General features: G+C 62.3%; 60 protein-coding genes. 24 read left to right on the top strand and 36 right to left on the bottom strand.

Annotated elements, in window-relative coordinates:
• On the top strand, positions 1–615 hold a 615-nt coding region (locus MFF30_RS10490), incomplete at its 5' end, for a PilZ domain-containing protein (protein WP_238279302.1).
• A 12-nt stretch (positions 616–627) separates the two neighbouring features.
• Here MFF30_RS10490 and MFF30_RS10495 read toward each other — a convergent pair.
• From MFF30_RS10495 to MFF30_RS10525, 7 genes are all read right to left on the bottom strand, one after another.
• The gene (locus MFF30_RS10495) at positions 628–1,038 is read right to left on the bottom strand and encodes a DUF1236 domain-containing protein (RefSeq protein WP_238279303.1); all 411 of its coding nucleotides are present in this window, start codon (positions 1,036–1,038) and stop codon (positions 628–630) included.
• Between the two features lie 211 nt (positions 1,039–1,249).
• On the bottom strand, positions 1,250–1,906 hold the full coding sequence (locus MFF30_RS10500; RefSeq protein ID WP_238279306.1) for an SOS response-associated peptidase: 657 nt from the start codon (positions 1,904–1,906) through the stop codon (positions 1,250–1,252).
• A gap of 3 nt (positions 1,907–1,909) precedes the next feature.
• Entirely contained in the window at positions 1,910–2,059 is a 150-nt protein-coding gene (locus MFF30_RS10505; protein WP_238279307.1) for a hypothetical protein, read from the bottom strand.
• 118 nt (positions 2,060–2,177) lie between these two features.
• Complete coding sequence (locus MFF30_RS10510) at positions 2,178–2,387, bottom strand: hypothetical protein (protein ID WP_238279309.1); 210 nt, start codon at positions 2,385–2,387, stop codon at positions 2,178–2,180.
• Between the two features lie 332 nt (positions 2,388–2,719).
• A complete protein-coding gene (locus tag MFF30_RS10515; protein WP_238279311.1) occupies positions 2,720–2,980 on the bottom strand; it encodes a hypothetical protein in 261 nt (86 codons plus the stop codon).
• Between the two features lie 405 nt (positions 2,981–3,385).
• Entirely contained in the window at positions 3,386–5,653 is a 2,268-nt protein-coding gene (locus MFF30_RS10520; protein ID WP_238279313.1) for a Hint domain-containing protein, read from the bottom strand.
• Positions 5,654–6,107: 454 nt separating this feature from the next.
• Complete coding sequence (locus tag MFF30_RS10525) at positions 6,108–7,532, bottom strand: alginate O-acetyltransferase AlgX-related protein (RefSeq protein ID WP_238279314.1); 1,425 nt, start codon at positions 7,530–7,532, stop codon at positions 6,108–6,110.
• 354 nt (positions 7,533–7,886) lie between these two features.
• Here MFF30_RS10525 and MFF30_RS10530 point away from each other — a divergent pair, with 354 nt between their 5' ends.
• The 5 genes from MFF30_RS10530 to MFF30_RS10550 all read left to right on the top strand — a co-directional run bounded on the left by MFF30_RS10530 (position 7,887) and on the right by MFF30_RS10550 (position 10,431).
• The gene (locus MFF30_RS10530; protein ID WP_238279315.1) at positions 7,887–8,162 is read left to right on the top strand and encodes a hypothetical protein; all 276 of its coding nucleotides are present in this window, start codon (positions 7,887–7,889) and stop codon (positions 8,160–8,162) included.
• A gap of 36 nt (positions 8,163–8,198) precedes the next feature.
• Entirely contained in the window at positions 8,199–8,405 is a 207-nt protein-coding gene (locus MFF30_RS10535) for a hypothetical protein (RefSeq protein ID WP_238279316.1), read from the top strand.
• Between the two features lie 185 nt (positions 8,406–8,590).
• Positions 8,591–9,082 (top strand): Ros/MucR family transcriptional regulator, encoded by a 492-nt coding sequence (locus tag MFF30_RS10540; protein ID WP_238279376.1) that lies wholly within the window; start codon positions 8,591–8,593, stop codon positions 9,080–9,082.
• Between the two features lie 402 nt (positions 9,083–9,484).
• Positions 9,485–10,111 (top strand): nucleotide-binding protein, encoded by a 627-nt coding sequence (locus MFF30_RS10545; RefSeq protein WP_238279317.1) that lies wholly within the window; start codon positions 9,485–9,487, stop codon positions 10,109–10,111.
• A complete protein-coding gene (locus MFF30_RS10550; RefSeq protein ID WP_238279318.1) occupies positions 10,108–10,431 on the top strand; it encodes a hypothetical protein in 324 nt (107 codons plus the stop codon). The genes MFF30_RS10545 and MFF30_RS10550 overlap by 4 nt, the downstream gene beginning before the upstream one ends.
• Before the next feature lie 124 nt (positions 10,432–10,555).
• On the opposite strand, the gene MFF30_RS10555 is transcribed toward MFF30_RS10550, so the two are convergent.
• From MFF30_RS10555 to MFF30_RS10605, 11 genes are all read right to left on the bottom strand, one after another.
• Positions 10,556–10,831, bottom strand: a complete 276-nt coding sequence (locus tag MFF30_RS10555) for a helix-turn-helix transcriptional regulator (protein WP_238279319.1) — start codon at positions 10,829–10,831, stop codon at positions 10,556–10,558.
• Between the two features lie 12 nt (positions 10,832–10,843).
• The gene (locus MFF30_RS10560) at positions 10,844–10,999 is read right to left on the bottom strand and encodes a hypothetical protein (protein ID WP_238279320.1); all 156 of its coding nucleotides are present in this window, start codon (positions 10,997–10,999) and stop codon (positions 10,844–10,846) included.
• A 92-nt stretch (positions 11,000–11,091) separates the two neighbouring features.
• On the bottom strand, positions 11,092–11,271 hold the full coding sequence (locus tag MFF30_RS10565; protein WP_238279321.1) for a hypothetical protein: 180 nt from the start codon (positions 11,269–11,271) through the stop codon (positions 11,092–11,094).
• A complete protein-coding gene (locus tag MFF30_RS10570) occupies positions 11,268–11,534 on the bottom strand; it encodes a helix-turn-helix domain-containing protein (protein ID WP_238279322.1) in 267 nt (88 codons plus the stop codon). Before MFF30_RS10570 ends, MFF30_RS10565 begins: the two co-directional genes overlap by 4 nt.
• A 39-nt stretch (positions 11,535–11,573) precedes the next feature.
• Positions 11,574–11,858 (bottom strand): hypothetical protein, encoded by a 285-nt coding sequence (locus MFF30_RS10575; protein WP_238279323.1) that lies wholly within the window; start codon positions 11,856–11,858, stop codon positions 11,574–11,576.
• Positions 11,859–11,862: 4 nt separating this feature from the next.
• Positions 11,863–12,957, bottom strand: coding sequence for a hypothetical protein (locus tag MFF30_RS10580; protein ID WP_238279324.1), 1,095 nt, complete (start codon positions 12,955–12,957; stop codon positions 11,863–11,865).
• A gap of 77 nt (positions 12,958–13,034) precedes the next feature.
• A complete protein-coding gene (locus MFF30_RS10585) occupies positions 13,035–14,102 on the bottom strand; it encodes a hypothetical protein (protein ID WP_238279325.1) in 1,068 nt (355 codons plus the stop codon).
• 57 nt (positions 14,103–14,159) lie between these two features.
• Positions 14,160–14,759, bottom strand: coding sequence for a hypothetical protein (locus MFF30_RS10590; protein WP_238279326.1), 600 nt, complete (start codon positions 14,757–14,759; stop codon positions 14,160–14,162).
• Positions 14,760–14,825: 66 nt separating this feature from the next.
• Positions 14,826–15,449: a hypothetical protein gene (locus MFF30_RS10595; protein WP_238279327.1), complete on the bottom strand. Its 624-nt coding sequence runs from the start codon at positions 15,447–15,449 to the stop codon at positions 14,826–14,828.
• Between the two features lie 128 nt (positions 15,450–15,577).
• Positions 15,578–15,940 (bottom strand): hypothetical protein, encoded by a 363-nt coding sequence (locus MFF30_RS10600; protein WP_238279328.1) that lies wholly within the window; start codon positions 15,938–15,940, stop codon positions 15,578–15,580.
• 11 nt (positions 15,941–15,951) lie between these two features.
• Complete coding sequence (locus MFF30_RS10605; protein WP_238279330.1) at positions 15,952–16,248, bottom strand: hypothetical protein; 297 nt, start codon at positions 16,246–16,248, stop codon at positions 15,952–15,954.
• A gap of 88 nt (positions 16,249–16,336) precedes the next feature.
• On the opposite strand from MFF30_RS10605, the gene MFF30_RS10610 reads away from it, so the two are divergent.
• The 3 genes from MFF30_RS10610 to MFF30_RS10620 are packed head-to-tail and all read left to right on the top strand — an operon-like array spanning position 16,337 to position 17,340.
• Positions 16,337–16,606: a helix-turn-helix transcriptional regulator gene (locus MFF30_RS10610; RefSeq protein WP_238279332.1), complete on the top strand. Its 270-nt coding sequence runs from the start codon at positions 16,337–16,339 to the stop codon at positions 16,604–16,606.
• Positions 16,607–16,610: 4 nt separating this feature from the next.
• Positions 16,611–17,144 carry a hypothetical protein gene (locus tag MFF30_RS10615; protein WP_238279333.1) on the top strand — a complete coding sequence of 178 codons (534 nt, stop codon included), beginning with the start codon at positions 16,611–16,613 and terminating at the stop codon, positions 17,142–17,144.
• A 4-nt stretch (positions 17,145–17,148) separates the two neighbouring features.
• On the top strand, positions 17,149–17,340 hold the full coding sequence (locus MFF30_RS10620) for a hypothetical protein (RefSeq protein WP_238279334.1): 192 nt from the start codon (positions 17,149–17,151) through the stop codon (positions 17,338–17,340).
• Between the two features lie 37 nt (positions 17,341–17,377).
• Here the strand turns inward: MFF30_RS10620 and MFF30_RS10625 are convergent, their stop codons facing one another.
• Positions 17,378–17,890, bottom strand: a complete 513-nt coding sequence (locus MFF30_RS10625) for a hypothetical protein (RefSeq protein ID WP_238279336.1) — start codon at positions 17,888–17,890, stop codon at positions 17,378–17,380.
• A gap of 130 nt (positions 17,891–18,020) precedes the next feature.
• On the bottom strand, positions 18,021–18,902 hold the full coding sequence (locus tag MFF30_RS10630) for a DUF4238 domain-containing protein (RefSeq protein ID WP_238279337.1): 882 nt from the start codon (positions 18,900–18,902) through the stop codon (positions 18,021–18,023).
• Between MFF30_RS10630 and MFF30_RS10635 the strand changes: the two genes are divergently transcribed.
• Positions 18,901–19,413 carry a hypothetical protein gene (locus tag MFF30_RS10635; protein ID WP_238279338.1) on the top strand — a complete coding sequence of 171 codons (513 nt, stop codon included), beginning with the start codon at positions 18,901–18,903 and terminating at the stop codon, positions 19,411–19,413. The genes MFF30_RS10630 and MFF30_RS10635 overlap by 2 nt on opposite strands.
• An 8-nt stretch (positions 19,414–19,421) precedes the next feature.
• On the opposite strand, the gene ihfB is transcribed toward MFF30_RS10635, so the two are convergent.
• Complete coding sequence (gene ihfB, locus MFF30_RS10640; protein ID WP_238279339.1) at positions 19,422–19,760, bottom strand: integration host factor subunit beta; 339 nt, start codon at positions 19,758–19,760, stop codon at positions 19,422–19,424.
• Positions 19,761–20,138: 378 nt separating this feature from the next.
• Between ihfB and MFF30_RS10645 the strand changes: the two genes are divergently transcribed.
• The 7 genes from MFF30_RS10645 (at position 20,139) to MFF30_RS10675 (ending at position 24,988) form a co-directional block, all read left to right on the top strand.
• Positions 20,139–20,390 (top strand): hypothetical protein, encoded by a 252-nt coding sequence (locus tag MFF30_RS10645; RefSeq protein WP_238279340.1) that lies wholly within the window; start codon positions 20,139–20,141, stop codon positions 20,388–20,390.
• 35 nt (positions 20,391–20,425) lie between these two features.
• Complete coding sequence (locus MFF30_RS10650; protein ID WP_238279341.1) at positions 20,426–20,680, top strand: hypothetical protein; 255 nt, start codon at positions 20,426–20,428, stop codon at positions 20,678–20,680.
• 36 nt (positions 20,681–20,716) lie between these two features.
• Positions 20,717–23,299, top strand: coding sequence for a CheR family methyltransferase (locus MFF30_RS10655; RefSeq protein WP_238279342.1), 2,583 nt, complete (start codon positions 20,717–20,719; stop codon positions 23,297–23,299).
• A gap of 480 nt (positions 23,300–23,779) precedes the next feature.
• Complete coding sequence (locus tag MFF30_RS10660; protein WP_238279343.1) at positions 23,780–24,043, top strand: hypothetical protein; 264 nt, start codon at positions 23,780–23,782, stop codon at positions 24,041–24,043.
• Positions 24,040–24,264: a hypothetical protein gene (locus MFF30_RS10665; RefSeq protein ID WP_238279344.1), complete on the top strand. Its 225-nt coding sequence runs from the start codon at positions 24,040–24,042 to the stop codon at positions 24,262–24,264. The genes MFF30_RS10660 and MFF30_RS10665 overlap by 4 nt, the downstream gene beginning before the upstream one ends.
• Entirely contained in the window at positions 24,261–24,470 is a 210-nt protein-coding gene (locus MFF30_RS10670; protein ID WP_238279346.1) for a hypothetical protein, read from the top strand. Before MFF30_RS10665 ends, MFF30_RS10670 begins: the two co-directional genes overlap by 4 nt.
• 122 nt (positions 24,471–24,592) lie before the next feature.
• On the top strand, positions 24,593–24,988 hold the full coding sequence (locus MFF30_RS10675) for a helix-turn-helix domain-containing protein (RefSeq protein WP_238279348.1): 396 nt from the start codon (positions 24,593–24,595) through the stop codon (positions 24,986–24,988).
• Between the two features lie 862 nt (positions 24,989–25,850).
• Here MFF30_RS10675 and MFF30_RS10680 read toward each other — a convergent pair.
• On the bottom strand, positions 25,851–26,036 hold the full coding sequence (locus MFF30_RS10680) for a hypothetical protein (RefSeq protein WP_238279350.1): 186 nt from the start codon (positions 26,034–26,036) through the stop codon (positions 25,851–25,853).
• A gap of 330 nt (positions 26,037–26,366) precedes the next feature.
• On the opposite strand from MFF30_RS10680, the gene MFF30_RS10685 reads away from it, so the two are divergent.
• The 3 genes from MFF30_RS10685 to MFF30_RS10695 all read left to right on the top strand — a co-directional run bounded on the left by MFF30_RS10685 (position 26,367) and on the right by MFF30_RS10695 (position 28,816).
• On the top strand, positions 26,367–27,134 hold the full coding sequence (locus MFF30_RS10685; RefSeq protein ID WP_238279352.1) for a hypothetical protein: 768 nt from the start codon (positions 26,367–26,369) through the stop codon (positions 27,132–27,134).
• Between the two features lie 660 nt (positions 27,135–27,794).
• Entirely contained in the window at positions 27,795–28,097 is a 303-nt protein-coding gene (locus MFF30_RS10690) for a hypothetical protein (protein WP_238279353.1), read from the top strand.
• On the top strand, positions 28,094–28,816 hold the full coding sequence (locus MFF30_RS10695) for a thermonuclease family protein (protein ID WP_373320880.1): 723 nt from the start codon (positions 28,094–28,096) through the stop codon (positions 28,814–28,816). Before MFF30_RS10690 ends, MFF30_RS10695 begins: the two co-directional genes overlap by 4 nt.
• A 6-nt stretch (positions 28,817–28,822) precedes the next feature.
• Here MFF30_RS10695 and MFF30_RS10700 read toward each other — a convergent pair whose 3' ends face one another.
• The 4 genes from MFF30_RS10700 to MFF30_RS10715 form a co-directional block, all read right to left on the bottom strand.
• Positions 28,823–30,601 carry a phage tail tape measure protein gene (locus MFF30_RS10700; protein WP_238279355.1) on the bottom strand — a complete coding sequence of 593 codons (1,779 nt, stop codon included), beginning with the start codon at positions 30,599–30,601 and terminating at the stop codon, positions 28,823–28,825.
• The gene (locus MFF30_RS10705; protein WP_238279356.1) at positions 30,601–30,849 is read right to left on the bottom strand and encodes a hypothetical protein; all 249 of its coding nucleotides are present in this window, start codon (positions 30,847–30,849) and stop codon (positions 30,601–30,603) included. Before MFF30_RS10705 ends, MFF30_RS10700 begins: the two co-directional genes overlap by 1 nt.
• Positions 30,850–30,872: 23 nt before the next feature.
• On the bottom strand, positions 30,873–31,253 hold the full coding sequence (locus MFF30_RS10710; RefSeq protein WP_238279357.1) for a hypothetical protein: 381 nt from the start codon (positions 31,251–31,253) through the stop codon (positions 30,873–30,875).
• Positions 31,254–31,739: 486 nt separating this feature from the next.
• Positions 31,740–31,958: a hypothetical protein gene (locus tag MFF30_RS10715; protein ID WP_238279358.1), complete on the bottom strand. Its 219-nt coding sequence runs from the start codon at positions 31,956–31,958 to the stop codon at positions 31,740–31,742.
• Positions 31,959–32,101: 143 nt separating this feature from the next.
• On the opposite strand from MFF30_RS10715, the gene MFF30_RS10720 reads away from it, so the two are divergent.
• Positions 32,102–32,431 carry a GCG_CRPN prefix-to-repeats domain-containing protein gene (locus tag MFF30_RS10720; RefSeq protein ID WP_238279359.1) on the top strand — a complete coding sequence of 110 codons (330 nt, stop codon included), beginning with the start codon at positions 32,102–32,104 and terminating at the stop codon, positions 32,429–32,431.
• A 5-nt stretch (positions 32,432–32,436) separates the two neighbouring features.
• On the opposite strand, the gene MFF30_RS10725 is transcribed toward MFF30_RS10720, so the two are convergent.
• Complete coding sequence (locus MFF30_RS10725) at positions 32,437–32,784, bottom strand: hypothetical protein (protein WP_238279360.1); 348 nt, start codon at positions 32,782–32,784, stop codon at positions 32,437–32,439.
• Between the two features lie 153 nt (positions 32,785–32,937).
• Here MFF30_RS10725 and MFF30_RS10730 point away from each other — a divergent pair, with 153 nt between their 5' ends.
• Positions 32,938–33,207 carry a hypothetical protein gene (locus tag MFF30_RS10730; protein WP_238279361.1) on the top strand — a complete coding sequence of 90 codons (270 nt, stop codon included), beginning with the start codon at positions 32,938–32,940 and terminating at the stop codon, positions 33,205–33,207.
• 62 nt (positions 33,208–33,269) lie between these two features.
• On the opposite strand, the gene MFF30_RS10735 is transcribed toward MFF30_RS10730, so the two are convergent.
• The 7 genes from MFF30_RS10735 to MFF30_RS10765 all read right to left on the bottom strand — a co-directional run bounded on the left by MFF30_RS10735 (position 33,270) and on the right by MFF30_RS10765 (position 39,007).
• The gene (locus MFF30_RS10735) at positions 33,270–33,491 is read right to left on the bottom strand and encodes a hypothetical protein (RefSeq protein WP_238279362.1); all 222 of its coding nucleotides are present in this window, start codon (positions 33,489–33,491) and stop codon (positions 33,270–33,272) included.
• A gap of 275 nt (positions 33,492–33,766) precedes the next feature.
• Positions 33,767–34,132, bottom strand: coding sequence for a hypothetical protein (locus tag MFF30_RS10740; protein WP_238279364.1), 366 nt, complete (start codon positions 34,130–34,132; stop codon positions 33,767–33,769).
• A gap of 154 nt (positions 34,133–34,286) precedes the next feature.
• Positions 34,287–37,511: a DNA-primase RepB domain-containing protein gene (locus MFF30_RS10745; RefSeq protein WP_238279365.1), complete on the bottom strand. Its 3,225-nt coding sequence runs from the start codon at positions 37,509–37,511 to the stop codon at positions 34,287–34,289.
• Positions 37,512–37,693: 182 nt separating this feature from the next.
• On the bottom strand, positions 37,694–37,942 hold the full coding sequence (locus MFF30_RS10750) for a hypothetical protein (RefSeq protein WP_238279366.1): 249 nt from the start codon (positions 37,940–37,942) through the stop codon (positions 37,694–37,696).
• A gap of 2 nt (positions 37,943–37,944) precedes the next feature.
• Positions 37,945–38,229, bottom strand: coding sequence for a hypothetical protein (locus MFF30_RS10755; RefSeq protein ID WP_238279368.1), 285 nt, complete (start codon positions 38,227–38,229; stop codon positions 37,945–37,947).
• Positions 38,230–38,485: 256 nt separating this feature from the next.
• Positions 38,486–38,683, bottom strand: coding sequence for a hypothetical protein (locus tag MFF30_RS10760; protein WP_238279369.1), 198 nt, complete (start codon positions 38,681–38,683; stop codon positions 38,486–38,488).
• Positions 38,684–38,788: 105 nt separating this feature from the next.
• Positions 38,789–39,007, bottom strand: a complete 219-nt coding sequence (locus MFF30_RS10765; RefSeq protein ID WP_238279370.1) for a helix-turn-helix domain-containing protein — start codon at positions 39,005–39,007, stop codon at positions 38,789–38,791.
• 115 nt (positions 39,008–39,122) lie between these two features.
• On the opposite strand from MFF30_RS10765, the gene MFF30_RS10770 reads away from it, so the two are divergent.
• Positions 39,123–39,578, top strand: a complete 456-nt coding sequence (locus MFF30_RS10770) for a hypothetical protein (protein ID WP_238279372.1) — start codon at positions 39,123–39,125, stop codon at positions 39,576–39,578.
• 73 nt (positions 39,579–39,651) lie between these two features.
• Here MFF30_RS10770 and MFF30_RS25960 read toward each other — a convergent pair whose 3' ends face one another.
• On the bottom strand, positions 39,652–39,828 hold the full coding sequence (locus tag MFF30_RS25960; RefSeq protein WP_283205885.1) for a hypothetical protein: 177 nt from the start codon (positions 39,826–39,828) through the stop codon (positions 39,652–39,654).
• A complete protein-coding gene (locus tag MFF30_RS10775) occupies positions 39,764–40,585 on the bottom strand; it encodes a hypothetical protein (protein WP_238279373.1) in 822 nt (273 codons plus the stop codon). The genes MFF30_RS25960 and MFF30_RS10775 overlap by 65 nt, the downstream gene beginning before the upstream one ends.
• A 405-nt stretch (positions 40,586–40,990) precedes the next feature.
• On the opposite strand from MFF30_RS10775, the gene MFF30_RS10780 reads away from it, so the two are divergent.
• The coding region (locus MFF30_RS10780) for a methyl-accepting chemotaxis protein (protein ID WP_238279374.1) at positions 40,991–42,375 on the top strand (1,385 nt) is incomplete at its 3' end.

Here is a 42,375-nt window from a genome sequence, read left to right on the forward strand (position 1 = left end):
AACGCCACCATCGAGGCCGCCCGGGCAGGGGAAGCTGGCCGCGGCTTCGCGGTCGTGGCGACTGAGGTAAAAAACCTGGCTGGTCAGGCTGCCGCCGCAACGAACCGGATCAGCAGCGAGATCGCCGGCATGCAGGCTGTCTCCACCGAAGTCGCCACCACCCTGGCGACGATCACGGCAGCGATCGGTACAATCAGCCAGCACGTCGACGGCGTCACCGCCTCGATGGACGAGCAGGCCCAGGCTACGGGTGCGATCCTGACCAGCATGCAGCAGGCCGCTGAGGGCGTGTCGAGCATCAGCACTGGGTTGGACAACTGGACGATTGGGATGGAGGAGCGTCGCACCAAACGACGGGCACGTATCCTTCTGCCGGCCTGGATCCGCTTGCCCGGCGGCGGCCGCATTGCCTGCTCCATCCGCGACATATCGGAGGGCGGCGCCCGGTTACATCTCCCCCAACCTACTAGGGTGCCCGATCGGTTCGAAGTCGTCGTCGAAGCAGACGGCCGCCAATTCGACTGCGTCGTGCGGCATCGTTCCGACACCGGCCTGAACGTGCAGTTCCTGTCGGCGATCGACACAGGTCTGCGAGTTCGAGCGTTAGGCAATTGACGTTGCGGGCAGTCAGTCAATCACCTCAACGACGCGGCGTGTCCCTGGTTCGACCAAGACTGGGTGATCATTGACGATGGTGTAATTCAACCCCTTGAGTGCAAATTCTGGGGGTACGTCGTAGTAGACGACGCCATCTTCCGGTAGGATCACGCCGACCTGCACTTTGCCTTCATATGCAAACGATGGACGGCGTTCGCCCCGCGTGTAGATTCGAAAGCGCTCTCTGCGATCAATTCCGAGGATTTCGTTGGCTGTTCCTACGGCTCCTCCGATCGCGCTTCCCACGGCGGCACCCAAAGGTCCTGCGATATTGCCTCCACGCTCCGCCCCGTCTTGTGCGCCACGGGTGAGCCCCTGCGCATAAGCGCCCGTGGCGACGCCCATAGCCATCAGCACACCTACTGCTGCTCTCAGATGCATCGGTTGCTGCTCCCGGTTCGCTAATAAGGCCAAGCGGTCCGTGAGGTACGGTCCCAGAAGCAATCCATTGGGCTCTATCGTTAATAAATTTCGTCCTCTACCGGTCCTGAGGTCAGGTTTAGCGCTTGGCCTCGCCGGGCTTGCCTCCCAACGCGCCGAACGTGGCATCATGGAACGCCCGAGCCCGTTGGGTCTCTCTGACACCGGCGCCTTACTCCGCCGGATCCCTACGAGAACCCGTAGCCACGATTCGCACCATCGCATCCGGTAGCGGCCGCTGAAGCTCCAGGGCGATCTCCGTGGGCGCCGCGAGCCAAGTGCTCCACTCCTCCGGAGTCGTCAGCAGCACCGGCATCGCCTTCGGGTGGATCGGCCCGACTACGCCGTTGGCCTCGCAGGTCAGGAACGAGAACAGGCGGTGCTCCTCCCCGACGCGGTCGGGGTTCTCGGCCTTCGTGCCGCGCACCCCCGTCCAGGGCCGCCAGATGCCGGCGAACGCGAACAGGGGGCGATCCTCATCGAGGGCGAACCAGGTTGGCGTCTTCTTCGGCTTGGTGTCAGCGTACTCGCTGAAGGACGAGACCGGCACGAGGCAGCGGTATTCCGGCTTGAGCCAGGGCCGCCAGTGCGGGCTCTTCACGTTCCGGACGTTGGTGACGGGGTGCTCGCCGAACTGCTTCGGGCCGGGGATACCCCAGCGGAACATTTCCATGACGCGCTCGCCGTCCTCGGCCACCCGCACGATAGGCGCGCGCTGGTCGGGAAAGATGCCCGGCAGGGGTGGCAGGTTACCGGTGCGATCGACCGGCACGCCGAAGGAGGCGCGGATCTCGGCCTGGGGCGTGACGAGGCTGTAGAGGTTGCACATGGCTCAGGTCCTCGACGGCAGGCCCGCCACCGTTGGTCCGCCCGTTGTGTCGAGCTTGGCCCGGCATGTCATACCGTAGACGTTGGGTGTCCGGCTGCCGACCTCGCGCTGGAAGCGACAGGATTGCGTGAGGGCGAGGTAGACGTCCAGCACCGAGGCGTGAGGTCCGAAGCGCTGGCGAAGCCGATCGATCCGATAGGACCCACGCCGCTTGCAAGGGCTACACAGGATCACGAGGCGTTCGGCGCGGACATCGCATAGGCGCTCCACGTCATGCGGCCCTGGAGGGCAAGCCCCCTCGGACGAAGCCGTGCGAGACCATTCGCTCGGTGGCCGCGAGTTTCCTTTCGAGAGCCATGACGTCCTCGATGGCCTGCCGAAGGGCGCGGCGCGTGTCACCGCCGGCCGCCTCCTCGTAGGCAAGGGCGATCATCTCAGCCTCGCTCATGGCCACCAATTCGGCGATCTGCGCAGCGGTCATGGCGTCCTCTCTCGTGAGTACGAAAGCGGAACATCGTTCGCTGTGCTGGGTCAAACGCTTTGTGGATGACCTGTGCAGACCGGGGAAAGGTGACAGAAAGAGCTTGCCGAGGGGAGCGTGACGCTGCCCCGCTGAAACCCGTCAAGCGCAATAGGAAGACCCGCCGCAGCCATGGGCCGGACGGGTCAGCGAGCGTGGTTCAGGTAGCTCTTACAGGCTTAGGAAAGCGTTGGCCGAGCCAGCGACCGTGAAGGCGAGGCCACCGACAAAGGCAGCGGCCATCGCGTAGGAGAAGCCTTTCAGCAGCATCGTGTTGTCCCCTGCCCTACCAATCAGCAGCGGTTTCCGCCAGAGGTCTGGCCGTACTGCTGGGTGGGGAAGCTCGGCTGGTTGGCGTTGCCCTCGGCGGCCGAACTCATCGGGCAGCCGATATAGGCCGGCGGACGGCGCACATCGTTGACCGAGCCTGTGGTCTCGACGTCGTAGGGCGAGAAGGCGGTGTAACGGGAGGGGCTGTCGTAAGCCATCGCGGACGAGATCGGGGCGACGCCAAGGACAAGGGCGGTGGCGAGAGCGGCGATACGGGTCTTCATAAAAGCTTACTAGCTCCTTTACAGTACGAACCGGGTAGTTGGCTCGTTTCTCTCTGTCTGGAACTAAGATGGGGTGCCGGTCTCATTCTTGACGTGCCGCTCAACACACGATGAGCCGGATTAAAGCCAGGGCCTCTGGCGCCCGTCGTTAGAAATGTTGAGAAGCAGTGTGAGATAGACCGCTCAAATCTCTGTTTATTAAGCAGGTATTTTACATACAACGACGAAATTTGGAGCGGTTGCAGCCTGCTGGAAAGCCATTGATTGAGCCTTGCGGTCTCCTACAGGAACCCGCTTCCCGATTGATCTCGAAGGGCATTGGCCCTGCGCACGTAGCCGATGATGGTTCGCGGGGCCAACGCCTTTAAAGATCACTTGAGGAGCGAGTTCTTGTGATGGAGTGCATCAAGCGACTCTCGGAAGCGAAGTGTCCTGAGTAAGATCAACCTCTATGGTGGACGTAGGCGCAAGCCACGCCTTCATCTGACCGTGCTCAGGGGCGGTCTCAATCGAAAGTACAACCTCGCCAGTTGCACCCTCCCAAAGAACCGCGGGAAGTGCCGCATCGCCATCCGTCCAACGCCAAGCTTCCGCCTCGTGCCATTGCACGAACGAGAAGCCGTCTACGAAGAGCGGATGATCAATTGGAAGGACGCGCGTCACACCGCAAGCATCTAGAACGGAAATGCCGCGTACAGGTATACCGAGGCGTCGCCCGTCACCGGCTCCCACCCGCACTCGCTCCGGAACGAAGCTTCGTGAGACAAGACGCACGTCCTTGGCCGTCGCCGGCAGGATGAAGCGAGCAGTGTTGCTCACGCGCTGGGGGTCGAGCCTCACGCCATCGGCGAGCACGTGCAGGTCGTCCTCGCTCGTGAGGCTCCAGCCGAGATGCTCGGCGCGGGCCAGCAGTCGCATGCGCACGGCATCTACGATCGGGCCGTCCTGCACCAGCGGCCGGCAGAAATCGGACAGGGTCAGCGGGTGAAAATCTGGATGTAGGGAGGTGAAACCATCCGCGTTGGCGAAAAAGTGGCGCACACCGGTGTCGAGGAAGCTCTCGACCGGCATCCCCTCAGCCAGGAGGATGTCGTGCGCATCGAGTTCGACATGCCAATAGGTCACCGCCTCGGTCTTCACCCGAGCGACCGTGGCGTCGTTGATGAGGTGCTTGATCGGGATCAGCACCTCATCGAGGACTCTGACGCACACGGCATGATCGGGCGACAGGTATAGATCACATTGCGGTAGGCCGTTTCCAAATGCGTTGGCCAGTACTCGCACCGGCCAGACTGCTTCGGGATTAGGGTGGCGGGCAATGTTTACATGGCGGTGCCCGATCCAGGTAATCGGGCGACGCGTCCCCTCTGCCGTGACGACCACATCTCCCTCGCGCAGATCCTCGACCGCTACTTCGCCATCGCTCATACGAATTCTGGTACCAGTTGCGAAACAAACGACTTGGTCTGCGACAAACACATCGCTTACGCCGTTCGTGTCCCCCGTCGTCAAGTTCGTACTAAAACTTTGAAAAGCAATTTTTGATCCATCAGCAGATAGACTTGGATTGATACCACTTTCTCCTGTTGAGCCATCAACAGATCGAGACACAAATGTTGTCTCACCGGTGCTCAGATTTTTTGTCACAACTCCACCTCCCGGGGCAGAGTTATTTGGAAGGACATTGCTTGCAATTGTTTCAAAGGCTAAATACTTGCCATCCGCAGAAAATACCGGATTTGTGCTGGTATTGTTTAACTGAGATCCATCGGAATTCGTCGAAATCCGTGTGACTACCCCCGAGCTCAATTCTTTTAGGAAGACATCTCCCCTGCCATTCGTATCATTTGGCACCAAGTTGGTAGCGCCGCTTGTAAACGCAACTTTGGATCCATCTGGTGATATTGCGTATTGATTTGTAGCTCCAGCAATTTGAGATCCATCGGAAGCGGTTGATACTCGAGTTATATTATTAGATTGCAGGTCTTTTATAAACAAATCAATATTATTATTCGTATCGTTTGGAACTAAATTTGATGCATTGCTGAGAAATGCAACCTTGGAGCCGTTTTCTGCAAAAGAAGGACGATAGGTCTGAGTTCCATTATTTGGTACGCCATCAGACGATGACGAAACTAAAGTAGTAGCGTTGGTAGTTAGATTTTTCAAATAAATATCGTTAGCAGTATTATTATCTTGAGGTAAAAATCTCGCATTACTTTGAAAGATAGCCATAGTTCCATCTGGTGACAGCACAGGCGTCCCACTGTCGCCTCCGCTAGATTGCACTCCAGAAGAGCTTAATGAGACGCGGGTGATTGAGCCTGTGGCTATATCCTTTACGAAGCTATCGAATGCACCATTAGTATCGCCTGGAACCAAATTGTTTGCAATGCTTGTGAAGGTTACTTTTGTTCCGTCCGGAGAAAATGAAGCGTTGCTGCTCAATCCATTTGCCTGATCCCCGTTCGCGGAAACAGACAACCTAGATATCTGATTATTTACAAGATCTTTGAGAAATATATCTCTCTGCCCGTTTGTGTCATTAGGCGTTAGATTTGTTGCATCAGACTCAAAAACTACCTTCGTGCCGTCAGGTGAAATAATGGGATTAGAGCTACTGCCATTTGCCTGAGTACCATCAGAACCTACGGATACACGATTAACAGCCATAGCTAAATTGACTCCGTGGGTTGAGGTAAGATGCAGTCATATTGCTCCATCGACTAAAAATTAGTATTTTGACCGCCGATAAACAGCAACTGGCTGTTTAAATTAAAATGAGCGCAGTTGCCGAATTGCAACGATTGATTTGTTTTCAGGGCGTATATCTCGAGATTCATTTATCAAGACGCGGACAGGCATAAAGCCACCTTGAGCGGCCATTAAAAGCCAGCTCCTTCACAAGCATGCTTCGTAGAAGCTTCGCCTGCTCAAATTGCATAGCTCGGCATTGTCGGAGATCCAATCGTTATTCTGACATTAGGCAGGCTTGAGGATGGCTGAGAAACAGACAGCCCGATTTATGTCGGGAAACCCTGACTGGAAATCTAACGTCGAGAAAACAGTATGCTCGGTCTGCCTTACGGACAGGCCCCCATTTGCATGAGTATGCGCATCGGCGCGATCAGGATGCGAGTCTCAAGTCCTGTCCGTCGAGAGCCGCCGCTTTGGCCCGAGCTTCGTCTCGTGCTGTTAACTGGCCGCGCATGTCCCGTACATGGGCCAGGTGACGCCAGAGTTCGGGATGGTCATCAATCTGCGGAACCGTGTTTTCCAATAGGGCCGCTGCGTCATCCCAGCGGCCAAGCCCGATCAGTACGGAGGCCAGCAATTCAGCCCAGGCGCCATTGAATCGGTCTGTTGCAACTGCCCAGGTCGCAAGTGTGACGGCGTCATGGGGCTTGCCAGCATAAACACTCGCATAGGCCGCCATCCAGAGGTTCGAGGGGCTCTGAGGGGCTAGAGACAGTGCCGTCTGGCTCATCGCGACACCATCGTCGTAACGATGAGCCGCGACGTAGGCCTGGGCCGCGACGCGGGCATGATAGGCTCCGAAGCCAACTTCCTGATCAAGACCCGCCGCGGCCTCAACGGCTTCAGCCAGTTTCTGCTGTCGATAAAGCACGAGGATCTTCGCAGCCTTCACGCCTGCCGGAGATTTGCAGTCACTCTCGAAATCATCCTCAAACGTCCAATGATCATGGTCGTTCGGTCTCTGAAATAAGCGATGCTCTGCCATGATCGAGAACACGACGTCAGGCTTGTCTCGATCGATCGCATCGAAATACACGCGGTGCGTTACGCCCGCGAACGAGGTGCGACTAAAACTTCTAGCCCAGAACTTCGCCTGCGCTGTTCCGTAGGAGTCGTGGAAGAAGAACGCAGATGTCTCCGGCGCGGTGTCGGACTCCATCCGGATCAAGCGGTTTCGGACGACGGTGGTGTTCTTTTGCACTGTCCGAGCGTGGTGCCTCCCGCCAACCGTTAGTATCGGGATCAACTCGGGCGCCCCCTCGGGTACACGATGAATTGAGAGGTCTCCAAAGGCGTTCTTTAGCTCGACGGAGAAATCATCCGGAGTGACAAGTCCGATTTTGGTCTCAAGCGCTACGCGCCTGCTCACCGCCTGATAGTTGAGATACGCCCCGTAATCGGTCCAATGCGTGTCGTTCCGACGGTAGGTCCGAAAGGGTGTATCAGCGACGGCGAGATCGGGCAGAGCATCGTGGAGTGTGACGCCCTCGGCACCGTCCATAACAGCGGACAATTGGGGAAAAGGTGCTTTAATCTTTCCGTGAAGATGATCCGGAAGATCATTCCCGCATGCCACGTGAGCGCCCGGAACGATGATGACATGGTAGGGAATACCCCTCTTCTTGAGTTCCCTTCCACGTCGAGCGAAGGTTTGCCTCCACGACTGAATGGCATCCTCCGCGACGCCATTCGTATAGTACGATATTAAATTCGTCGCGCCTTCAGCTCCTGTATAGAATAATTGGCCGTTTTTCCCATCAACCTGAGATCCAAAGTACGGCTTCAAATCAATCATGCTTCACCTTATCAGCTATAATAATAGAATTATGCCTGTTTAAGTTTACATTTGAATTCTAGTAGAATATTATAATAGATTGCAGGCTTTGATTCATAAATACTTGTACGAAAATGCCCAATATGGACCACGCAGTGACAGTTGGTAGATAGACGGGCTAACTCAGCATGCTTCATTTCCTGTGTTGGCAAGAGTGTCGACATCTATTTCGTATGATGGCACTCGATGAAGTTACCGCCAAGGCCCTCAGAATCTTTGAGGGGCGTTTCGAGGGGATCGCCCTGGTTGACATTGCAGAAGCGTAGCCCAAAGGCGGACACACAGATGGCCGACTGTCCTTAGCTGGAGCCCTCGATGAGCCGTCCCCGTAGTGTCGCCCTGCCCTGGTACGCCTCAGAGCACTACGAGGCGCTACGCCAAAGCCTGTCCGATGGTGACAAGTTGCCGATCCAGTACGAGGCGTGGCGGGCCGCCACCGAGCAGGTTGAGCGCGAGGTCCAGCGCAGTGGCGTCGAGGTCGTGCGCGTGCCGATTGAGCCAGGGGCGTTCAGTGCCTGGTGCAAGGCCGCCGGGTTGCCGGCTGACGGCTCAGCACGTGTCCGATACGCTACCGAGGCCCTGGCAAGCTGACGCCGCCAGGGCAGAAGCACACAGCAGGAGGCGCCTATGCGCGAACTCTACGCCAGCTCGAATGGAGATCGCTGGGACCTTTTGATCGATGCCTCGACCGGGCACACCTTCGTGCGGCACACCGCCAACCAGCCCTCAGGCGGCAACGTGGTCGACATGGCGCTCCCGATCTTCCTCAGCCTCGACAGCGGCGGCCCCGAACATCAAGCCCTTTGGGCTTTGATCCGGTCGCTCGTTACATAGAAGTGACGACAAGGCCTCCTCTGTCTGAGATGCCAAATTCGGACCGATTGCCACTACATCATGTCGACAGCATCTTGATTTCTCTGAAGATGACGTGGATGCGTTAGCCTTCACCCAAATCAGAGGAACAAAAAGTGGAAGAGCAAACTGGGCCTGCGACCGAAACCACGAACACCGCCTACATCATGCTGACAGCCGATCTTGTATCGGCCTACGTGTCCAACAACTCCATTCCGACGAGCGAGCTGGGCAACCTGCTGAGCAGCGTGCACGCTGCTATCAGCAGCCTTGCTGCCGATGGATCAACCGGTCCAGAAAAGGACGAAGTTGAAAAGGCAACGCCGGCTCAGATCAAAAAAAGCATCACGCATGAGGCTTTAATCAGCTTCGAGGACGGCAAGCCATACAAGACGCTGCGCCGCCACCTCACGCTTCGTGGGCTCACCCCCGAAGCATACCGGGCCAAGCACGGTCTTTCTGCTGACTACCCAATGACCTCCGCCAGCTACTCGGCGCAGCGCTCCGAACTCGCACGCGCCCTGGGGCTGGGCAACAATCGGAAGGGCCAGACCAAGGCGTCGGCAAAGGTCGCGGATGCGGGGGATGTGATCTCGGAGACCCCGGCCGAGGCGAAGAAGAAGGCTGGACGGCCACGCAAAAATGTCGCTGCCGAGTGAGACTTTGAAGGGGCGGTGGCTTCTATGTCGCCGCCTCTGGTGGCGCAGGCGTGATACCGAGAGAGCAACTTATCCGCCGTCAGCCTGTGCAAGGCGAGCCGCTGGCCAGCTTGAGGGGGAGTCGCGCGCCGAAGGTGCCATCGACCAGTGGCATAGCCAAGGCTTCACTTTATCCGCGCGCATTCAACCCGCTTGCCAGTAACTTTCGAGAATGCGGTTTATCGGAAGTTACGCCAGGGAAGCCGACAACGCAAGCACGCGATAACGCGAGAATGTAGTTATGTGAGTACATAATGATGCGACCGGATGGGGTGTGCTCGCCCGGCCACGGTGACCAACGTGGTGCGAAGCTGCGCAGCTACGTGCTTGCACAGCCGCGCAGTCATGTGACCACATGCCCGCATGAACGTCCTATGCTTCGCCAGTCAGAAGGGCGGCAGCGGCAAGAGCACGCTGGCCGGGTCCCTCGCCGTCGCTGCCCGCCAAGCCAGCGAGCGCGTCGTCGTCGTGGATCTGGACCCGCAAGGGTCTCTCGCCGAGTGGGGCCGCATCCGCGAACCCAAGGACATCGTGTTCCGTGAGGTCGAGCCGTCCGCCCTGCCCCGTTGGCTCGCCGAGACGCGCAAAGTTAAGGCGGTGTCCCTCGTGATCCTCGACACGGCCGGCACGTTCGGCCCCGAGGTCGATACAGCCCTGAAGCAGTCCGACTTCACCCTCGTCCCGGTCAGGCCCTCGGCATTGGACCTTCGGGCGGCTCGGCCAACCGTCGAGCGGCTGAAGTCTCTCAAGCGACCGTTCGGGTTCGTCCTCAACGCTACCAACCCGATCACCCAGGCGCGCACCGCCGATGCCCTCGCTGCCCTCGGGGCCGGCGGTCTCGTTGCGCCACCCGTGGCGGATCGAACTGACTTCCGCGACGCAGCCGCGTCGGGCCTCGGTGTCGTGGAGATCAATCCGACCGGGAAGGCGGCAGCCGAGATCGCCGCGCTCTGGGTCTGGACGAAACAGCAGATGGAAAGCCTCACGTGAGCAAGCCCCCGCGCCGATCCCTCTCCGGAGAAGCAATCTTTGGGAAGCCACATGATCATGTGAACACGCAGTCAGATGAACACGCGGACACGCAACTGCGTGACGATGAGATCCCTGGTGGGAAGGGCGGACGAGCAGGGCGTGGCACCCGCGAGGGCGACGTGCACCGAAGCCTCTACGCGAAGCCCGAGACGTTCGACCTGATCCGCCGGCTCGCGTTCGAGACCAACACCACGGCTCAGGCCCTCTATCGCGAGGGCCTGTTGCTGATGTTGCAGAAGCGCGGCCACGCGCAGGGGAAAAGCTCAGAAGACATATAGCCGCGTGATGACGTAGTTATGTGACTACGTGAATGTGTGCTCGCGCGGTTATGTGGCTGAGACGACGTATCCATGGTGGCGATCGATTTGCGCAATGCGGTTGCGATGCCGGGCCTATAGGGCGTCAGCCTTTCTTGGCCCGAGCGCTCTCACGCTCCTTCGACTTCGCCAGAATGGCAGCCATGATCGGGTCGTCATCGGACCCATAGGCAGGGTCGAGACGGTCCAGAGACTCACTCAGACGGCCGCGATGCCAGAGCCGCTTGCCGCCGAGCACCACTGGTTTTGGGAATGTCCCGTCGTCCACACGGCGGTTGAACGTGTCCACCGACATGCTGACCATGTAGGCGGCGGTGTCGGTGTTGAGCCAGTCCGGAGGATAGAGGCGTTCGCGGCTCATCAAGCCCTCTCGCTACCGGGTGACGGGGCCGTAGGCATCAAGCACGCGCCGGGCTCGATCCCGAGGGGGCCTCTGGCGCTGCGCTTCCTCATGGTCGGCGATCAGGCGATCTAAGATCGGCGCGTTGGCATCCCCATATTTTTCAACGAGGTAGGCGGTGTAGACCATCGCCTCCTCGATCTCGGCTGGGGTGACGGTTGCCCCAGCCCTCGGCGCTCCGTCACCTTTGACACGAGGGCGTGCCGCTCGGATCTTTTGCATCACAACGCCACCACGTAGAGGGCGACGAGCACGGTGGCCGTGACGACGTTGCCGCGTCCGGCCTCGTGCCCCGCCTCCGTCAGGAGATTGCACCGTAGGCGCTTCATGCGGCCAATGTCACGGGCGACGGCAGGCAGGCCGAGCGCCAGGGCGGCGCGCATCGTGAGGCGGGTTTTCATCGGTCGAGGTCCTGCATGCTGGAAAGGGGGCCGACGTCCTCGCCGCCCGAGATGTACGCATCAAGATCGACGGCCCGGATGAATGTGAGGCCGTCGCGCTTCTTGGCCGGGATCTTCCCGGCAGCGATCAGTTCGTAGAGTTTGGTCCGCCCCACTCCGATCGCGTCAGCCGCGTCGTTGATCCGGTAGGCGATCGGCGCCGGCTTCTCGCGGATCAGGGGCCGGCGCTTGCTCTCGGTCGGGAAGGTCGTTGTCTTCGTCATGGAGTCCTCCTGCCGTGGCGGCAGCGGATCAGGCTGCACCTAGCGGGTGACGTCCAGTTCGGTGTCAGAGGAGGAGCCACGCAACCAGACGATCTGCGAGACATGGCCTTCAGGAGCACCGAGGGATGGTTCGGCGTCGCCGCCGTCCTCTTGGTCGGTGTCCCCCTCAATCTTATTGAGGAGCGCGATGAGCCGGTCAGCGATGTCGAGGGCAGATTGCGCTGCTTCCTCGATCTGGCGGCGGACTTCGGCCGGGGAGGGGACTGGTAGGGGCGCAGAGGCAGCAGTCGGCCGGCGAGGCGCAAAGGTGCGAACGTTGCTCATCGGATCAGCCCTCAGCCGCCGGGGTGGCATCGAGGACCGCAGAGGACGCAGCGACCATGTACCGGGTGCGAGCCAAATCGAGCGCTTTGCCCCACCCCTCCAGAGTTACCTGAGCGCCATCCAGAGCGCGGTACATGCCTTCCGGAGTCGCGTCGTTCTTCTGACCGGCGTCGCTGATGAAGGTGACCATCTCGGCTTTCCCCATCCTCAGAAGGCGGTCCATGAGCAGCAGACCCCAGATCTGTTCTTGGATCCTGTTGCCCCATTCCGTAGGCGAGAGGATTGGGTCATCGAACTCGTAGGCGTCGAAAGAGAGGGTTGCCGCGCTTTCCAGAGTGGCCGGCTCATCGCTTTGAGGTATCGAGGCCGGCGCGGTCCTATCCTCCTCGCCGGTCGGCAAGGCGGGGACCAACGCCGACACTTCCCGCAGCACCGCGATGGTAAGCCTGTCCCGGTCGTCCAATTCCACGTCGAAATCCAGGGCTTCGCCTTCGAGGTCAGCCAGAAGCATCCGTGCCTTGGCTGAGAGGTCCCCAAGTGTGAAGGAGGGCTCTACGGTCGCCCGAGCCCAAACCGCATCGGACTTCCCCGCCTCCTCATCAAGGCGGGCGTCATCCCAGATCTCAGCCTTCGAGGTTTCGTTGATCCACTCGACGTGCCCGATGGCCCAATCGCATGCCAGCCCGAGGGAGGTCGGCGCGCTACCTTGGACCGCAGCCGGCGCTGCTTCCTGACCCTTCGCAAGCGCCTCCAAGGTGTCGAGATGCAGAGAAGCCCTGTGTGCCTGCCGGCGAGCGCGGCGCTCATCCTCAGGCACATCATCGGTGATGAAGGCGCACCGCCGGGCGTACTCGGCTTGGGCCAGATCCAGAAGGCGGACGCCCTCTGCGTGGATGACGCCACGGATGTTCATGAAGCTCATCGGCTTGTCGAACGGGTACGGCACGAAGCCATCGGGACACGTCGTGCCCTCAAACGGGTCAGCGGGCTTGCGCCTCATCACCCGCGCCGCCGTGGCCTTCAGGCTTGCGGCACGGTCTTTCAGGGAGGGGCGATCACCGCCCCGGCGGAAGGGATTGGACAGCTTGAGAGAGGGCACGCGCGGCGCTCCTATGGTCGGGCAAGACTGAAGGGGGGGCACGGCAGCGGTCGGCTACCGCAACGAGGGCGGCAGCGTCAGATCAGAACGCTTTGCGCGATCAGGTTCGTAACGGCCTGCTCGTCATCGGAGATCGGCACGCCCTGGCTTTTGAAGAACTCAACAGCGAACCGGGCCAGTTCGCGGCATCCAGCAGCGGTGTGCGGCACCGTCTTGAGGATCGTGCCATCGACGTGAGCCCACATCTCTCCGAGCAGCGCATTCCGGGCCACGAAGCGGGGATCATCATCATCCGCATCAGCGGACGCAGCGAATGCAGCTTCGACCTCACGCAGACGGCGACGGCCCTCCTCGATCATGGGCAGGATCGGATCGGCAACGGGTGTAAGGATGCCGCGTTTGGCATTCAGCAGATCCGCAGCGATGGACCGGGCGAAGTCGGCGATCCCCTCGTAATCCTCCATAGTCAGCATCGCCTTAGCCTTGGCCTTCAGGCCGGCGAGACTTTCGGCGCGTTCCCGCACCAGCACCGACAGAACCGCGCCGCGCTCCTCATCCAGCCCCTGGAAACCGGGCACGTCGAAGGCGTCGCGCGGGTCGTCCTTCAGGAGAGCACGGGTTGCAGCGTCGAGCCGTTGCAGATCCCCGCAGGCCGTCACCAGCACCGCATCCAGCGCGGGCCAGCCATAGGGTACGTCCGGGCGCTTGCCGTTATCCTGAGCCGAGACGGGGTCCAGGTGCTCGCGCTCGGTCAGATCTTCGCGCCAAGCCACCCCCACCATGTCGAGCACGTCAACGGCGCGGGATGCGGCCGATGCCGAGAGCGTGGACCGGCCGGGATAGCGATCCGAATGCGGGAAGTGGAACCGCTCGGCCGCGTTGCACGACAGCACGAACTTGTCCGCGTCAGTGCCCCGGTGCGGGTAAAGCTCCGCACATACGAGGCGACGCTCCATGTGCAGCCACGAGGCGTAGTTCACGAGGGCAATGCGATCGACTGCCGGCGCGGGCGGCGCCTCGGCGGCCTTCAGGCCCCTGTTGATCGCCAGAACGATCTTAGCCCTAGCCTTTGTGGCGTTCAGCCGCTCGCGGAGCGAGGGGCGGGCGGCGTCGCGCTTGGCAATGCGGGCGAATGGGTTGCGCATATCGAGGACTCCACTGTGAGAGGGTCCGCGAGCCGTCCGGCCCGCGAGAAGGGCGGGTCAGGCGAGGGTGGCGAGTGCGATGATGACGGCGCCTGCGCAGATCACCGCCAGGGCAGCGAACGACTCGCCCATGCCGTCGAGGAGGCGCAGGGACCGCGAGTAGGGGGTGTCCGGCCGGATCGGGGCGATGGCCTGCCAAGGCTCGATCGCGCCCGGCTGATCCTCACGGGCGGCGAAGTCGAAGGCCGGACCATCGTAGAGGCGAGCCCGGCGAACGACGCGGGAGGCAGCGTGCCCGATAGGCTGCCATTGGGAGGGGGGCGCCGGGACCGGCGGCGTGCCGAGGAACAGCGTGAGATCCGCAGCGCGGGCCTGCGCCATCTGCCAGTGCTCGCCGTAGCCATCGGCGTTCACGGCTTCCTCCGCCAACCACCAGCGGAGGTGTTGAAGGAGAGCGATGGAGCCGAACCGGGTTGCGCAGGAGGCACCGAGCAGCGCCGTCAGGGCGTCGCAGGTTTCGAGACTGGCGGCTTCGGACGCCTCGCCCTCCGGCGCCACCTGGAACACGCTCCAGGCGTCCTGATGTCGGTCGATGACTGCGAGAATGGGGTCCTTGAGGTTCGGGACGTGATCGAAGGCGTGCGAGGTCATTGCCATAACCGGGGCTCCGGGGCTTGGGGTCGTCAGGGCTGAGGAAGAGGCGGTGCCGAGGGCGCGAGGCGCCTAGCTGTCAGGGCGGGGCAGCGGCGAGACCTGACGCGCAAGGCACAGGAGGCTGTGCGCTCCGACCGAGTAGGGCTCGTTCAACTGTGCGTCGTCGGCGTAGTGGCGGATCAGCGCCAGCAGTCCGGCTTGCGTGGTCGGCCGGGTCTCGCCGAGCGCCTTCATGGCGTCCGAGCTTGCGTCCGACAGCGCGTTGGCACGAGCCATCCGCACGGGGTCGTTCTCATCGAGACCGCGCAGGGAGGCGGTGAACACGCGGTCAGCGGCCTTGGCGGCGGTGATGGCGGCGAACACCGGGTCGGTCGTTTGGGGATTTCCACGGGCGGCCAGAAGCGCAGGAAGCGGTGCGCCGGGCTGGACAGCCCCGGAGCGGGCAAAGACTTCTCGCAGCCGGCGACGGGCTGATCGGGTTGCCCCGGTGCTGTCTGCCCGTTCGGCCCGAGCAGCATAGTAGGCGATGAGGGCGCGAGCTTCGTCCTGGGACGAAGGCGTCAGGGCGTGGAGGTTGGCGCGGGCCACATAGCGGGCGTGGGCCAGCTTCTCGCGGTAGGCGCGCCATTCAGCCGAGAGCTTGCCCGCCACCATGTGCGTGGCCGAGGCGAGCCCGGCGGCTCTGTGTGCCATGTCGGCCGCTTCCGTGATGCGGATTGCAGCCAACAGCGGATCGGACGGTAGCGCGGCGCTTGAACGGAGGAGCGGCCCGATCAGCGCAGCAGCCCCGAACAAGGATCGGCGGGAGAGGATCGAAGCGCTCACTGATCCGACCTCCGCACGGGGCGGGGCTTCCGGGTCGGAAGATCCTGCCGAAGCTCCTGGGCCTCGACAAAGCGCTCCCCCATGCTTTTGCGCGGAGGCATCTTGATCGGCTCGTCAGGGCGGACCGTCAATTCCGGATAGAGGTCGGGACGCTGGCGCTTACGCCACCGATCCATGGCTTCGATGTCAAACATGCCGGTCGTCTCATCGGGCACGGGGAAGCCCCGCGCGTAGAGCTTGGGGCAGCACGTCGCGAACTGCGCTGGCGTCAGGCCCATCCGGCGTGCGGCCTTGTCGGCAGGCACGTAGGCGGGATCAACACGGAAGCGGACCGCAGGAGGGGTGGGGGGCTTGCTCATGTCCCAGATCCTCAGTGCGCGGCCGCGCGCTGGGCGGCCTTGGCGACCTGCCAGGCGGCCTTCAAGCTGACCGACATCGCGGTGGCCCAGGTGGAGCCGGTGCGGTCCTGGTGGAGCTTCGCGGCCGCAGCGGCGTGGGCCATGATCGCGGAGCGATCGAACTTGCCGGCGACAACGAGGGGGCGGCGGGTGCGGACGTAGCACTCGACCATGGCGCGGGCGGACAGGAAGCCGGCGGGGAGCACGTCGCGATCCGCCTTCATGGCGCGGGTGGCAGCGGTCCAGGAGAGTTGGCGGTTACGAGACATTGCTGTATCCTGATTGCAGGGTTATATCTGCATATCAGTCTGCATCGTGTCAACAGCCCTGCAATAAAAATACAGCTTTGGAGCCAGGATGTCGCTTCGGATCACACCTCGCCTTTGCAAGGCCGCCCGGTCGCTTGCAGGTTGGGGTCAAGGGGAGTTGGCTGAGGCTTCCGGCATCTCGAAATCCACCATTGGCGCGTTCGAAGCCAAGGATGAGACGGCGCGTCTAACAACCATGAACAACAAGGCGATGGCCGAGGCGTTCGAGAAGGCCGGGCTGGAGTTCATCCCCGAGAACGGGGGAGGGGCGGGCATCCGGTTCCGAGACCGGAAAGACGGTACTCAGGGCGGGCATTAAGCTGATGGCTTTCGTCTGTACCGTCAGCCAAGGGGCATTCCGCGTCCAGGTCTTTCAAGCCGGGATCGCGGGCGTCGCCATCATCAGCATTGGTCACGATGACGCTGAGCCGCTGAATTACTCGGCGGCTGTTGGGCTGGACGTACTGCCCGGCGGGCTGTCCGAACTCTACTTCCATATTGTCGAAGCGGATGGCGCAACCAACGGAGAGCACATCTATTGGAGCGGCAAGGATACTGGCTTCATCGCTGATCCTCAGGACCGAGAGACAATCCTTGTGAGCATCCTCACCGGTCTCAAGGGGCTTCTCTCGATGATCGGGCCAGAAGAGTTCATCTGGATCACCTACGATGAGCGCGTGCCGAAGAAGGCGCTGCTCAAGTTCCAGGCGATCCGCCAAGCTGTTGAACGCGCTGGATACGCCGTCACGTCATCGCGCGCCTCGGTCGGACGCAAGGCTTGGAAAGCCAAGCGGTTGCCATCGGCCGCAATTGACATCGGCGAGGCTCAAGCCAATCCTATTGATCTGAGGGACTGAGGTTATGACACGCGAAGAACTGGCAGCGCTGGCCGAGACCGCTGAGCAGCGGACCAAGGGCTATCTGCGTGCCGCGCTGGCCGATCCCGCCATCAAGGACGCTGTGCACAGCCGTTACGCGCCTCACGTCCTGGCCGGACCTGCCGTTGCTAACGATCAGCCTCGTGCGCCTTCCAATGGGCGCAAGCGGGCATAACAGAAGCGGCGCCGGCCTCTCCGATGCTTACGACGGCTCATGCCCTCTTGCCGGGGGAACGCTTCTTCGGCCGCTGGACAGGCGTTGCGGCTCGACGTGCCGCGTGAAACTTTCGAAGCGTCTCGTGCGCCTCCTCAAGCCGATCTGTAGCGGACCGCATATCCATCTCGGCCCTTGAGATTTGGAGCCGCTGGTTCACCAACATAGCGGCCGTCATCGCGAGGCTTGCTCGGCGGATCTCAACGAGGGCTCGCTCACGATCCCACGTACCGCTGTCGTAACGGCGGTTCATCTCCTCTTCGGTGAAATCCTCCTCCAATTCGTCGGGGTTCAGGGCAGCCTGGATCTCCTCCGTAGACGGTCCGTACCCAACGGCATCTCGGTGCTCCTGCATGGCACGGAGGCAGGCCACCATCTCCTCGACAAGACGGTAAGGATGCCCGGCCCCACGCGTGATCCGCATCAGGTTGGCAGTGAGGTGCCTAAGGGCTGGCGTCAGATCTTCGAGAGCGCGATGGCGGGCGACCTCGGCCTCGGATTGCTCGCTCACCAGTCGCATAGATCCACCTGCCGAGACGCTGAAGCGAGAGGCTTCGGGGAAGCGTCATGTTATCCGCGTCGCCCGCAGTGTCGAGAAGCTTGCACTCCATTCTCTGCGGGGCCTGCATGGTGCTTACGGGTCATACATTTGCTGCCGCTTCAGGCCCAACCAGAGCGAGGATCACATCGCGGCAGGCAGAGGCGATGACCGTGCTTTGTCGAGCAATCTCGGTGTTGATCAGGTTCACCCCTTCGGCAGAGAGGACGGAAACCTGCTCGTGTCCTGCTGGCCCATAGGAGCAGAGCGCGACATCGGGTGCGATCGGGAACCAGAGTTCGGTATCTGGGTCCCCCAGGTCCTGCCGGTGGTTCGGGGAGAGAAGCCGCGCGAATGGGTTACTGCCCAAGATGAAGGGGCAATCCGAAGCTACGCTCACACCAACTGAAAACCCACGCTGCATCATAACGGAGCCAGAATGTGCCAGCGGATCGGCCGCCGTCCCTGCAATTAGATTTTGCTTGATTCGGGCGGCTAGGCGACCGCTATGCAGGTCAGCTTTTTCCTCGTCTGAGAGTGTCCTTCCTGCTGCCTCCCACGTAGCAACCCCTGCCGCGATCTCGCCATCGACATCCTGACGCTCCACCGACGACTGAACCGTATCGGGTGATCGTCTGAACTGCGCGATGAATAGATCGCACAGCGTGCCGCGCTCAACGTCCGTTAGTTGCGGTAAGATGCCCTGACGCGCGCGGGCGATGATGCGATCGATGATCGGGCATGCCCTTGTCTCGATCGCCGAGAGGCGTGTTTCGGTCGTGGTATCTCGGGTCCCGTCTGGTGCGATCGTCGTGTACAGATGCCACTCTCGGAACAGCCGGGCGATCGGCTTGCGCTGGATGCCGTAAGAAGCCGTTCGCTTATCGAATGACCAGAGATGCAGGTCGGGACCAGCGAACCGCTTTTGGATCATCTCTGGCAGGTAGTGATGCCGCCTCGCTGTGCTGTGACGTGGTGAGGACATGACGCCGGCCGAGTTCCTTAATGAAGTCGCTCACCCCAACATGGTCGGAGCGCTGGAAACTCCAGACGACCTCAGGGCAATCGTTAACGCTATCCTGACACTGGACGCGCTCGCGGGACTTATCCACGCCCATGGCTTAGCGAACCAAGTTCCCGAGATCGCCCGCTACGAACGGGACGATGGCTATCGTGAAGCGCTCGCGTGCATCTCTCACAGCTTCCGCGTGTTGCGCGACACTGCTGCCTCCATGAAGCACGGGAAGCTGAGCGACCCACGGAAGAGGGGATCTGCTCGTCTCATCCGTGCCCCTGCATCTTTGCGAGCGAGGGAGAACGGGCTGGGCCTTTTCCGGGCGGGCGACGAGGTCGGTGGTGAGGTGATCGTGATCGAGTACGATACTGGCCCTGGATACCTGCGCGCTAGCTCGGCCGTCGCTGACACCTATCGGATGCTGCGGCGGATCGTCGAGGGACATGCCCCTCAGACCGACGAGCACGACGATAGGCCATAGCCCCGTAATCACGACCGGCGCAGGAGCCGATGGGCCGTTGCTTCTATCTCGGCCAGTGCGGACGCCTCGGGGGCGTTCAAACGGGCCTGCATCGTCTTCCCCGTCTTGAAGGCCGGCACGAGCTTGTCGCCGACTGGTACTGCCTCCCCGGTCTTAGGGTTCCGGCCGGCGCGAGCGGCACGTGCCTTCACCGTGAACGCGCCGAACCCGCGAAGCTCCACTCGATCGCCGGCCACCAGGGCATCCGAGATCCGGCCCAGAATGGCGTTCATCACCGCCTCTACGTCTCTCTCGTAGAGGTGCGGGTTCTGCGCCGCGATACGCAGGATCAGTTCGGATTTGATCATGGGCCGGGGGTGAACCCGATCCGTGTCGCCGAGGCAAGGGCCGATGAGGGGAGCGGCTGCTTCTGATCAATTTCGACCATAAGGCTTCAGGTCGGATCGTATTCTTGCCTGGGGTTCAAGATCCCAACACAAGTCGATTTGTAGTCTTCGATCGTCCGTTCGTCACTGCCGTGAAATTCGGCCAATTGCCCATAGTGATCAGAAATTATTAGCTCGCAATCTGCTCGCAATCGAAGCGAAACGTGGATAGGATCGGATGTTATCTGATCGGAAGGACTGTCGATGACTGTCAGTTTGGACGCTGCGGACCGGGCTCTCATTGTCGCTCGGGAGTTGCGCGCAGCCGCTGAGGTAACCCGACAGGTTCTTGGCAGATCCATGGACCTCGTCGAGCGATCACGTCGGCAGACTCTCGCTGCTGCTACTCCGGTTGAGATCGAGCCGGCGATCCGCCCCCACGATCCCGGCCCTCCCCAACGGTTGGTTGAAAGCCTCATCGAGGTTTACGAGCTTGCGAAGGAGGATGGCGAGCCCTGCACCCGTGCACTCGTCGGCAACGTGCTCCTCCACGTCGGCCGTCGTGTTGCTGCCGCCGTTAGCCCGCAGGCGCTGAAGGTCGCCATGCACTGACCTCGGTTAAGCTAACGCAAGGCTGGTGGGACATCATGGACGACGGCGAGGCATCGAATCGCACGCACAGGCGATCTCTGGACCTTATCGCAATCGCACTGAACGTGCCGGTCGATAGCTTCTATCAGGCGAAGCAATTCAAGCCTTTGCTCGTTATCGACGTTGATCCCCCCACCGAGGACGTCGAGCAGGCATTGATTGTGATGCGCTTGTTCCTTCGACTCAAAGATCCCGAGGCACGTGCCCGCTGTGTCGGGTTTATCACCCAAGAGTTGACGAACGACGGGTGACCGCGACCTACGATATGAGACCCGACCGCGCTCGCCTTGCGCAACACCGAAGCCTCGAACCTTGGCAACGACAGCATTGTTGAGGCCGGTGCCCAGGAGCATGCGATGACGGCACAGGATCTCTTCCCAATCGTTGGAGTGGGCGCCTCCGCTGGCGGGATCGAAGCCATGGGCGGCTTCTTCCGTGGACTGCCACAGCCCTTTAACGCCGCTGTCGTCGTCGTCACGCACCTGAGCCCTGACCGCGACAGCCTACTGTCCGATGTGCTGAGTCGGCTCACCGCTATGCCGGTGGAGGCTGCTGTCGATGGTCTGAAAGTGCAGATTGGCCGTGTCTACGTCATGCCCCCCGGCATGATGTTTGGCATTAAGGGCGGCCGCTTGACCCTGACGGCCCTCGGAGAGGGCGTCCGAGAAACCAAGCCGATCGATGTTTTTCTCACTGCTCTAGCGCTCGACCGAGGCGAACGCACAGTCGCTGTCATTCTTTCGGGCGGCGACGGCGACGGGACGATCGGCGTCAAGGCAGTCAAAGAGCAGGGTGGTCTCACCCTCGCTCAGGCTCCGGACGAGGATGGACCAGACACTCCTGACATGCCGCTCTCCGCGATCCGCACCGGGTACGTGGACTATGTCGTCCCAGCCGTGGATATGGGAGCGCTGATCGCCGCTCATATCCCCGATGAAGAAATCGTGGCGCTCAGCAAGAGTGACGATCCGAACGGCGTCGCGGTCACCAACGACGTTCTTGAGGAAATCCACGCGATCCTGCGTAGGCAGGTCGGGCACGACTTCTCGGGCTATAAGACCAGTACCTTCAAACGAAGGCTGGCCCGTCGTATCAGGGTCGGGGAGCATACAGGAGCAGACGCTTACCTCGCGCGCTTACGCACGGACGCGGCCGAGGCGGCGGCGCTGTTCCGAGACCTGTTGATCGGCGTCACCAAGTTCTTCCGCGACACTGCCGCCTTCGACGCTCTGGCTGCACGGGTGATCCCCAAATTGTTCGAGGGCCGCTCTCCTGACGACGTTGTGCGAGTGTGGGTGCCTGCCTGCTCAACCGGCGAAGAGGTGTACTCGATCGCCATTCTGCTGCGAGAGTATATGGACCTGCTCGCGACGCCGCAGCGCGTGCAAATCTTTGCCACCGACATCGACGAGCGCTCGCTCGCGGTGGCCCGGATCGGCCGCTATCCCAGGGCCTACCTCGATGCCGTCTCTCCCGAGCGAGTCGCCCGGCATTTCATCGAGCAGGGTGACAGCCTCGTAATCAGCAAGGCGGTGCGTGACCTGTGCACCTTCGCTCCGCACAGCGTCTTACGCGACCCGCCATTCTCGCGCCTCGACCTGATCTCCTGCCGAAACCTGCTGATCTACCTCGACCTCGAAACGCAGGAGCGGATGCTGCCGGTGCTACACTACGCCTTGCGCACCAACGGCTACCTGTTCATCGGGATGGCCGAGAACGTCACGCGCTTCGAGGACTTGTTCGCTACGATCGACAAACGTCACCGCATCTTCCAGGCATCCGATGTAGTATCGACGGTGAGGCTACCGTCGATGGTTGGGAACACCTGGGCCGATCTCGTGCCCAGCGCTCAGATCAGACCCAAGGGTGCGCTGGCGCGGGCCAGCTTGCGTCACGCCGTGGAAGCCGAGGTTCTGGCCGAGTTCGCTCCAGCACACGCGGTTGTGACGCGTACCGGTGAGGCCGTGCACTACTCAGCCCGGATCAACACCGTTCTGGAAGTCGCGCCGGGTCCCCCGACGCACGTGTTAGCCGCGATCGTCGCCAAGGGGCTCCGGCTCGAACTACGCACTGCGCTACGTGAAGCGATCGAAACCGACGCAGTGGTTGTACGCCATGGCCTGGAGATTGGACCACCGGGCGCTACACAGCAGCGTTTATCGCTGACCGTCAGGCCACTGGCGCAGCGGCCGAACGTTGAACCACTGTTCCTTGTCGTGTTCGCCGAAACGGGAATGCGCAACGAGCAACGGGATGCACAAGCGAAGATTGGGCAAGAGGAGGTGGTGCAGCGACTTGAAGATGAGTTGGCAAAAACCCGTGAACGACTTCAAGGGATTGTCGAGGAATACGAAACTTCGTTGGAGGAATTGAAATCGTCGAACGAGGAACTGTACTCAGTCAACGAAGAAATGCAGTCAGCAAACGAAGAACTACAGGCGTCCAAGGAAGAGATGCAGTCAATAAACGAAGAGCTACATACGGTTAATGTCGAGCTTGAGTCGAAGATCGAGGCGTTGGATCGGCTCACGGTCGAGCAGACGCTGCTTTTTGCAAGCACGGGCATTGCCAGTGTGTTCCTCGATGCCGACCTGCGCATTAGTACAATTACTGACGCTGCTGCACAGGTATTCGGAATACAAGCGAGCGACCGTGGAAGGCGGTTGAGCAACTTCGCCGGACCGTTCTCGCTGTCTTGGTTGCCCCAGGATGCTCAGGCGGTCATGACCGAGGGGCGGATGATCACCCGTGATTTTGATGGGACGGACGGTAGCCGCTACCACGTCCGACTTACGCCATCGCAAGTCGATGGCAAAGTGAGTGGTCTCGTTGTCAATTTCGTCCGTACTGCACCTGAAGACGAGAGCTAGCTCTACGCGTCACTTCTCTAGGGTATGCGTGTGCAGCAGGCTGCGCGATTGGGTACCGCCTGTCAGATCTCGCTTTCAGGTGTCGCATTCCCGATTTGATGCCGTGCCACCGTGGAGCGTTTGAGGACCGGCTAACCAGCCTCGGCCATCCTACCGGCGAGCCACTGTTATGCGTACCGGCTCAGCGTGAGATGAACGATCCTACCCCGCCGGTCCCGTGATCAGATCGGGCGGCGGGGGCAGCTTCGTTAAACATTAACCATACGATCCTCATCTGAGGTTATACCGCTCCTGCTGCTATCGCTGGATCGGGTGCGGCCACGATGCCGGGATGGGGTGACGCCGGATGTACGCGCACCTTGTCTCAGTGTCTGTGGCCGTTGCTATGTCTGCCCCAACCTTGCTGAGCGTATGCACCGCGCGATCGTTGTATTTGGGCACCAACCGAACCTTACGCTGTAACAAAGCGTTTGCGTGGTGATGACACAAAATCAAACCACCGACGAACTTCTTCTATATGAAATAGTTTCAAGCCACGAGGTAGATAAAGCCGTCGATGCTTACCTAGGATCGTTGGCGGCTAAACACTTCCATTTTCAAGCCGGATACTGGCTTGATATCCATAAGGCAGTCACCAGTCATCCGTTCGCCAATGCGACGATCTCAGGCGGTGGTGCAAAACCCGCCCGAAAGCGTGGCGTCGTTCGCACCGCCATCCTGCTCGCCTGCCCGGAGAAGGCGTGACGATGACAGACGTAGAGGTGGGCTACCTGCAGGCGCTCTCAGATGTGCACGAGGAGGTTCGACAGATGGTGCAGGACCCGGCTACCTCATCGGAAGGCAAGCTCGAACTCCTCGGCGTTCTGTCGTTCCTTCACGACCGGATCCAATTCAAGGCGCCGGGGGCGCGCAAAGATCACCTCGACCTGGCAAGCCACATGAATGGCCCCAAGGGTGGGGAGTGACCTTCGAGGAGCAGGCCGTCGAACTCCTGAAGTTAGAGGCGTTGGCCAAGCGCTTGGGAATATCGACGACAACGTTCGAGCGGATCCTGATCGACGTAACGGAGGAGGCTCAGAACTCCACCATGCAACGCTCCGCAGCGAAGACCCTGGCCGAGATCAGGCGACGGATCGAGCCGCCAGGAGCGAGAAAGCCCGGCGGCCATTGAGTACGTCGAATTATTGAGAGGGCTCAGCTGTTAAGTTTAAGTAGAAAGCGTCGTGTCGCTGGCGCACACTGATGGTGTCAGGCAATATTGACCACAACCAGAGATTTGGTTCGGGGACAGACATGACACAGAAACTTGCCACAGCAGATGACCACGCTCTCGGCGTACGCATCACAGCTCTGCGCAAAGCGAAGGGACTGTCCCAGACTGAGGTTGGCAAGGCTCTTGGCGTATCATTCCAGCAGGTGCAGAAATACGAGAGGGGAAGGAATCGGATTGGCGCTGGGCGACTTCACGCAATCGCAAATTTCTTCGCGGTGCCAGTATCTTCGCTTTACGGAGACGCAGATGACCCCGCCGGGGAATTGGAAATCTTTGGTTTGATCGCGTTGCCAGGGGCAGCGGATCTGCTTCGAGCTTTCGCGAAGATCGACAATGCCAAGCTACGCCGCAACGTCCTCGCTATAGCCAGTACGGCAGCTCGCATCAGCACAGGACCGGTCGCCGGAAACGGCTGACGATTGAGGTTGAAATGGAAAAACCCGCCGCGGCCGGAGCCGGGCGGGTGAGGGTGTGTCCGCAGATTGCCGGGGCGCTGGCAACTGGCGGCGCCTGCAATCTGGATTTGAAAGCTTGCCTGAGGCTGCATCACGGGCGTGTGAAAAACCCGCCGCGGATTGCTCCGGGCGGGTGAAAAGTACTTCGCGCCGTCGAGCCGAAGCGTTGCCAGCTCTATCAAAACGATTGCGGTGGGCGTCTCACGTTCGCGGGATCAGATGGGCATCCCTTGGATCTTAAACCGGATCATTGTCTCGTTGCGCAAGGCGCATCGATGCAGCCAAGGGTTCGAATGACAGATCCGTATTCTAACCCTCAGGGTCGAAACCCGGTCGCTCTTACCGTCCAGCCTGCCTTGCCAATCGTAGGGCTTTCAGACGCTCAGTCTTCTCGTCCTGCGCCTGGTTGGCATCAGAGAGGTCTGTCCAAGCCATCTGAGCAATGCGCCCCTTCTCAGCCTCCCTTGCCAACTGAACCTCAGTGCGCGGCAAGGCCTGGCTTAATCTGAGATGCACGGCTGTCTTCCTTGAGGGCGAGGAGGCTTAAGGAGCTACCGAGCGTTCTGCCAGATTGCCGTGACAGCCCGAAGAGCGATATCACCAGCAGCCTCCGAGGCTCCCTCAGACCCGAAGGACCGGACTGACTGCTGAACCACCTCCCTTCCCTTCCAGATCGCCCAGTCGAACCGACCGGGCTCCGTTGCGGACGGCGTGATCCGCAGGGAGTGGGGATTGGGGGTGAAGATGATCATCAGGATCATATGGGAACGCGCACAAGCATTTCCCAACGACGTGGCAGCGGCCTTGCCCTCGCGCGATTGAGCTACCCTTTCTTGTCCGCCTTTTCCTTGGCGAGTCGAAGGGCCTTGAGGCGCACCGTTTTGTCCTCGGTCGCCTGCTGGGTTGCATCGTAATCCGCCCGTGCCTCGCCGCCGGCGCGGGCCCTCTCCAGATGCCTGGCTGCCTTCGTTTCGCGGCGGTCCTGCGCACCGCTGTCGTCATCCGTCATGGCGGCCAAGCCTTCCTACTGGTGATGAATCGGGACGGGGCTACCGTTGACTTAACCATGTCCGCCACGCGAGATGGCATGTCTGGCTGCGCTCGCCCTTGGGTGAGTCGTGAGCCGGCGTCAGGAGAGATCGCCGCGAGATAGACCCTGAAACGACTACGGCCCCCCAGTCGCCAAACTGGAGGGCCGCGAAATCGATAGGTCTGTGAGGACCGGTTCCAACTCCTCACAAGCCATACGGCGCCCTCGGGTGTCAAGTGAGAACGCCAATTCTCACGTCGAGAAGTCGTGCCTTGTGCCTGCCTGCGGCCCGAATAGGGACCGGGACCGATGTTTCACGCCGCAATGCAGGCCGTGATCGAGGCTGCGCGTACGTTCGCACAGATGAACGAGGCGGGCCGCCAGCTTTGGCAGGGGCACGCCGCGGGCGCCCTGACCGACGAGGAGGCTCAGGAACTCGCCGAACGGCTCCAGGGGCGCCGTAGCTCGATTAAAGAGGCTATCCGGCCTGTCCTTGGTCCCACGATCCGCAGAAGCATGTTTCCGCCCCGCCGGGTGCCCGTCTCGCCCGATCGCCTTGCCTCGCGTGATCGGCGCCGGCTCCTCTCCTGTTCCGGACCCATGCCGCCGGCCCTTGCCGCCCGCTTCACCGAAGGGCAGCGAGCCGTTCTGCGCATCATCGCCGACGAGGTGGCCGCGAAGAAGGAGTGCATCCTTTGCGTCGATGCCATCGCGGCACGGGCCGGAGTCTCTCGCCGCCTGGCACAGATGGCAATCCGCCTCGCTGAGGGGGACGGGCTCATCACGGTGAAGGAGCGCCGCAACGTGGGTCGGAAGAACGACCCGAACATCATCCGCATCATCAGCCGCGAATGGCAGGCGTGGATCAAGCGGGGTGGCAAGCAAAAGCGGGGTGGCTTCACACAGGAGGAGCATCAGACCGGACCCACCCAGCCCAACGACTCGGCGGCAGCTCCAGTCCAGGCGATAGGGTGCAAAGCGCTGCGCCCCACAGATAGGTTGTTAATTCTGGGGACGATTTCTGCAGCGGAACCGATCAAACGGCTGCCGGAACAGCAGAGATTTGCCCATCGATAGCGCGACCCCCGACCGTCTCCAGTTGGACACCATCGACGCAGCCATGCGGCGAGTGCATCTGCTCGAACGGTGAACCGAGCGAAGCAGGAGTGCTCTCACGTGAAGCCTGTGGTCGAATTCCACCTATGGTTATAAAGGCGAGAACTTGCCGTAACGTCGTCACGACAGCGTGGCGAGTTGCCGGGTTAACGACTGGAAAAGCAGATCCCTAACGTCTGTAGGCCGAGTCCTAACGTAAGGGTGCAAGGTCCTAACGGCTGTAAGTGAACCCCTAACGCCAGGAGGGAATGCTTACTAGCGTTAGGACTTTGTTTCCTTGCGTTAGGGAAAAACCCGTCCAATTGCTCACTTACGTTAGGAGTGCGTAGTACTAACGGGGGGCCGAAAATGAAAAGATCTTCGGTAGTTCCAGGGAGTGTCCATGCTCGCGATAGGAACCGCCCTGGAGACGCCTTCCTATCAGCCGCGCATATTCCGTTGAATTGGGTCAGGACCCATCTGCCCCCTTCCAGACAGAGGCTGGGATCTACGTCGGCCGCGAAGGTGCGGAAGAGGGGTCTAGATCGTCCCAGCGGTATAGGAGAAGGCCGAAAACGGGAGAGGCCTTGCCTGCTCCTCCCATGCATTGCGTCGGATGCATTGCCGCGTCATGTCTCAGAAATGCGCTACGTTCTCGCTGCCCTCGCCTTCCTTGTGACGCCAGTCTTGGCGGCTCCGATGACCCCTTCAGAATGCGCCGAGGCGGCCAAGCTATTCAGTTCCGCCAGCGAGACGATGGACCACTTCGCTTCATCCACACTCCCGAAGGGAGTCATCGATCTCACCATTGCCAGCACCCCCGAGTTCAAGCTTGCCGCGATCCGCGCGGAAGATGCACGGCGGAAGCTCGTGCCGGCTGCGAAGGAATATGCGCAGACGCTGGAGGATCTGGCATACCAACTGAAGGTCTGCGCCCGTCGATGAGAAGTGACTGGTTAGCGCTCACTCTTTGGGCCGTACCCCACCTTGCACAGGCCGCCGAACCGATCGTTGGGCGTGCCTCTGTCACCGATGGCGACACTGTCGTGATCGGCGCGATCAAGATCCGCCTTCATGGGATCGATGCGCCAGAGAGCGCTCAGCTTTGCCAGGACGCTATCGGTAAGAGCTACCGCTGCGGCCAGGTCGCAGCGCTCGCCTTGGCCGATAGGATTGGGACATCCCCGATCTCCTGCGAACCGCGCGACACCGACAAATACGGCCGAACCGTTGCTGTCTGCCGCAAGGGTCCCGAGGACCTGAACGGCTGGATGGTGACGCAGGGTCACGCCGTCGCCTACCGCCGGTACTCCAGCGATTACGTGCAGGCCGAAACGACGGCCAAGGCTACGAAGAGGGGCATCTGGGCTGGATCGTTTACGACGCCGGCCGATTGGCGGAAGGGGGAGCGCGCAATGGGGATGGGGTTCGCTGCCCCTGGCGGCCCAGACGGGCCGATCCCAGGCCCTACCAAGCAGGTTGAGGCCCCGCCGGCCGGCGGATGCGCCATCAAGGGCAACATCTCGCGGGCGGGGGAGAAGGTTTACCACGTCCCCGGCTCACGCGATTACGACCGTACTCGGATCAGCGAGAGGTCCGGCGAGCGCATGTTCTGCTCCGAAGACGAAGCCAAGGCTGCGGGGTGGCGGGCGCCGCGAGGCTGATCCAGATCACGGCTTGCTGATGTTTTCGGTCGGGTTGGCCTTCACAATGGAAGGCCCCATCGAACGTAGGGCGTCCTTGACGCCCGCTGCGGCCGAGGCAGCGACACCCGGCACGCCGTTGACCGTCTGGTTCACCGTCACGTTCTGCGTGCGTTGATCGTTGCCTGTGTTCTCGTAGGTGTTCGTGACGCCAGCAGCCTTTGCCGCGCCCTGGCCCATCCAGTTAGCCCGGTCACCAAGGGACCCGAAGCTCGGTGCCGTCATGCCTTTGCCCATGCCGCGCATGAAGGTTGGGCGCTTATCAGGGGCAGCCGCGCCGAACCGATCCTCGAAGCTCTTGGCGGTGATGCCGCCGTAGCCTCCGAGCACACCGTGATAGGTCGGCGGCGCGCCGAGAAGCCGGTTCAGCTTCTCCACCATGGCGTTGGCCTCGCCCGGCGTCTGGCCCTTGCCATCCACCCGAGCTTGGTCGCCGGCCGAGGCGATCTCTAGTCCAGCCCGAGCGCCGGGCGCGAGCGCCCCACCGACCCCGACCATAATCCGGTCAATGGTAGCGCCGAACTGCTCCAGGCTGCTGTTGAAGGTGTCCATCGACTTGGCCAGGTCAACCTGCATCGTGCCGGGCGCCTCGCGCTCAATCGTGCCCTTGAACTCCTCGTACTTGTCGCGCTTCTTCAGAAGCCCGCTCATGGCGTTGCGGGCCTGGAGATCCCCGAACAGTTCGGCTTCCTTGAAGGCGTCACCCTTCGAGTAGCGGGCAGCCAGATCGAGGGTCCGATCCAGGCGCGACACGCCCTTCTTGTCGGCGTCCTTCAATTCCTTCTCGATATCGATGCCGGCCTTCTTGAACGCTTTCACCGTAACCGGCGCGGACATCTTCTCCATGAAGTCGCGCAGGAAGTCGGCTGCCTGGGCTGTGGTCGCCGTACCTTCCCGGACTACCGTCAGGGCTGCGATGATGTCGCGAACGCCGGTTAGGCCCTGCAAGCCAATCTTGGAGCCGGACGCTGCCAACTCCGGCATCACGCCAGCCGACTCCTTGAACTCGGCCTTGCCGAGCTTGCCGCCCTTGATCGAGTAGTCGAACGCCGTCTCCAACTGCTCAACCTTCACGCCGAGGTTCTGCATGAAGACGATGGCGGCCTGGGCAGCCTTGTCGATCTCCACCGATCCGGCCTTGGCGGCTTTGGCCGTCAGTTCTGCCGAGGCGATCGACGTGTCGTAATCGACGCCGGCCGCCGCATAGGCGCTCGCCGCTCCGACAAGGGATTTGGCTGTCGTTCCGTACTTCGGCCCTGAGACGAGGAACCGGTCCACGGCTGGCTGCACCTGCTCCTTTGTCTTCTCGGTGGTCTTAGCCAACTCGACTTGGGCGGCTTCCAGCGTGCCGAAGCGGTTGAGCGCTGCCACGACCGATCCGAGGGACGCGAGCACGCTGACGGTGCCGCCCCCGGCACCACCCGCGACCGCCCCTGCTGCGGCTGCCCTGCCGGGTCGCGCGCCTGGTCGCGTGCTACCGCCTGGGCCAACAGGACCAAAGCCGGGGAAGCGAACCCGGCCGGCGCGGGCAGCCTCCTCACGCATCTTGCGGAAGGCACGCGCCGCGCGCTCGGCGTCGGCCGTGATGCGACCCAAGCCGGACTTGCCGCCGAACTTGAAGTCGAACCCTTTGCCGAGATCCTTGCTGGCCCGCTTGATTTTGTCGAGTTCGCGCAGGAATTTGGCGGTGTCGTTGCCGCCGGAGAACCTTAGCCCGAGCTTCGCGATAAGTTCTTCGATGACCATCAGCGGCGCCCTCGGTTGCGGGTTTGCGCCTCACGTTCGGCCACGCGGGCGGCCTTCTCCCCGGCGGCCTCGCGCAGGTCCAGTACCTCGTGGAAGTCAGCGAGATCATCAAGGGTGTAGATCGTGCGAAGCTCGTGCAGAGTGCAGAGCGGCGGTTCGCTCATGCAGGGTGTAGGGCGGAGCAGATAGGGCAGCATCTCCCGCTCCAGGTTCGGGGCGATGCGGCTGATCTCGCGTGGTGTGAGCATCTTCGGCGATGATCCGTCCCGGCCTACGCTTCCGCCATCTTGCCGAGGCCGGCGACGATAAAATCCCGGAACTGCACTCCGAGCGCGAACCACGCCACCTCAACCGCGTCATCCATCGTGCTCGGTTTCACACCAAGGATGGCAGGGTCGCTACCGACACTGCACAGGCCGACCGCGTCGGTGATGAAGGCAACCGCATCCTCGGAGTTGATCTCGTTGTTCATTGAGGCGTGCAAGAACGCCTGGAAGGCGCCCTGGCGATCGACGTTGGCAGCGATGGTCCCCAACACGACTTGGTCACCTTTGAAGACTTGGTTCAGGCGCATGTAGAGCTTGAGCGATTGCTCGGCCGGGATCTTGTCGCAGCGGTAGACGACGCCACCGATCTTTCGTTCCGTAGCCATGTGGGGCGTCTCCTCAGGTCTGTGGCTGCTCTGAACAGCGGGATTTCGGAGGGAGAGGGATCTTCGTGCCGGTCGCGCGCTCAAGACCATCGCGCAGGTACTGCCGAGCGACATCGCTGACATTCCCTGACCTGTTCGAGGCGACTGCCTGAAGCACCATGCGCAACTCACGGTCTATTCGAATGTAGAGATGGCTCGGGAAGGCGACGGCCAAAGTGGGTCTCCATCAGGCAAGACAGAGTCTCACGAGAACTACGAGACGTCTTGCGCTGATCCGGAATACCTACAAAATCGAGCAGGTTGCCATCAGTGGTTTATAGATATTTTTAGGCGCTTCCCGACGCTTTTAGTGGCGGAGAAGCTATGCGTGACACGCATTTGTCTCAAGCTGCTGCGCGGACGATTGCTCTCGCGAATGGTCAGGAACATTGCCGGAAAGGCCGGCACTTCCTCGACCTCATACGGCTTCCGAAAACTCAGGGGGCGTCAGGTTTTTTCAGGTTCGGACGAAGAGGCGGCGCCTCGACCTGGGCCGAGCTTCAGGCCCTCGGCGGCCTCCGCGAAGGCGGCCAGGGCCTCGGCCGTGACGCGCTTGCGGAAGGTGCTGGCGTCGTCGGCGCATTCGATGGTGATCGCGACGATGCGGGCGGCGTCGATCGCGGCGCGGATGCCGAGGTCGTAGGCGGCGCGCTCGGATGAGGTCATGCGTGTAGCCCTCGTGAAATGGATCTGGAACTGCCTGAACGAAACGGCCGCGCTTCTGTCAGGATCGGTTCAGCGCATGGGGCGCAGCCTTGGGTTTCTCCGGTCAGCCGAGGTTAAGGCCGGACGCCAACAGGGTTCAGGTCATGATGCGCGTGAAGGTCCTGGGAATAGCTGCTGTGCTGGCTGCCGGGCTCGGCCTGGCAACGTCGGCCAAAGCCGCTGACCTCTCGTTCGACCCCTATGAACAGACCGGCGGTGACGCTGTGGTCGAGTTCGTGGCCGGAGGCTGCGGCCCCGGCTTCCATCCCAATCCGTGGGGCCGCTGCCGGCCGAATGATCGGGGCTATGGCTATGGTGGCTACGGCGGACCCCGCCGTTTCTACGAGGGACGGCCCTACGGCTACGGAGATGGCTACGGTCGCCGTGGTGGCTACGAGTACGACCGGCCCAGGCGGTTCTACGACGGCTACTGAGGACATCACGGCTGGTGCTCCTCGGGCCGCCAGCCGTTTAAGCCTGCCCATGCCTTGTCGATGATGCTTTCCCGGCGCTCAGCGCGGTCAGGAGCGGCATTGGCGACAATTCGCAGCGCTGCCTCCATGGCCTCGCTACCGCCCGCTGCTGAGGCTTCCTCGCCCTTTCGCCGGATCGCGGCCTGGAAAGCCTTCACAGCAGGGCCTGTCGTAGGCCCACTCTCAACAGCGGAGACAAGGCTCAGTAGGGCGTCCGCAATCGGCACGATGGCCTCCTGCCAAGGCGAAGCAGCGTGAACTGCCGGCTCTTGAGAAGCCGGGGAAATGGGTACGGTCGTTCGTGAACGGATCATGGAGTCGTGCTCCTGCACGTGAGGTGTTGGCTTGATGCGCGAGTGCCAAACGGCACGGCGTTCCGGCTGATGGGGGCCTAGATCAAGGTCACTGAACAAGTCACGGCCAGCCGCCATTCGACGGAGACCGCGCAAACCCAAGTGGATTGTGCCATGAACACTCGTATCGCTTCTACTGTTGCTGCTGTCGTCCTGAGCGTCAGCGCGATTGCTTCGCCTGCTCTGGCCCAGAGCTACACCGCTCCCGCTGGCGTCACCGCCGTGACGGCGCCCGGTGGCCTTGAGGGCCGCAGCTACGACGACATCACCACCGGCTCCATCGGCTATGGCCGCCGGCACGACTCGGCGCAGGAAGGCAACGCCAACCAGCCGAACTTCGTGGTGCAGCAGTACGGCCAGACCGCTGGTGGCCCGAGGCGCTAAGCCCTTCGACCCTTGAGACGACCGGCGGCGGGGCGAAAGCCTCGCCGTTTTTGTGTCGGGGATCACGCTGCTTTCCCCCTGGCACGCCACGTCTCGGCGGCTTTGTGTGCGAGGGCCACGACCTCCTCAATCCAGGCCGCGTCGGCGTTAGTGACACGGCCCGAGCGCTCGAACACCTTCAGACGATCCCGCTCGGCCTTTGTCAGGAAGCGGCCGCCGAAGGCCTTCGGCATCGTCCAGTCGAGGGTGAGCGCGTAGCTAGCAGCCCGGCACCAGGGCTCCACCCTTTGCGTGTCCCACAATCGCATCCCTGGCCTGCTGCAAGATGCTGAAGGATCACTGCCCGTGGAGGCGGGCGGCGGTGAGGAGCGCTTCGGCGTAGCCGTCTTGGATGCTCCATGAGGCGAGGCTTGGATAGCGGCCGCGAGGGCATGCCAGTCGAGCCCTGCCGCAGCGAGCGTCCGGCCGATCGCGCGAGCCGTAGCGACCACCTCTCCATCATGGCCGCTGGCGAGACGGGGCAGAAGCTTGGCGAGTCGGTCTTGAATAGCGACCGGGATCATGATCGCACCTGGCTTCTCGATGCATCGGGAGCAGCGCTTAGGATCTCCAGCACCATCGCTGCGGCTTCGCGCTGAATGATGGCCTGCAACGTTTTTCTGAACCCGCCGGAGGCATACTTCATCGGCTCGGGATAATGCTGGCGGATCTCGAAGAGGACGCTGCCGGCAATGGCAGCCCCTGCATCGCGAGCGGCCTTCTCGCAGGCATGGTGCGGGTTTCGGCAGGCCTCTCCCTTTCGGAAGAACCAACCGCACCGACACTTCGTGTGGCAGTCGCATCCGACGCGCGTGGAGATATCACAGACGACGCAGCGGAGATCGGCTTGGCCCAACAGGACGTCGATCGGGCGGTGGTTTTTCATGTGCAGGCCTTTCGGGCAGAGGCGGCAAGGCGGGCATCCGCTGCGCGGACGCCGACGTAGATCTTCGTCAGAGCACGCAGAGATCGGAGTCCAGCGCGCTGCTCAGCGGGGTCTATGCCCTCCGCGAAAGGCCCCCATTGATTGTGAGGTGAGATCATCGCTCGACCGTCTCCGCAGCGCGGGTGTGGCGGTTCGCAGCCTCGGCCGCTTTCATCATCGCGAGCCGCCCCGCGATCAGCGGCGGGAACCGGATCGGGACGCGGGGGTCGAAGCGCGCGACCGTGGCCTTGACCGGCGCCGGTCGGAAGGGCTCAGGCGGTGCCGCCGAGACGGTGCGGTAGCGGGCGACTAGTTCAGGGGCGTATTCGGCGGCTGGCCGCAGGGTAGCGGGGCCCTGCTGGTGACGCGCGCGGAGCCGAGCCTTGATGTCGGCGGCGAGTCGGTCGGCGTGCAGCGGTGGCGGGCTAGCGGGCGCAGCGTCGGGCTGCGCAGTCTCAGAGATATGGAAGGCGGCAAGCGGGCCGAGGCGGCTTTCCAGCCATGCCCGAGGGTCAGGAACAACGGCGGGGTCGAAGGCTCCGGTACGCCATTTCTGGCGGGCGCCGGGCCGCTGGTAGCGAAACCTCACACCGTGACGAAACCCTATATAAAAGTCTTCCTTATAGGGTTCTGTCACGGTGTGAATTTGACCCGCTGGGCGGCGACTCAGCCATTTCCGGGCGGCCTCTGGGGTCGGCCAGAGTTCGGGCCATGCGGCAGCCATATCGGCGCCGCTATCGAGAACGATGCCCTCAATCTGCATCTCGATCTCCTCCCCTGCGGGGTTCCAGGGCTCGGCTACGTCCACCGTCAGCGGCAGGACGACGTTGGCGATGATGTCGATGGCGAGGGGGGCGGCAGCGGTTCGGTTGACGCCACGGGCGCGGCCGATGGCCTGCATCAACTCGCCCTCGCAAATCTGCCAACGGCAGGCGTCCGCTACGGGATCGGGGTGGGTCTCGCACTCCATGCCGGCCACCGAGCCGTCACGGGTGCGCAGGCCCCGAACCGGCTTCGGATACCAGGGCTCTGCCTTCTCGATGTCCCGGCCAGTGATGGCGCCGGCCAGCGCCTCGACGGCAGCGGGAGCGGGCAGGGTGCGCCCGACGACGATCAGGCCCCGCACGTTGCGGTACTGGTCCAGGCCGGCGACGTTGTTGAAGTGCTCGGTGCTGATGCTAGCGGGTAGGCCGCTCCCCCGCAGCCATTCCGCGACGGCCTTCTGCGCGATCACAAGGACGGGCACGCGACCTAGCTCCATGAAGCGGCGCAGGATCTCGCGTCGGACGGACCGTAGGTTCCGGTTGCCGGTGCCGTCCTCGTCGGGCTTCAGCTTGTTGGCCGAGGTCGGCGCGTCGGTGACGTAGCGGACGCGGGCGTGGGGCATGGCGGCTTCGATGGCCGGCGCCGGCTGAACCTGCGGGTAGAACGCCTGTAGGATTTCGAGGCTGGGCAGTGTCGCATCGAGGATCAGCGTCGGGCAGTGCCAGTGCTTCGGGATGCTCTTGAGGCTGCGGGCCTTGGCAACCAACACGCGCCCGTCCTCGTCGTCACGGGTGTCGATGTAGAGCCGGCCGGAAACCTCGATCGTCTCATCATAGAGGACGCCACGGGCGGCGATCCAAAGGCCGATGAAGGCTTGCGCGTGCCGGGCCTGCTCGGCCGCCCTGGCGGCAATCCGGCGCTCGGGCCGGGACATGCCGGGGTAAATCGCAACCTTGTCCTTGAGCTTCCATTCGGCCGAGATGGCGGCGGTGCAGCGGTCAACGTCCAGGCCCTCGGCCACGAGGTCGGTGCGGCGCACGCCGCCTGGCTGTCCCTGCCGCTTCAGGGCTCGTGCGAGTTGGGCGCGGTACACCTCGACATCGTTCGCCAGGTAGTCCTGTGCGGCCCCCTTCGAATCCACCGCCGATCCGATCTCATCGAGGGTAAGCCCGCGCTTCGGGATGCGGATGCCGGTCTGCCAGAACCCTTCGTCCACGATCACGAATTCGACCTTGCCGAGGGCGGTCCCGGCGCTGAAGAGGAGTTGGTGCGCGACGATCCAGACCTCGGGCTGGGTCGTGACCTGGGCCTGATAGGAGCACGTCCCGTAGAACTGGCACTGCGCTTCGGTGCCGTCGTCCAGCTTCGCCCGGCAGCACATCTTAGTCACGGACGAGCCGCCCCCCATGCTCAGGGCGATGCTGACGGCTTCCAGGTCGTCGCACATGGTTTCGCCCGGTCGGCTCGGATCGTCGGCCTGCCTGCCCCGGAACACACGAGCCGAAACGCCCTGCTCCGCGAACTGCGCCTCGATCTCGTCGCCCAGGCGGTGCGTCGGGACCGCGTACAGGATCGGCTTGGCCGGGGTGCCGCTGTCGCGCCGGCCGATGACGTAGGCCGCGACGGCGCGGGCTGTGGCGCGGGTCTTTCCGACGCCGGTCGTGACGGCGAGGGCTTGAACCGGGGGGTCGGCCTCAGGGTCGCCCGCGAGCCGGTACGCCTCGGCCGTCTCGATGAAGTGCTGCACCCCGGCTTGAACTGCGCGGCGCGCCTCCTCGATAGGGCTCGATCCATCGGCGTAGGCGGGCGTTGTGGCGGCCTCCTGAACCGCGTCGGTGTTCGTCGCCACCTTCTCCCACGCACGATCGATCTCGCGCGCGAGGCGGTCATACGGCTCCAGATATTTGCCGCCGCACCCTTCCGGGTACTGGCGCATCAGGACCTCAAGATCGTCCTGCATCAGGCCGTCTTTGAAGGCGAAGGCCACGGCGGCATAGAACCGGGACGAGCGGTCGCCCCCGATCTCGGACACCACGTCTTCGACGCGGGGGCTGGTGATCCCGCTGGCGCCGGCCGCGCGTTCGCGGCGCTCGACCTGGGGCTTCGGCTGACTTGGGAACGCGGCCTGTAGCTCGGCCGCTGACCACACCTTACCGTCCAGGCTGACGATGCTGGTTGCCACCGCCGTGCGGCCTCGGGCGAGCTTGAGCCGCCCCGGATAGTTCGGGGTGCCAGGGATGCGATAAGGCTGCGTGATGACGCCCGACGCGGAGTCGGCGCCACCCTGCGCCCGGATCGCGGCGCCAAGCTCCTGGGCCTGCTGCGCGCCCAACGGGCGGTCCAGCAAGAGCCAGTGGTGAGCGTTGCCGGGGCTGGTCTCGATGACGAACGACGGCTCGACGCTGAGCCGCCCGGCCTTACCCTTGTCGGCGTCGGCGTCGTTCACGAGGCCGAATACGCCCACGGTGTCGGCGATGCCGCCCCGCTTGCCGCGCTTGACCCCGCTCTGCACGGTGCGGGCCTCGACGTAGACGTTATGTCCGCTCTCGGCCTGCCGGATGGCCTCGGCCACCATGTAGTTCACCTCCCCGATTTTAAACGGGAAGGTCAGCGTCGCTTCGCTAGCCGGATGGATAGCGACAAGCTGCATCAGGCCGGGGTCGTGGTAGCCCGCGAAGGCTGCCGCGACGTGGAAGTTCAGCCGCTCCGCGAAGGCACGAACGGCGATGGGGTCGGGGGCGAGCGTGGTCCCCTCGCTCATGCAACGCCCGGCCCTTCGGTGAGCGACCATTCCCTCGTGATCGGGTCGAGCTCGATGACGACCGGTGAGGGAATGCCCTCGATCCGGCACACCCTGGCTGCGGTGCTCACGGCAACCCGCTTGTCGCTGTAGGTGCCGAGACGCTGGTTACGCTTGCCCTTCCTGATGAGCAGGACCGTCCAGGCGCCGAAGTTCGGGAAGACGCGGACGAGGCGCACGGGAGCGAACGGGACGATCTGGCCCATGGTCAGACCTCCTGCTGCCCGCGCGCCCGGCGGTTCTCGTTGACGAGTCCCAGGCGCCGCGCGGCGTACCAGTCGGTATCCTCGAAAGGCTCGCCCGAGCGCAGGCACCGTTCGGTCAGAACCATGCGGAAGCCGTCGCTCAGGCGGACGATAGTGATCCAGTCGGGCGGGTAGTGGTCGCGTTGGGGCAGGTCGCCGAGGCGGCTACACCGGACGCGGAACCGGCGCAGGCTGTTATCGAGCGCCCATTCCCGATCGTCGCCGAAAAGCTCGTGGAACGCCTTCATCCGCGCGTCCCTCCCTTGCGAGAGGAGGCAGTCAGTTCCGAGAGTAATTCGGCGGCGGTCCCGACACATGCAGCAGCGGATCGCACGGCGTAGGACAGGCCGCGCAGGTCTCGCATCTCCGCGAACCGCCCTGCGGTGTCGGCATAGTTCGCAGCAGCGTGCATGGCCTCGCCGATCGCGTCAGCGATGGGACCGTTCAGGTCGGGCGCGCGGGGCACTGCCGGCGCTGGGTCCGAGGAGGCGTGCGGGGCGGCGCTCAAACGCGACGCTCCAGTTTCTCGCTCACCCCGTAGGCCAAGGCAGCGATCTGGCTGGCCACCTCGGGGCTGTAGGCGAAACGGGTTTGCAGCCGCCGAGCGCGAAGCTCCTCGGGCTGTGGGCCGTCGTGGGACGGCATCGGGATGACGGATTTCGATTGCCCAACGGAGCGCTGGGGAGTATAGGTCAGGTGCATCAACTGAGACTTCCTGACCCCGGCGCGCTGCGAACGCGACCGGGGTTTCTCATGCCCGATAGGGCGCTTCAGGAGCCGGCGGGCCGATCCCGCCAGCGGCGGAATTCAGTCGGCAGTGGCCGCCAGGGCCTGGGTGGCCGGCAGCGCCAGCATCTCGCGAAGCTTCGAGGTCGGGACACGAAACTTGCCGCCTATTTTTATGGACGGGATGTCTCCGGCTTCGCGAGCCCGGTAGGCCGCCGCTTTGCCAATCCCCAAAACTCGTCCGGCCAGAACCACATCAACCGTTGGCTTGGTCAGGACTTCCAGTATGTCGTCCCTCATCCTCCAACCTTTCATCAATGAAATCATTGCGGAAAGTGATGATAGGGAACGAGGCGCTTGTCAAGATACCGCAATGATCCTATTGCGGAAAGAGAAGGGGCTTTGGAGATAGGCAATGACGCAGGGGGGCAGGGATGACAGGAAGCGGATTGGCCGACCGCTGAAGAACCCTGAGCAGGGCAAGCGATTAAATGTCATGTTCCGCCTCGGTGAGGCACGTAAAGATCAACTGATGCAAGCTGCCGAAATTTCTGGACGCTCTATGAGCGAAGAAATAGAAAAAAGGATTGAAGAGTCGTTCGTAATATCATGTATAGATAACTATCTAGAGTGGGAAAGAGAAAACTTTTCTGCTCAGTCGGAGCTTCGCCGCTTGGAGGGTATGTGTGGCGGCCGCGAGAACTTTGAGTTTAGCTGGTTCATTGGTGAAAAGCTGAGGGGGATTAGGATGAAGCTTGGCATCAAGGCAGACACGCCCATCAACGATGTGCCTGAGCAGGACCGTCGCCGGATGATGGAGGAGTTGATTACGGCTCTGCCTCTCCGCTTCGGTGTCTTCGACACGGAGTAGTCGTAGAAGTCTGCGACGCCGGGACCTACAGGTGCCCGCACAGTCCGCACCAGTCTACGCGCGCGTGCGCCTGTCACGAGAGATCCGATAAGAAGGCTCGCGCATTCGCCAGCGTCTCTCTGGCCATACGCCGCGTGGCCACCGCCTCGGCGACATAGAGGCCCGTCCGATACGCCCCGTTCCGCTCACCCCTCGGCGCGCCGCTTCCTCGGGCGCCGCCGTGCATCCGGCACCTGGCCTTCCCGTTCACGGCCGGCGACTGGCACGGGGTCCCGGCTCGGGTCTTCGCGCAGCACCGCTGTGCCATCCGAAAGGGCGAAGGCTGCCGGTCCAGTGAGTGCATGAGGTTGGTTTCCGTTTTCGAGGAGCCCCCCACCCTTGCCGGTGGTGACGTTGCCGACGATCGCCTGACCGCCCTGGTAGACGTGCACGTGCTTGACGCGAACCTTCTGCTCACCACCACGACGAAGCTTTGCCAGGGCCTCGATCTGCGCCGTGTATGTCCGCAGGAGCTTCACCGCGAGGGTGCCATATCGCTCCAGATGGTCGGTGCCGTTCGCCTGCTTGGCACGGGACAGCATGTCCATCGCGACCGAGTGGGTGCCCACCATCTGGACCGCCAGCATGGCCTCATGCTCGTTCTGGGGCTCGATCCCGGCGACGGCGGCGATCCCAGCGTTCATGTTGTTCGGAGAGGGTAGCTTCTCGCCATGGTTCCGCACGATGTCGCCGATGTCGGCAGAGGCACGGCGGGCGAACTCCTCGGACACGGTCCCGAAGGTGGCCCGTTCCTGAGCCATGAAGCCACCGGGGTTGTCGTGGGGGATCTTGATCTTGATGTCGCCCCCTTCCATCCTCGATATCTCGTAGGCGAGGGGCTGTGTTCGGTTCCGGCAATAAGCGACAGCCTTGTCTATCGCGGCCGCCTCCTGTTTCGTTGGTTGCCGCTTCTGATATTTTGAGGCAGGCGCCTGCTCTGACTCCTGATCGAGTTCGCGTCTGCTCAAAACAAGCTTCTCCCGAACGAAGGTTATCCCGTTGCGGTCGAGAGTATACGGTATGAAACTGCGAAAAGTAACCTCGGTTCAATCAAATACTAGTCCAGGGCATGATAACTCCCGGTTATCAGCCCATCCCGGTCCGGACCCCGTCAGAAGTCCAGGGCGCGGCCCTTCTTGGCGTCGCGGCGCCCGGTCCACTTGCCCCAGGAGAAGGGGGTCTGCTTCTTGGCCGTCAGGTCGCGGATTGTAAATCCGCAGCAGGTGGCTAGCGGGTTAGCGAATGAAACTGAGCGTGAGTCTACCTTTGGACACGCGATGTTGAAGCGGCCTCAGGAGTAGCTTCGTTATCGCTTAACCATAGTCTCCTAACAGAGGGGCAAAGTCGGGCCGCCGCCTCGGGAGAGTACAACCGTGCCGTTCTTCGATGCTGATCTGCGCGCCCTGATGGCGGCTATAGACAGGTCCAGGGCCCGCATCGAATTTACGCCTGACGGTACGGTGCTTACCGCCAATAGCCTCTTCCTTGAGCTAATGGGCTACACCCTGCCCGAGGTGAAGGGACAAAACCACGCGCGCTTCGTCTCCCCCGCGGAGCAAGCCAGCGAGGCCTATCGCGCGTTCTGGGCGGCCTTGCGCCGCGGCGAGCCGCAAACACGCGAGTTCAAGCGGTTTGCAAAAAGTGGCCGCGAAGTCTGGATCCAGGCCACCTACAATCCTGTCCTTGATCGCGCCGGGCGCGTGACCCGGGTGGTTAAACTCGCCACCGATGTCACCGCACAGGTGATGCGCAACATCGACCATGACGGGCAGCTCGAAGCCCTGCAGCGGTCGCAGGCCGTGATCGAATTTGCCCTCGACGGCACGATCCTGGACGCCAACGCCAACTTCCTGTCCGCGGTAGGCTACACGCATGACGAGGTGGTGGGGCGCCATCACAGCCTGTTCGTGGACCTGACCGAACGCGAGGGAACTGCGTATCGCGAGTTTTGGGCGGATCTCGGCCGCGGAGAGTTCCGCTCGGGCGAGTTCAAGCGCATCGCCAAGGGCGGGCGCGAGATCTGGATCCAGGCTACCTACAATTCGATCCGGGACCGGGATGGGGTGCCGATCAAGGTGGTAAAGTTCGCTTCCGACATCACCGCGCAGAAACTGCATGTCGCCGATGCGATGGGGCAGCTGGCGGCCGTCAATCGGTCTCAGGCGGTGATCGAGTTCGCGCCCGACGCGACGATCCTGGACGCCAATGCTAACTTTCTGGCGGCGCTCGGCTACAGGATCGAAGAGATCCGGGGACGACCGCACGCGATGTTCGTGGAGCCTGGCTACGCGCAGACGCCGGATTACGCGGCGTTCTGGGATCGCCTGCGCGGCGGTCAGTTCTCGTCGGGCATGTTCCAGCGCTTCGGCAAGGGTGGGCGATCGGTCTGGATCCAGGCGAGCTACAACCCGATCTTCGATCCCACCGGCCGGCTGACCAAGATCGTCAAATACGCTACCAACGTCACCGCCAACATGGAGGCGCGCTCCGTCGCTGTTGAGGCCGCCGAGCGTACCCTCGATAACGTCCAGGCCGTCACGGATGCGGCTGACGCCATGAACGCCTCTGCGCTGCAGATCTCCCGCAGCATGGCTCAGTCCAAAACCGTCGTAGACGACATTCATGGCCGGGCCGGGGAAGCGGATGCTGCCACCGAGCGGCTGCGGGCCGCGGCCCAGTCGATGAGTGGCGTTGCCACGATGATCACGGACATCGCTCAGCAGATCAATCTCCTTGCCTTGAACGCCACCATCGAGGC

It is taken from the genome of Methylobacterium goesingense, assembly GCF_022179225.1.
Lineage (GTDB): Bacteria > Pseudomonadota > Alphaproteobacteria > Rhizobiales > Beijerinckiaceae > Methylobacterium > Methylobacterium goesingense.

Coding starts and splice junctions, on each gene's coding strand:
- MFF30_RS10770 (WP_238279372.1), top strand. CDS start 39,123: ATGACGCAGGGGGGCAGGGATGACAGGAAGCGGATTGGCCGACCGCTG.
- MFF30_RS10750 (WP_238279366.1), bottom strand. CDS start 37,942: ATGGGCCAGATCGTCCCGTTCGCTCCCGTGCGCCTCGTCCGCGTCTTC.
- ihfB (WP_238279339.1), bottom strand. CDS start 19,760: ATGATCAAATCCGAACTGATCCTGCGTATCGCGGCGCAGAACCCGCAC.
- MFF30_RS10525 (WP_238279314.1), bottom strand. CDS start 7,532: ATGATTGATTTGAAGCCGTACTTTGGATCTCAGGTTGATGGGAAAAAC.
- MFF30_RS10595 (WP_238279327.1), bottom strand. CDS start 15,449: ATGGCACACAGAGCCGCCGGGCTCGCCTCGGCCACGCACATGGTGGCG.
- MFF30_RS10605 (WP_238279330.1), bottom strand. CDS start 16,248: ATGTCTCGTAACCGCCAACTCTCCTGGACCGCTGCCACCCGCGCCATG.
- MFF30_RS10635 (WP_238279338.1), top strand. CDS start 18,901: ATGACGCCGGCCGAGTTCCTTAATGAAGTCGCTCACCCCAACATGGTC.
- MFF30_RS10745 (WP_238279365.1), bottom strand. CDS start 37,511: ATGGTGGCCGAGGCCATCCGGCAGGCCGAGAGCGGACATAACGTCTAC.
- MFF30_RS10590 (WP_238279326.1), bottom strand. CDS start 14,759: ATGGCAATGACCTCGCACGCCTTCGATCACGTCCCGAACCTCAAGGAC.
- MFF30_RS10500 (WP_238279306.1), bottom strand. CDS start 1,906: ATGTGCAACCTCTACAGCCTCGTCACGCCCCAGGCCGAGATCCGCGCC.
- MFF30_RS10760 (WP_238279369.1), bottom strand. CDS start 38,683: ATGCACCTGACCTATACTCCCCAGCGCTCCGTTGGGCAATCGAAATCC.
- MFF30_RS10585 (WP_238279325.1), bottom strand. CDS start 14,102: ATGCGCAACCCATTCGCCCGCATTGCCAAGCGCGACGCCGCCCGCCCC.
- MFF30_RS10740 (WP_238279364.1), bottom strand. CDS start 34,132: ATGAAAAACCACCGCCCGATCGACGTCCTGTTGGGCCAAGCCGATCTC.
- MFF30_RS10615 (WP_238279333.1), top strand. CDS start 16,611: ATGGCTTTCGTCTGTACCGTCAGCCAAGGGGCATTCCGCGTCCAGGTC.
- MFF30_RS10530 (WP_238279315.1), top strand. CDS start 7,887: ATGAGCCGTCCCCGTAGTGTCGCCCTGCCCTGGTACGCCTCAGAGCAC.
- MFF30_RS10695 (WP_373320880.1), top strand. CDS start 28,094: ATGAGAAGTGACTGGTTAGCGCTCACTCTTTGGGCCGTACCCCACCTT.
- MFF30_RS10510 (WP_238279309.1), bottom strand. CDS start 2,387: ATGACCGCTGCGCAGATCGCCGAATTGGTGGCCATGAGCGAGGCTGAG.
- MFF30_RS10515 (WP_238279311.1), bottom strand. CDS start 2,980: ATGAAGACCCGTATCGCCGCTCTCGCCACCGCCCTTGTCCTTGGCGTC.
- MFF30_RS10700 (WP_238279355.1), bottom strand. CDS start 30,601: ATGGTCATCGAAGAACTTATCGCGAAGCTCGGGCTAAGGTTCTCCGGC.
- MFF30_RS10725 (WP_238279360.1), bottom strand. CDS start 32,784: ATGATCCGTTCACGAACGACCGTACCCATTTCCCCGGCTTCTCAAGAG.
- MFF30_RS10610 (WP_238279332.1), top strand. CDS start 16,337: ATGTCGCTTCGGATCACACCTCGCCTTTGCAAGGCCGCCCGGTCGCTT.
- MFF30_RS10660 (WP_238279343.1), top strand. CDS start 23,780: ATGACACAAAATCAAACCACCGACGAACTTCTTCTATATGAAATAGTT.
- MFF30_RS10755 (WP_238279368.1), bottom strand. CDS start 38,229: ATGAAGGCGTTCCACGAGCTTTTCGGCGACGATCGGGAATGGGCGCTC.
- MFF30_RS10535 (WP_238279316.1), top strand. CDS start 8,199: ATGCGCGAACTCTACGCCAGCTCGAATGGAGATCGCTGGGACCTTTTG.
- MFF30_RS10575 (WP_238279323.1), bottom strand. CDS start 11,858: ATGAGCAACGTTCGCACCTTTGCGCCTCGCCGGCCGACTGCTGCCTCT.
- MFF30_RS10495 (WP_238279303.1), bottom strand. CDS start 1,038: ATGCATCTGAGAGCAGCAGTAGGTGTGCTGATGGCTATGGGCGTCGCC.
- MFF30_RS10545 (WP_238279317.1), top strand. CDS start 9,485: ATGAACGTCCTATGCTTCGCCAGTCAGAAGGGCGGCAGCGGCAAGAGC.
- MFF30_RS10680 (WP_238279350.1), bottom strand. CDS start 26,036: ATGACGGATGACGACAGCGGTGCGCAGGACCGCCGCGAAACGAAGGCA.
- MFF30_RS10555 (WP_238279319.1), bottom strand. CDS start 10,831: ATGAGCCGCGAACGCCTCTATCCTCCGGACTGGCTCAACACCGACACC.
- MFF30_RS10520 (WP_238279313.1), bottom strand. CDS start 5,653: ATGGCTGTTAATCGTGTATCCGTAGGTTCTGATGGTACTCAGGCAAAT.
- MFF30_RS10570 (WP_238279322.1), bottom strand. CDS start 11,534: ATGACGAAGACAACGACCTTCCCGACCGAGAGCAAGCGCCGGCCCCTG.
- MFF30_RS10645 (WP_238279340.1), top strand. CDS start 20,139: ATGGACCTCGTCGAGCGATCACGTCGGCAGACTCTCGCTGCTGCTACT.
- MFF30_RS10705 (WP_238279356.1), bottom strand. CDS start 30,849: ATGCTCACACCACGCGAGATCAGCCGCATCGCCCCGAACCTGGAGCGG.
- MFF30_RS10730 (WP_238279361.1), top strand. CDS start 32,938: ATGAACACTCGTATCGCTTCTACTGTTGCTGCTGTCGTCCTGAGCGTC.
- MFF30_RS10715 (WP_238279358.1), bottom strand. CDS start 31,958: ATGACCTCATCCGAGCGCGCCGCCTACGACCTCGGCATCCGCGCCGCG.
- MFF30_RS10620 (WP_238279334.1), top strand. CDS start 17,149: ATGACACGCGAAGAACTGGCAGCGCTGGCCGAGACCGCTGAGCAGCGG.
- MFF30_RS10630 (WP_238279337.1), bottom strand. CDS start 18,902: ATGTCCTCACCACGTCACAGCACAGCGAGGCGGCATCACTACCTGCCA.
- MFF30_RS10720 (WP_238279359.1), top strand. CDS start 32,102: ATGATGCGCGTGAAGGTCCTGGGAATAGCTGCTGTGCTGGCTGCCGGG.
- MFF30_RS10540 (WP_238279376.1), top strand. CDS start 8,591: ATGCTGACAGCCGATCTTGTATCGGCCTACGTGTCCAACAACTCCATT.
- MFF30_RS10675 (WP_238279348.1), top strand. CDS start 24,593: ATGACACAGAAACTTGCCACAGCAGATGACCACGCTCTCGGCGTACGC.
- MFF30_RS10560 (WP_238279320.1), bottom strand. CDS start 10,999: ATGGTCTACACCGCCTACCTCGTTGAAAAATATGGGGATGCCAACGCG.
- MFF30_RS10710 (WP_238279357.1), bottom strand. CDS start 31,253: ATGGCTACGGAACGAAAGATCGGTGGCGTCGTCTACCGCTGCGACAAG.
- MFF30_RS10600 (WP_238279328.1), bottom strand. CDS start 15,940: ATGAGCAAGCCCCCCACCCCTCCTGCGGTCCGCTTCCGTGTTGATCCC.
- MFF30_RS10565 (WP_238279321.1), bottom strand. CDS start 11,271: ATGAAAACCCGCCTCACGATGCGCGCCGCCCTGGCGCTCGGCCTGCCT.
- MFF30_RS10765 (WP_238279370.1), bottom strand. CDS start 39,007: ATGAGGGACGACATACTGGAAGTCCTGACCAAGCCAACGGTTGATGTG.
- MFF30_RS10690 (WP_238279353.1), top strand. CDS start 27,795: ATGCGCTACGTTCTCGCTGCCCTCGCCTTCCTTGTGACGCCAGTCTTG.
- MFF30_RS10650 (WP_238279341.1), top strand. CDS start 20,426: ATGGACGACGGCGAGGCATCGAATCGCACGCACAGGCGATCTCTGGAC.
- MFF30_RS10685 (WP_238279352.1), top strand. CDS start 26,367: ATGTTTCACGCCGCAATGCAGGCCGTGATCGAGGCTGCGCGTACGTTC.